The organism is Rhizorhabdus dicambivorans, assembly GCF_002355275.1.
GTDB lineage: Bacteria > Pseudomonadota > Alphaproteobacteria > Sphingomonadales > Sphingomonadaceae > Rhizorhabdus > Rhizorhabdus dicambivorans.
Window position 1 is genome coordinate 4,315,180 of the sequence record NZ_CP023449.1, and the last position, 57,224, is coordinate 4,372,403.

At 67.2% G+C, this 57,224-nt stretch carries 50 protein-coding genes and 2 pseudogenes (2 of these 52 only partly in view); 31 read left to right on the top strand and 21 right to left on the bottom strand.

Going from position 1 to position 57,224, the window contains the following annotated elements:
* The 3 genes from CMV14_RS20285 to CMV14_RS20295 all read left to right on the top strand — a co-directional run.
* Nucleotides 1–302: the end of a GntR family transcriptional regulator gene (locus CMV14_RS20285; RefSeq protein ID WP_238147102.1), read on the top strand. It extends 391 nt beyond the left edge of the window; 302 of the gene's 693 nt are visible here — the last part of the coding sequence; its start codon lies beyond the left edge, outside the window; the stop codon is at nt 300–302.
* Nucleotides 303–378: 76 nt separating this feature from the next.
* Entirely contained in the window at nt 379–1,071 is a 693-nt protein-coding gene (locus CMV14_RS20290) for a TorF family putative porin (protein WP_083216010.1), read from the top strand.
* Nucleotides 1,072–1,136: 65 nt separating this feature from the next.
* Nucleotides 1,137–1,928, top strand: coding sequence for a hypothetical protein (locus CMV14_RS20295; protein ID WP_066966915.1), 792 nt, complete (start codon nt 1,137–1,139; stop codon nt 1,926–1,928).
* Nucleotides 1,929–2,025: 97 nt separating this feature from the next.
* Here CMV14_RS20295 and CMV14_RS20300 read toward each other — a convergent pair whose 3' ends face one another.
* From CMV14_RS20300 to CMV14_RS20320, 5 genes are all read right to left on the bottom strand, one after another.
* Complete coding sequence (locus tag CMV14_RS20300) at nt 2,026–2,658, bottom strand: hypothetical protein (RefSeq protein ID WP_066966918.1); 633 nt, start codon at nt 2,656–2,658, stop codon at nt 2,026–2,028.
* On the bottom strand, nt 2,655–3,053 hold the full coding sequence (locus CMV14_RS20305) for a hypothetical protein (protein WP_066966921.1): 399 nt from the start codon (nt 3,051–3,053) through the stop codon (nt 2,655–2,657). The genes CMV14_RS20300 and CMV14_RS20305 overlap by 4 nt, the downstream gene beginning before the upstream one ends.
* Nucleotides 3,054–3,088: 35 nt before the next feature.
* A complete protein-coding gene (locus CMV14_RS20310; RefSeq protein ID WP_066966924.1) occupies nt 3,089–4,999 on the bottom strand; it encodes a DNA/RNA non-specific endonuclease in 1,911 nt (636 codons plus the stop codon).
* Nucleotides 5,000–5,224: 225 nt separating this feature from the next.
* Nucleotides 5,225–5,752: an outer membrane protein gene (locus CMV14_RS20315; protein ID WP_066966927.1), complete on the bottom strand. Its 528-nt coding sequence runs from the start codon at nt 5,750–5,752 to the stop codon at nt 5,225–5,227.
* A gap of 207 nt (nt 5,753–5,959) precedes the next feature.
* Complete coding sequence (locus CMV14_RS20320) at nt 5,960–7,594, bottom strand: PP2C family protein-serine/threonine phosphatase (protein WP_066966931.1); 1,635 nt, start codon at nt 7,592–7,594, stop codon at nt 5,960–5,962.
* Nucleotides 7,595–7,670: 76 nt separating this feature from the next.
* On the opposite strand from CMV14_RS20320, the gene CMV14_RS20325 reads away from it, so the two are divergent.
* From CMV14_RS20325 to CMV14_RS20340, 4 genes are read left to right on the top strand one after another with little or no spacing between them, the layout of a single operon-like run.
* Entirely contained in the window at nt 7,671–10,091 is a 2,421-nt protein-coding gene (locus CMV14_RS20325; protein ID WP_066966934.1) for an MFS transporter, read from the top strand.
* A complete protein-coding gene (locus tag CMV14_RS20330; RefSeq protein WP_066966937.1) occupies nt 10,081–11,205 on the top strand; it encodes a HAMP domain-containing protein in 1,125 nt (374 codons plus the stop codon). Before CMV14_RS20325 ends, CMV14_RS20330 begins: the two co-directional genes overlap by 11 nt.
* Complete coding sequence (locus CMV14_RS20335) at nt 11,202–11,567, top strand: Crp/Fnr family transcriptional regulator (protein WP_066966940.1); 366 nt, start codon at nt 11,202–11,204, stop codon at nt 11,565–11,567. Before CMV14_RS20330 ends, CMV14_RS20335 begins: the two co-directional genes overlap by 4 nt.
* Nucleotides 11,564–12,742 carry a hypothetical protein gene (locus CMV14_RS20340; RefSeq protein ID WP_066966943.1) on the top strand — a complete coding sequence of 393 codons (1,179 nt, stop codon included), beginning with the start codon at nt 11,564–11,566 and terminating at the stop codon, nt 12,740–12,742. The genes CMV14_RS20335 and CMV14_RS20340 overlap by 4 nt, the downstream gene beginning before the upstream one ends.
* A 189-nt stretch (nt 12,743–12,931) precedes the next feature.
* On the opposite strand, the gene CMV14_RS20345 is transcribed toward CMV14_RS20340, so the two are convergent.
* On the bottom strand, nt 12,932–13,207 hold the full coding sequence (locus CMV14_RS20345; RefSeq protein WP_238147103.1) for an STAS domain-containing protein: 276 nt from the start codon (nt 13,205–13,207) through the stop codon (nt 12,932–12,934).
* A gap of 183 nt (nt 13,208–13,390) precedes the next feature.
* Between CMV14_RS20345 and CMV14_RS20350 the strand changes: the two genes are divergently transcribed.
* From CMV14_RS20350 to CMV14_RS20360, 3 genes are read left to right on the top strand one after another with little or no spacing between them, the layout of a single operon-like run.
* Nucleotides 13,391–13,789, top strand: a complete 399-nt coding sequence (locus CMV14_RS20350) for an ATP-binding protein (RefSeq protein WP_066966953.1) — start codon at nt 13,391–13,393, stop codon at nt 13,787–13,789.
* Between the two features lie 42 nt (nt 13,790–13,831).
* Entirely contained in the window at nt 13,832–14,296 is a 465-nt protein-coding gene (locus CMV14_RS20355) for an SET domain-containing protein-lysine N-methyltransferase (protein WP_066966955.1), read from the top strand.
* Nucleotides 14,283–15,479: a diaminopimelate decarboxylase gene (locus CMV14_RS20360; protein WP_083216011.1), complete on the top strand. Its 1,197-nt coding sequence runs from the start codon at nt 14,283–14,285 to the stop codon at nt 15,477–15,479. Before CMV14_RS20355 ends, CMV14_RS20360 begins: the two co-directional genes overlap by 14 nt.
* 107 nt (nt 15,480–15,586) lie before the next feature.
* Here CMV14_RS20360 and CMV14_RS20365 read toward each other — a convergent pair whose 3' ends face one another.
* From CMV14_RS20365 to CMV14_RS20385, 6 genes are all read right to left on the bottom strand, one after another.
* Nucleotides 15,587–17,815, bottom strand: coding sequence for a putative bifunctional diguanylate cyclase/phosphodiesterase (locus CMV14_RS20365; protein WP_066966961.1), 2,229 nt, complete (start codon nt 17,813–17,815; stop codon nt 15,587–15,589).
* An 85-nt stretch (nt 17,816–17,900) separates the two neighbouring features.
* Entirely contained in the window at nt 17,901–18,074 is a 174-nt protein-coding gene (locus tag CMV14_RS26875) for a hypothetical protein (RefSeq protein ID WP_176489086.1), read from the bottom strand.
* Between the two features lie 5 nt (nt 18,075–18,079).
* On the bottom strand, nt 18,080–18,808 hold the full coding sequence (locus tag CMV14_RS20370; protein WP_066966964.1) for a dienelactone hydrolase family protein: 729 nt from the start codon (nt 18,806–18,808) through the stop codon (nt 18,080–18,082).
* A gap of 186 nt (nt 18,809–18,994) precedes the next feature.
* Entirely contained in the window at nt 18,995–20,032 is a 1,038-nt protein-coding gene (locus CMV14_RS20375; protein ID WP_066967011.1) for a phytase, read from the bottom strand.
* Between the two features lie 5 nt (nt 20,033–20,037).
* Entirely contained in the window at nt 20,038–22,812 is a 2,775-nt protein-coding gene (locus CMV14_RS20380) for a TonB-dependent receptor (protein ID WP_066966967.1), read from the bottom strand.
* 109 nt (nt 22,813–22,921) lie between these two features.
* Nucleotides 22,922–23,932, bottom strand: a complete 1,011-nt coding sequence (locus CMV14_RS20385) for a CorA family divalent cation transporter (RefSeq protein WP_066966970.1) — start codon at nt 23,930–23,932, stop codon at nt 22,922–22,924.
* A 111-nt stretch (nt 23,933–24,043) separates the two neighbouring features.
* On the opposite strand from CMV14_RS20385, the gene CMV14_RS20390 reads away from it, so the two are divergent.
* The 11 genes from CMV14_RS20390 to CMV14_RS20435 all read left to right on the top strand — a co-directional run bounded on the left by CMV14_RS20390 (nt 24,044) and on the right by CMV14_RS20435 (nt 40,565).
* Nucleotides 24,044–25,444 (top strand): glycosyltransferase family protein, encoded by a 1,401-nt coding sequence (locus tag CMV14_RS20390; RefSeq protein WP_066966973.1) that lies wholly within the window; start codon nt 24,044–24,046, stop codon nt 25,442–25,444.
* On the top strand, nt 25,441–27,024 hold the full coding sequence (locus CMV14_RS20395) for a hypothetical protein (RefSeq protein ID WP_066966976.1): 1,584 nt from the start codon (nt 25,441–25,443) through the stop codon (nt 27,022–27,024). The genes CMV14_RS20390 and CMV14_RS20395 overlap by 4 nt, the downstream gene beginning before the upstream one ends.
* Nucleotides 27,021–27,533 carry an RNA polymerase sigma factor gene (locus CMV14_RS20400; protein WP_066966979.1) on the top strand — a complete coding sequence of 171 codons (513 nt, stop codon included), beginning with the start codon at nt 27,021–27,023 and terminating at the stop codon, nt 27,531–27,533. The genes CMV14_RS20395 and CMV14_RS20400 overlap by 4 nt, the downstream gene beginning before the upstream one ends.
* A gap of 38 nt (nt 27,534–27,571) precedes the next feature.
* On the top strand, nt 27,572–28,516 hold the full coding sequence (locus tag CMV14_RS20405) for a FecR family protein (protein ID WP_083216014.1): 945 nt from the start codon (nt 27,572–27,574) through the stop codon (nt 28,514–28,516).
* Nucleotides 28,489–30,936 (top strand): TonB-dependent receptor, encoded by a 2,448-nt coding sequence (locus tag CMV14_RS20410; protein WP_066966982.1) that lies wholly within the window; start codon nt 28,489–28,491, stop codon nt 30,934–30,936. The genes CMV14_RS20405 and CMV14_RS20410 overlap by 28 nt, the downstream gene beginning before the upstream one ends.
* Before the next feature lie 522 nt (nt 30,937–31,458).
* Entirely contained in the window at nt 31,459–34,704 is a 3,246-nt protein-coding gene (locus CMV14_RS20415; protein WP_066966985.1) for an autotransporter outer membrane beta-barrel domain-containing protein, read from the top strand.
* Between the two features lie 788 nt (nt 34,705–35,492).
* Entirely contained in the window at nt 35,493–37,463 is a 1,971-nt protein-coding gene (locus tag CMV14_RS20420) for a ribonucleoside-diphosphate reductase subunit alpha (protein ID WP_066966989.1), read from the top strand.
* Between the two features lie 143 nt (nt 37,464–37,606).
* Nucleotides 37,607–37,828, top strand: a complete 222-nt coding sequence (locus CMV14_RS20425; protein ID WP_066966992.1) for a hypothetical protein — start codon at nt 37,607–37,609, stop codon at nt 37,826–37,828.
* 11 nt (nt 37,829–37,839) lie between these two features.
* Nucleotides 37,840–38,892, top strand: coding sequence for a ribonucleotide-diphosphate reductase subunit beta (locus tag CMV14_RS20430; RefSeq protein WP_066966996.1), 1,053 nt, complete (start codon nt 37,840–37,842; stop codon nt 38,890–38,892).
* Between the two features lie 18 nt (nt 38,893–38,910).
* On the top strand, nt 38,911–39,399 hold the full coding sequence (locus tag CMV14_RS26560) for a hypothetical protein (protein ID WP_139114751.1): 489 nt from the start codon (nt 38,911–38,913) through the stop codon (nt 39,397–39,399).
* Nucleotides 39,400–39,548: 149 nt separating this feature from the next.
* Nucleotides 39,549–40,565: an IS110 family RNA-guided transposase gene (locus CMV14_RS20435; protein WP_096367871.1), complete on the top strand. Its 1,017-nt coding sequence runs from the start codon at nt 39,549–39,551 to the stop codon at nt 40,563–40,565.
* A gap of 317 nt (nt 40,566–40,882) precedes the next feature.
* On the opposite strand, the gene CMV14_RS20440 is transcribed toward CMV14_RS20435, so the two are convergent.
* A complete protein-coding gene (locus CMV14_RS20440) occupies nt 40,883–41,302 on the bottom strand; it encodes a hypothetical protein (RefSeq protein WP_066970230.1) in 420 nt (139 codons plus the stop codon).
* A gap of 124 nt (nt 41,303–41,426) precedes the next feature.
* Here CMV14_RS20440 and CMV14_RS20445 point away from each other — a divergent pair, with 124 nt between their 5' ends.
* Nucleotides 41,427–41,804, top strand: a complete 378-nt coding sequence (locus tag CMV14_RS20445) for a hypothetical protein (protein WP_066970233.1) — start codon at nt 41,427–41,429, stop codon at nt 41,802–41,804.
* A 49-nt stretch (nt 41,805–41,853) separates the two neighbouring features.
* Here the strand turns inward: CMV14_RS20445 and CMV14_RS20450 are convergent, their stop codons facing one another.
* Together CMV14_RS20450 and CMV14_RS20455 are read right to left on the bottom strand one after the other, a co-directional pair.
* Nucleotides 41,854–42,567, bottom strand: a complete 714-nt coding sequence (locus CMV14_RS20450) for a TonB family protein (protein WP_139114839.1) — start codon at nt 42,565–42,567, stop codon at nt 41,854–41,856.
* 38 nt (nt 42,568–42,605) lie between these two features.
* Nucleotides 42,606–43,115, bottom strand: a complete 510-nt coding sequence (locus tag CMV14_RS20455) for a GNAT family N-acetyltransferase (RefSeq protein WP_066970238.1) — start codon at nt 43,113–43,115, stop codon at nt 42,606–42,608.
* A 136-nt stretch (nt 43,116–43,251) separates the two neighbouring features.
* Here CMV14_RS20455 and CMV14_RS27640 point away from each other — a divergent pair.
* A pseudogene (locus CMV14_RS27640) lies at nt 43,252–43,338 on the top strand (putative phage terminase small subunit); the annotation flags it as partial.
* A gap of 570 nt (nt 43,339–43,908) precedes the next feature.
* Here CMV14_RS27640 and CMV14_RS20465 read toward each other — a convergent pair.
* Nucleotides 43,909–44,925, bottom strand: a complete 1,017-nt coding sequence (locus CMV14_RS20465; RefSeq protein ID WP_066970243.1) for a glycine zipper 2TM domain-containing protein — start codon at nt 44,923–44,925, stop codon at nt 43,909–43,911.
* A 185-nt stretch (nt 44,926–45,110) separates the two neighbouring features.
* Here CMV14_RS20465 and CMV14_RS20470 point away from each other — a divergent pair, with 185 nt between their 5' ends.
* From CMV14_RS20470 to CMV14_RS20485, 4 genes and pseudogenes are all read left to right on the top strand, one after another.
* Nucleotides 45,111–45,536: a glycine zipper 2TM domain-containing protein gene (locus CMV14_RS20470; RefSeq protein ID WP_066970246.1), complete on the top strand. Its 426-nt coding sequence runs from the start codon at nt 45,111–45,113 to the stop codon at nt 45,534–45,536.
* Between the two features lie 208 nt (nt 45,537–45,744).
* A pseudogene (locus tag CMV14_RS20475) lies at nt 45,745–46,194 on the top strand (glycine zipper 2TM domain-containing protein); the annotation flags it as partial.
* A gap of 168 nt (nt 46,195–46,362) precedes the next feature.
* Nucleotides 46,363–47,640 carry an MFS transporter gene (locus tag CMV14_RS20480; RefSeq protein WP_066970252.1) on the top strand — a complete coding sequence of 426 codons (1,278 nt, stop codon included), beginning with the start codon at nt 46,363–46,365 and terminating at the stop codon, nt 47,638–47,640.
* Nucleotides 47,640–48,815, top strand: coding sequence for a vWA domain-containing protein (locus tag CMV14_RS20485; RefSeq protein WP_066970255.1), 1,176 nt, complete (start codon nt 47,640–47,642; stop codon nt 48,813–48,815). Before CMV14_RS20480 ends, CMV14_RS20485 begins: the two co-directional genes overlap by 1 nt.
* Before the next feature lie 47 nt (nt 48,816–48,862).
* Here CMV14_RS20485 and CMV14_RS20490 read toward each other — a convergent pair whose 3' ends face one another.
* Nucleotides 48,863–49,951, bottom strand: coding sequence for an anhydro-N-acetylmuramic acid kinase (locus CMV14_RS20490; protein WP_066970258.1), 1,089 nt, complete (start codon nt 49,949–49,951; stop codon nt 48,863–48,865).
* A 217-nt stretch (nt 49,952–50,168) separates the two neighbouring features.
* Between CMV14_RS20490 and CMV14_RS20495 the strand changes: the two genes are divergently transcribed.
* From CMV14_RS20495 to CMV14_RS20505, 3 genes are all read left to right on the top strand, one after another.
* Nucleotides 50,169–50,681 carry a response regulator gene (locus tag CMV14_RS20495; RefSeq protein ID WP_066970261.1) on the top strand — a complete coding sequence of 171 codons (513 nt, stop codon included), beginning with the start codon at nt 50,169–50,171 and terminating at the stop codon, nt 50,679–50,681.
* 87 nt (nt 50,682–50,768) lie between these two features.
* Complete coding sequence (gene tyrS / locus CMV14_RS20500) at nt 50,769–51,989, top strand: tyrosine--tRNA ligase (RefSeq protein WP_066970264.1); 1,221 nt, start codon at nt 50,769–50,771, stop codon at nt 51,987–51,989.
* A gap of 99 nt (nt 51,990–52,088) precedes the next feature.
* Nucleotides 52,089–53,069 (top strand): IS481 family transposase, encoded by a 981-nt coding sequence (locus CMV14_RS20505; RefSeq protein ID WP_066970399.1) that lies wholly within the window; start codon nt 52,089–52,091, stop codon nt 53,067–53,069.
* Here the strand turns inward: CMV14_RS20505 and CMV14_RS20510 are convergent.
* Genes CMV14_RS20510 through CMV14_RS20520 form a run of 3 tightly spaced genes read right to left on the bottom strand, consistent with a single transcriptional unit; the run spans nt 53,066 to nt 55,793 of the window.
* Nucleotides 53,066–53,914 carry a TauD/TfdA dioxygenase family protein gene (locus CMV14_RS20510; RefSeq protein ID WP_066961959.1) on the bottom strand — a complete coding sequence of 283 codons (849 nt, stop codon included), beginning with the start codon at nt 53,912–53,914 and terminating at the stop codon, nt 53,066–53,068. The two genes, CMV14_RS20505 and CMV14_RS20510, sit on opposite strands and share 4 nt — an antisense overlap.
* Nucleotides 53,911–54,822, bottom strand: a complete 912-nt coding sequence (locus CMV14_RS20515; RefSeq protein WP_066961956.1) for an acyl-CoA thioesterase — start codon at nt 54,820–54,822, stop codon at nt 53,911–53,913. Before CMV14_RS20515 ends, CMV14_RS20510 begins: the two co-directional genes overlap by 4 nt.
* Before the next feature lie 5 nt (nt 54,823–54,827).
* The gene (locus CMV14_RS20520; RefSeq protein ID WP_066961953.1) at nt 54,828–55,793 is read right to left on the bottom strand and encodes an SDR family NAD(P)-dependent oxidoreductase; all 966 of its coding nucleotides are present in this window, start codon (nt 55,791–55,793) and stop codon (nt 54,828–54,830) included.
* Nucleotides 55,794–55,952: 159 nt separating this feature from the next.
* Between CMV14_RS20520 and CMV14_RS20525 the strand changes: the two genes are divergently transcribed.
* On the top strand, nt 55,953–57,110 hold the full coding sequence (locus tag CMV14_RS20525) for a Gfo/Idh/MocA family protein (protein WP_066961950.1): 1,158 nt from the start codon (nt 55,953–55,955) through the stop codon (nt 57,108–57,110).
* Between the two features lie 32 nt (nt 57,111–57,142).
* Here CMV14_RS20525 and CMV14_RS20530 read toward each other — a convergent pair whose 3' ends face one another.
* A protein-coding gene (locus tag CMV14_RS20530) for an SDR family NAD(P)-dependent oxidoreductase (protein WP_066961945.1) crosses the window boundary here: on the bottom strand, nt 57,143–57,224 show its end. Its footprint extends 686 nt past the window's final position; 82 of the gene's 768 nt are visible here — the last part of the coding sequence; its start codon lies off the right edge, out of view — the gene reads right to left on this strand; its stop codon occupies nt 57,143–57,145.

The window sequence follows — 57,224 nt, forward strand, 5'->3', positions numbered from 1 at the left end:
TCACCGACCTGGCCGAGGCGGCAGCGGGGGAGCCCGTGCAGTTCAGCGCGGCGCGACGGCGCTTCTACCGCACCCTGCTGCTGATCGGCGGCAATCGCGAGCTGCAGCGGCTGTTCCCCGGCATCGGCACGCACATCATCCATGCCCAATATCCCTCGCCCCGGATGCAGGGGATCAGGCTGGCCGACTATCAGGCGATGGCCCGCGCGATCGCGGCTGGCGACGGGGAAGGCGCGGAGGCCGCGGCCGGCGCGCATGTCGAGCATGTCCGCAGCGTGATCCGCGAACTCGCCCGGATGTAACCGCATCGCTATATGTAACAAAGCATGTTTACGTAGCGGCCATTGCGGGCCATGATCTGGGCATGTGGGGGGCACGATGATCCGGATGATCCGGTCGCTGTTGGGGGCGGCGCTCCTCATCCCGACGGCGGCGCTGGCCCAGGCGGAGGCGGAACCCCCGGCGGTCTCGATCGCCTACAACGCCGCGATCGTCTCCGACTATCGCTTCCGCGGCATCAGCTACACCAACCGCAAGCCCGCCGTGCAGGGCGGCGCCGACATCAGCTTCCATTCGGGCTTGTTCGCCGGCACCTGGCTGTCGAGCATCTCCAACTATGGCGGCGCCCATGCCGAAATCGATCTGTATGGTGGCTATGCCGGATCGGTCGGCGGCTGGAACTACAGCGCGACGGTGCTCGGCTATTTCTATCCGAACGGCGTCGACACCGATTATGTCGAGACGCAGGCGACGCTGGCCCACACCATCGGCCCCGTGACCGCCACCGCCACCGTCGCCTATACCCCCAAGCAGTGGAACACCGGCGACAATCTCTACACCAGCCTCGGCGCGGACGTGGCTGTCCTGGGCACCCCGCTCACCGCCTCGGTCAATGTCGGGCGGGAAAATGGCAGCTATGACGAGAAATGGGATTGGTCGGCGGGCCTGACCTACACGATCGACAGGCTCGAAATCTCGGCCACCTATATCGACAGCAACTATAAGAGCCCGCTCGAGGCCGGACGGAATGCGCGCGCCACCGCGCTGCTGTCGGTGAAGGCGACCTTCTAACCGTCCACGGATTTTGATAGGCCTCGGCGTTGGGGGACGCGGGCGCTTTTGCCAGGAGGCTTTCGATGGTGCGGCTGTTCCTCTCGGTCGACATGGCCGGTTCCACCCAGTTCAAGGGGCGCTTTGCCGATGGCAGCAGCTGGCTCGACACCTTCCGCACCTTCTTCACCAATTTCCCGCTGATGCTGGCCGGCCAGGTCGGCTTCGCCTTCCTGGAGGAAGGCGAGACGCCGGTGGTCGAGGTGTGGAAGGTGATGGGGGACGAGGTGATCTTCGTCGCCACCCCCGAAAGCCCGGAGGCGCTGGTCAACATGCTGCTTGCGCTGATCCGCACGATGAACGCCTATGAGGAGCGCTATCTCGAGGATCTGCCGCTGCGGCTGAAGGGCACCGCCTGGCTCGCCGAATTCGGCACCCGCAACATCGAGCTGGAGATTCCCGAGCTGTCCGGCGGCGAAGGCGTCCGCGCGATCGACTTCATCGGCCCCGATCTCGATCTCGGCTTCCGCGTCACCAAATTCTCGCGGCCCGCCTGCCTCGCCCTCTCCTTCGACGTCGCCGATCTGGTGATAGCGGCGGGCAATGCGGGCGATGTCTCGCTCCACCTGATCGGATCGGAGGAGCTGAAGGGGGTGATGTTCGGCCGGCCCTATCCGATCATCTGGATGCTGGAGGCCGGCACCGATTTCAACTTCATGCCCTGGGAGGTCGAGCAGTGCCCGCACATGGCGCGGGCGGCGACCATGCCCCCTTCCCCGGTTTCGGACGTCGAGCGCGCGATCGGCAATATGCGGCTCTACCTGCGCAAGATGCACGGGGTGGAGCGGCCGAGGATGGTGCTGGGCGGCGCAGGCTGAGCCGGGATCCCTGGAGCAAGATGCCTTAATCTGACGCATCCCGCTCAGCCCCTCCTCAGGGTGAGCGGAGCAGATAAAAGGCACGACGTTCCAGCTCTCAATGGCTGGTCAGGGAGAGAGCAAATGCCGGCTTCGGTGCGGCCGGTTCGGGCGGGTTCGCCGCCCAGGCGAAGATGCCGATGCCGAAGATCACCAGGGCGACTGCGGCCGGGAGAATGGCGACGAGACGGTCGAACTTGAGGCGGACATACAGGAAGCCCGCATCCGGCATGATCAGATCGTTGAACGCCTTGGCCTGCTGGAGAAACCGGTGCGCCTCCGCATCTTCGATGCCCCGCGCCTTAACCTGATCGACTCGGGATACGAAGGCCTCGCACGAAGAGATGCCGGGCGGAAAAGCATGTTCATATTTCCGGTCGACGGCCTCGCTGATGATGGCCAGCTCCGTTCCGGCATCGGCGGCGGCGAGCTGCCGGAAATTGACGCTGTCCACGGTCAGCACGGCGATCGCCCGTTTCAGGATCAGATAGAGACCGACGAAGCCGATGGCGATGCCAGCCACCGCAAGGCTTAGCCGAAGCGTGTCCGCTCGCGGGTCCAGGCTACCCAGGTTGGACAATGAGCTTCCGGCGAAAACGCTCGCCGCCGTCGCCACGACGCCGCCGACCAGCCATTTGGAGGTTTCGCGCAGTGCGGTGCCGGCAGCCGTCAATCCCTGCGGGTCGCTCACGGCTCCCCGATCCCCTGGAACCGGATCACCACGGATCCCAGTTCGCTCATTCCCCTGGAGAGCTTTGCCATCGAATGGAAATCGACGGTGGTTACCTGCGAATATTCCACGCCCTGCGGATTTTCGGTCAGCGGGTCATCGATCAGCGTTCTGAAGCCACTCGCCACCGCCTCATCAAATGTGGTGAGCCCCGCCACGCCGCCTGACAGGCGCAAGAAGGTCCGGGCGGTGCTGAACACGTCCGTCATCAAGAAGGGCGTGGAAGGTGTAAACGAATCGCCCGACCAACCGATCTGTTTGCCCTCGGGCGAGGCGATGATCAGTTCCACGATCTCCCCGCCACAGGATATCCGAAGCTTACCGTCGATGTCGGGAACGACGATGACCTTGTTCATGCCCTGCCCTCCGTACGGCCTGCCGCTCGCGGCGATCAGGCGAAGAAATCCGCGTCCGATTCGATCAGCCGCGCGCCCGCCGGGCCGGCACCCAGCGCCTGCGGCGCCGGCAGCCTCTCCAGCTTGTTCCAAACCGCAGGGAAGCGGATGCCGGTCTTCGCGCCGATGTCCGCGATCGGCACCTGGAACCAGCGGAACTCGTCGAGTTCGAGGGTTTCGGCCCGGACCACCTTCTTCACCAGGTCGCGCTGCGTCAGGATGAAGCCGCGCAATGCCAACGCGCCTCGGTCGACAAACAGGACGATCTTCCAGAATTCGGTGGGGACCTGAACGTCGAGTCCCTCATCGGGCTTCGTGTAATGCGGGTCGTCGCTGGCCAGGATCGGGCCGGCGAACAGCGAGACCTTCAGGTCGTCGGGTTCGGCCTCGTCGAACACCGCATTTTCGAGCTTGCCCCACAGGCCCTTGAGCTTCGACTGGTTGAAGCGCTCGTGCTGCGGGGTCATGTTGGTGAAGTAGAAACTGTCGCGATTGGCGCGGGCCGCCTCCTCGTCGCTGCCCCAGCACAGATCCGCGCGGCGGGCGACATGGCCGCGATCGAACGGATTGCCGGCGTAGAGTTCGTCGCCGATCTGGTAATCCTCGAGATCGCCGCGCTCATCCTTGACGAAATCGAGCCCCTTGCGGCCGAGATATTGGATGGTGGCGCCGTCGATGTTCCACGCCACCATGCGCGGCAGCCGCCGGGCCCGGCTCAGCCAGACCGAGAAATGGCAATAGCGCAGCTCGGCCTTCTCATCGAGGCTGGCGAGATCCTTTCTCGCCGTCGGGGTGAAGGTCGGCAGCGGCAGTTCCTCGCCCAGGAAGGCTGGATCATAGCCGGTCGCCAGCACATTTTCCGCGCGGACCTCCTGCACCGTCGCATTGGCGGGGACCGGCTCGATCTCCAGCTTCTCGAACACCGAATGGGCCTGGCAGGCCAACGCATATTCGCCGTCGGAATCCTCGGCATCGCCGCCGAAGTGCAGCCCGATCATGATGTCGCTCGGCTTGCCGTCGGCACCGATCGCCATCCAGGCGGAGCCGGAGTCGCCACCCTTCGATATCTCGTCGGACGGCGGCCGGAAGTTCGGATCGAGGCTGATCTCGAAGCCGCCGATCTTCTCGACGATCCCGTCGCCATAATTGAGCTGAGTGACCATCGAGACCCGCGTCACGACGCCGCGGGTGACGCCGGTGGTTCGGCCCGACTTGACGACCTTGTCGTCGAGCTCGGCCTTGGCGATCCGGTTCACCGCCCTGCCCAGATCGAGGATGGTGCCGTCGAAATGCCGGGCGTCGAGGCTCGCGATCGCGCAATCACCGGCGAGGCCGAGATGGCTGCGCACCAGCGTGCCGACGACATTCTCGTCGGTCCGGTTGTCGTCATAGCGGCCGGGCTGGACGACGGGATCGCCGATCTCGCCTTCGGGGGTATGAAGGACATGCCAGTTGGACAGCATCACCGGCAGGCCGCTCTGCCGATCCATCACGATCGCGCCGAGCGTGCCGGCGGTTGCGCTGCGATGGCCGATGCTGACTCCAGGGACGATCGGATCGAGCCGCTGCTTGCGGCGATCCTTCTGCGGCGCGGCGACGAGCTGATAATCGGTCTTGAAGCTGCGCTGGACAACGTCGGTCGGGAACTCGACGCCTTCGAAGCTGACGGTCTCGGGAATCGGCTCGGAATCGAGGCTCTCAGGCACCGCGACCTTGGAATCGACCGAGAACTGGACGGCGAGCTGGTCGGTGCGCTTGCCGCCCACCATCTTGTAGCCGATACCGACGGCGTTGATGTTCGGCCGGGACAGGAACGCTTCGCCCCTGGAGCGGATGTAGCGCTCCATCACCTCCATCAGTTCAGTGTTGGATTTGCCCTTCCCGCTCTTCGCAGCCTTGCGCGCCATATGCCCTCCGACGGTGGATCGTTTCGCTTCACGCCAAACATCTTGTCACGCCCTAGCCCGCTATTGGGACAGATCGGCTACCGTAGGGAAAGCGGAACCCGCTCGATTCCGGACCAAGTTACGGAGGCGATACTTCCCCGCCGGGAAGCCGCCGTCATCTCCGTAAAGTTTCGCAGATCCGACCGCGCGAAAAGGGGCCCGGCGCGTGCCGGGCCCCTTCGATGATCAGAAGCGGACGCCGAAGGCGGCAACCGCCTGGTTGCGGCTGACATCGGCCTCATAGTTGGAATAGCGATATTCGACCTTCACGAAGGACTTGGCCGAGATCGCATATTCATAGCCGAGGCCGAGGCGGAAGCCGTCCTCGTTCGAGCCGCCGAAGCCGTTCACCTCGATGCGCGCATTGGTGTAGCCGGCCTTGGCATAGAGCAGGCCCGAACCAAGCACGGTGCCGACGCGGGCGCCGACATAGAGGTCGCGGTCGGTCTCGATGTCGGGGCCGGCCAGCTTGATCTTCGCGGTGGAGTCGGTCACGTCGGCCTCGATGCCGATCACGGCGCCGCCGGCGGCAATGTCATAGCCGACGCCCACGCCATAGAGGAAACCGTCCGGGTTCTTGATCCCCGGCGCGCCGACATTGTCGTAACCGACAAGACCTTCCACGCGGAAACCGGTGAAGGCGGACGCTTCCTGGGCCATGGCGGGCGCGGCGAAACAGGCCGCGAAAGCAGCCGCCAGAACATAGCTCTTCATTATATTCCCCTTACGTTTTCTGCGGGTTAGCCGCAGCGGGGGCTCCCTAGGAGACAGCGAGTCACCAGCGCAACCGCCATCATCGCACGAAAGGAAATGATAAAAAAACTGTGTCCTTCGCGCCACATCAGGCGAGGTGGGCATCCATTTTGGAACAAAATTTGGTTGACACGCTGCGTGGCCGTATTGCCGGACGTTCCCCGCCGGTCAGCCCCGATACTGCACCACCAGGATCGCGATATCGTCGAACTGCGGCGCGCTGCCCACGAAAAGATTGACCCGCTCGGACAGGCCGGCGGTGATCGCCTCGGCGCTTCGTCCACGGGCCTGCGCGGTCAGCGTCTCGGCGATCCGGTCGACCGTGAACAGTTCCTCGTCGGCGGCGGTCGCCTCGGAAACGCCGTCGGTGAACAGCACCAGCGAGTCCCCGGGCTCCAGCCGCACCGTCGCGGTCTCGAACTCCGCATCGTCGAACACGCCCAGCGCCATGCCCTCGGGCTTGGGCAGGCGCGAGACGCTGCCGTCGGCGCGCACCAGGAACGGCGCCTCATGCCCTGCATCGCTATATTCGACATGGCCGTCGCGCAGGTCGATGATCCCGGCGAAGGCGGTGACGAACAGGTTGGCGACATTGTCGCGCACCAGCTCCGCATTGACCCGCGCCATCAGCCCGGCCGCCGAGGTGGAGGTTATCGACGCCGCCTTGAACAGGGTGCTGGTCATCGCCATGAACAGCGCCGCCGGCACGCCCTTGCCCGACACGTCGCCGATCACGAAGAACAACCGGTGTTCGTCGATCATCGCATAATTATAGAGGTCGCCGCCCACCTCTTTGGCGGGATCGAGCAAGGCGTGGACGTCGATGTCGCCGCGTCCCGGAAAGGCGGGGAACTGGCGCGGCAGCATGCCGATCTGGATGTCGCGCGCCGCCGAAAGCTCGCCTTCCACCCGCTCGCGGGCGGCGGTCGCCGCCTCCATCTCGATCAGGTAGCGCTGCAGCCGCACGATCATTCCCGACATCGCCTCGGCCAGGCTGCCCACCTCGTCCGCGCGGGCGCCGCTGATCGCCTGCATCGCCTGCAGCTCCTCCTCGTTCGACTGGAAGCTGCGCTCCTCGATGTTGCGGGTGTAGGATGTCAGGCGCACCAGCGGCCCGACGATCCGGTTGATCAGCAGGCTGCCGACGATCATCGCCAGCACGAACATCGCCAGGCCGACCATCACCGACTTGTTGAGTGCGTCGTTCAGCCGCCGGTCGAGCGAGGCCAGCTCGACATCGGCGCCGACCACATAGCTACGCCCGTCATAGGCCTTGATCGGCATGTAGATCGATCGGAAGCGGCCGAAGCTGTCCTCATATTCGTCGAAGCGGACCAGCCCGTCGGCGAAGCTGCGGTACAGCTTGGCCGGCGCGGTGTCGTAGCGGGTCCAGTAGCGGACCTGGGTGCCCGTCTCCACCTCATGCGGCGTGGCGCTGGTCGACACGGTGTAGATCGACCGGCCGAAGCGCATATAGGTATAGACATAGACCAGGCCCGACCGGTCGGCGAAGCGTGACAGGGTCTGCTGCAGCCGATCGAACTCGGCCGGCGGGATCGATGTGGGCCCGTGGACGCGCGGGTGATAGTCCTCGGGCAATATCTCATGCACGGCATGGGCGGCGGTGCGCAGCTTGTCGTCGATCCCGGCGATGATCTCGCGCCGGTCGATCGTGTAGAGCATCGCCGAATAGGCGACCGCCGCGACCAGGTTGAGCACGAACAGCAGCAGCAGCAGCTGCGGCCTGAGCCCGAAGCGGCGGCGGCGCCTTTCCGCGCTGGTGATGTGACTTGCCGCTTGCATCCGCCCTCTTTCGCCCCGAAGCTCTATCGCATCACCGGACGGGCAGCGGTAGCCCCTACGGAATGCAAGGGGGGAAATGGTCAGCTTCGTCAACCGACTGCTCCGGGTGAACCCCGGCGAGTGGCCGAAGCTGGCGCAGTTCGGCCTGCTCGGTTTCCTGCTTCAGATGGGGCTCGGCATCGGCTTTTCGGCCGGCGACGCGGCCTTCCTCGCCAATGCCGGCGCCGATCGGCTGGCGCTGATCTTCATGATGACCCCGGCGGTGATGCTGCTCTACACCGTCGTCTTCTCCTATCTGCTGGTCCGCTTCTCGATGGACCGGGTGATCGACGCCACCATCGCGCTGCTCGTGCTGGGCGGGCTGGCGATCTGGTTCGTGCTCGGCATGGCGCTTCCCGCCAGCTGGAAGCTGCCCGTCTATTTCGGCCTGAAGCTCTATCTGGCGATGTGGTACATCGCCCTCTACTCGCTGTTCTGGAACTACACCGACGCCTATTTCACCATCCAGGACGGCAAGCGGATGTTCCCGCTGCTCGCCGCCGCGATGGCGTTCGGGATGACCTGCGGCGGCCTGCTGGTCAGCTGGCTCGCGGGCGATGTGTCGCTGCGCGGCTTCTTCCTGATCTGGGCCGTGATCGCGGCGGTGACCCTGCCGGTGGCCCTGCTGGTGCGGCGGCGCTGGGCGCGGATCGCCGATAGCGAGGTCGACGAGGGCGCCGGGAACGAGAGCGTCGCCGGCCAGGTCGCGCAGGTCGCGAAAAGCTTCCGCACCTCGCGCTACACGCTGGTCCTCACCCTCACCCTGTTCGTCACCCTGCTGATGACGAACCTCGCCGAATTCCAATATTCGAGCATCTTCGAACAGGGCCGCAGCGAGGCCGAACTGGCCAGCCTGCTCGGCGCGCTCTACGCGGGCGCGAACATCTTCAACATGGTCGTCTGCCTGTTCGTCTTCACCCGGCTGGTCGGGCGGATCGGGGTACGCAACGTCGCGCTGATCATGCCGGTCGCCTATTTCGCGGCATTCGGTTTCCTGTTCGTCACCGGCTCGTTCGAAGGCGCGCTCGCCACCTTCTTCGCCTATCACGGCATCCTCACCTCGATCGAGTACAACAACCAGAATCTGCTGTTCAACGCGGTCCCGAGCGAGACCAAGCGGCCGGTGCGCACCATCGTCGAGGGGCTGGCCGAGCCGCTCGCCAGCTTCGTCGCGGGCGGCTTCCTGCTCTATGCGGCGGACCGCACCGACATCCGCGACCTGTCGGGTCTCGGCGTCATCCTCGGGGTGCTGCTGCTGCTGGTGGTGATCGCGCTGCGCCAGCTCTATCCGGCGGCGATGGCGCGCAACATGCAGGCGATGTCGCTCGATTTCGGCCACCAGCGCGCGATCGAGCCTGCCTCGCCCACCGATCCGGCGCCGTCCACGGCCGAGCTGATCGCACGGCTGCGCACCGCGCGCCGCGACGAACGCGACGGGCTGATCGCCCAGCTTCACGCCGGGCGCGATCTCGAGGCGCTGCCCGATATATTGTCCTGCGCCGCCGGCCTCAGCCCCAGCGACCGCCACGCGATCGAGCGGATGATCATCGCCTGGGGCGACATCGCCATCCCCCGCCTCGTCGCCGCCATATCCGACGGCGCGCAAAGCTATCGCGGTCGCTCGGTCGCCGCCCGCACCCTCGCCCGCCTCTCCTATCCGCTGTTCACCTCGCGGCTCGACGCGCTGGTGCGGGAGGAGCTGGTCCGCGCCGAACCCCGCTTCGCGCTCGCCGAGGCGTTGGAGGCGGTGGCGGAACCGACCCGCGCCACCCGCACCCTCGCCCGGCTGCAGCGCCAGCAGATCGCCCAGGCGACCGACTTCGCGATCGAGCTGCTCGCGCTCGGCGGGCGGCTGCCCGACTATGATCTGCTGATCGTGTCGCTCCATTCCCGCAATCCGAAGGTCCGCGCCAATGCGATCGAGGCGATCGAGAACGGCACCGACCGGCCGACCTTCCTGATGCTGAAGGCGCTGATCGATCCGCGCCCAGGCGACGCGCACGATCCCGAACGGCTGCTCGACATGCTGGGCGAGAGGCTCGCGTCGCCCAACACGGTGGAGCTGATCGCCGCCGCCCAGGCGCTGCGCGATCTCGCCCCGCCCGACGGACTGGCCGCGCGGCTGCGGCCGGCGCTGCGGCCCGGCCTCCACCGCCATGCCGGTGCCGCGATCGCCACCCAGCTCGATCTGCCCGGCGCGGGCGGCTGGACCTTGATCGATCTGATCGACGGCATCGCCAGCCGGCGCGAATTCGCGGCCGCCTCGATCGAGGTGCAGACCCGCCTCGCGCTCGCGCTGACCCTCGATCGGCCCGCCGCGCCGGTGATCGCCATCGACGTGGCGGGGGCGCCGCCGATGTGGCTGGCCGAGGCGGTGGTCCAGGATCTCGCCGTCCGCCAGGTCGATCTGGCGCTCGCGCTGTACCGTGCCAGGGACGATCGCGCCTATGCGGCCTGAAGGCGTGCCCATCCAGGCCCTGCTGCTCAGGGTCTTCCTGCCTGCGGTCGCGCTGGTCGCGATCGGGCTCGGCGTGCTGACCTACAGCCGACTGTACGATGCAATCCTCGATGGCTTCAACCGCAAGCTGATCGCCGCCAGCGCGCTGACCGGCGCACTGATCGATGCCCGCGACCATGACCGGCTGATCGCCATCGCCCGCACCGAACCCAAGGGCGACGAGGCCGAACGCAGCCCCGAATATCTGCGCGCCGTGCTGCCGATGCGGCGCATCCGCGAGAAGCTCGACATCACCTATCTCTACACCCAGGTTCTCGGCGGCTCGCAGGACATCATCTATGTCCTCGACGCGACGACGGGCGAGGATCATTCGCAGATCGGATCGGAGGACGATCTGCCGCCCGAGACCCTGGCGGGGATACGCCGCGTCCAGGCGATGGACGGCATCCACCTTTCGCCCATCGAGTTCCAGCAGCAATGGGGCCTGCTCAAGACCGCCGCCGCCCCGCTCCGCGACGCGGAAGGGCGGATCGTCGCGACGGCGGGCGCCGACGTGAATGTCTCGCTGATCCGCACCGCCACCCAGAACGCCCTGTTCGCCAGCGTGGTGATCGGCATGGTGTCGCTGCTCGCCTGCACGCTCGCCACCCTCCTCATCGTCCGCCGCATCGCCCAGCCGCTGGACCGGCTGCGTCGCGAGGCGCTGCGCATCGCGGGCGGCGACCATCGCCCGATCGAACCCTTCCCCGCCCCGCGCGATATCGCCGCGCTGCAACGGACCCTGGCGGAGGGCAGCGCGGCGCTGACCGGCCAGCTGGCCGAAGCGCGCGCCGCCGCCCGCGCAGGTGCCGCGGCCGCGGGCATGGCGGCGGTCGATGCCGAGCTGGCCCGGTCGGCGGCCACGCCCCAGCTCCTGTTCGAGGGCGATGCCGGCGACGCCGATGCGCCGCTCCGCCGCGCCGCCGCCGCGCGTCTCGCCGCCCGTGCCGCCGCCGATCCCGCCCTCGCCGCCCGGATCGAGCGCGACGGCCCCCCGCTCCGGCTGGCAGCGGGCGAACGGGCCTCGGCGGTGCTCGACGACGGGCGCCATATCCTGATCGGCACCGGCGCATGATCGAACGGCTCCGCATATTGCCCGGCTTCCGGGTGCTCGATCCCGAGACGATCGCGGTGATCGCCGCCCGTTCGGCAGTGCGCAGCTTCGTGCCCGGCCAGCGCGTCTTCGCGGCCGGGGAGGTCGCCGACATGCTGCTCGCCCGCATCGGCGGCCGGCTGGTCGGCGCGGACGGCGGCATACCCCCGCCGGTGTTCGACGCCCCGGGGCTGCTGTTCGGCCTCGCGGTGACGCAGGACTATCTCGCCGGGCCCGAGGGGCTGGAGGCGGTCGCCATCGCCAAGCCGCACGTCTTCACCATCGCGCGCGAGTTTCCCGAGTTCATCATGTCGCTGATGGACGACGCCGGGGATGCCGCATGAGCGTGCGGATCATCATCGTCCTGCTGGCGCTGCCGCTGTTCCTGCTGCTGGTCGGGGTCAACAGCCTGCTGCTCTACCAGCAGGAGGTCGACGACATCGAACAGGGGCTGCGCGGCCAGGCGCTCGCCGCGGCGGTGACGGTGGCGGAGTTCGCCCGCGAGGCCCGCGATCCGCTGGCCGAGCTGGGCGAACCACGGCGGCTCGCGGCGCTGCGTTCGGCCGGCGCCAAGATACCGGGGCTCGATACGCTCTACCTCGCCGCGCCCGACGGCCGCATCCTCAACCTGCTCGATAGACCCGCCATCGTCCGCTACAGCCTGAAGGCGCCCGACCACCCGGTCATCATCGGCAACTGGCACGACAATGAACGCGATCCGCTGATCGCCGCGCGCGCGCCGGCCGGCCGGGGCTATGTCGCGGTCGCCGATATCGACGCGCGGCCGCTCAACCGCCGCGCCTTCCACCTGAAGCGGCTGTCGATCGTGCTGGTCGCCGGATCGGCGGTCCTCGCGATCCTGCTCGGCCTCGTCGTGGCGGCGCGGGTGACGCGCGAGTTCCGGCGCACCCGGTCGATCATCGAGGCACGCGGCGGCGGCGCGGACCCGACCGCGCTGGGCATCCGCGAGGTGCGCGACCTCGCCGATGCGATCGGGCTGATCGACAAGAGCGTGTCGGACGATCTCGACCGGCTCGGTCGCGGCGGCAGCCCCGATCCGATGCTCGGCATCCGCGCGCTGCGCGAACGGCATTTCCCCGATCTGTCGGCCCGGTCCGGCGCCGCCATCCTGTCGATCCGCTCGCTGCCCAGGGCGAAACCCGGCGCCTTCCACGTCGCCCTTCCCTGCGACGGCGGCTGGCGCGTCGCGCTGGGCGAGGTCGGCGGCGAACCCGCCGCAGCGCTGGCCTCGGCGGTCGCGCTGCGCGATCATCTGCTGGATGGCCCGGCCGAGCATCTCGGGCAGCGGCTGGCCTTCGCCGCCGAGGCTTTCGGCGCCGAGCGGCTGGTCGAACGGTTCGTGGGGCCGGAGCGGGTCGCCCTCGCGCTGCGCGACGATGCCGGCGCCGTCGCCGCCTATGCCGCGCACCACCCCGATCTCGACCCGGAAGCGCTGACCGCCGATCTGGCGATCCTCTATCCCGATGCCGGGATCATCGTCGCAACGGGGCCTGCCTGACGCCGTCGCCCCGGCGGAGGCCGGTGCCGTCATCGATCATCGGGCAACGCGGCCGCAAAAGCCTTCACCGGGCGCGGGCAAATCCTTCAGAGCGATTTCTAGGCAGATGGAAACATCTGCCGACTCGGAAATCGCGGTAAAACAACAGGGTAGAGCCGACGAGCCGATGCAATCGGATCGTGAAAGGCTCTAGCCGAGCTTCGCCAGTGCCGCGTCGACATCGGCCTCGATCGTGAAGATCTTCGAGAAGCCGCTGATGTCGAACACCTCGCGCACCGCCGGGGCGACGCCGGTTATCACCAGGCGGTTGCCCGCCGCCTTCGCCGCCTTGGCACCGATCAGCAGCACGCGCAGGCCCGCCGAGCTGACATAGGGAACGTCGGCGAGGCTCAGCACCACCGCCTTGTTCTCCTTCACCCGCGCCGGCAGCACCGCCTCCAGCGCGCCCGCGGTGGTGCTGTCCATGCGCCCGGCGGCCGAAATCACAAGGGCGCCGTCTCGGCTATTTTCGCTGATGTCCATCTGGTCTAGAATCCGTTCCGGCCCGCCTGTTCGGCGTCGCTGCATATCAGGAGTGGATGTCCATTTTCCACACGATTATCGTCGCGGCGGGGACGGCCGGCACGATGCGGTGCGGGGCGATGATGCATGGCCGCTGAATTCACGCGCGCGCTGCGGGCGGATAGCGCCGCCCTGCCTGGGCTGATCGAGGCGATCGAGGGCTGGCTCGAGGCGCAGGGCGTGCCGATCGGCGAGGTCGCCCGGCTGATGATCGCCTTTGACGAGCTGCTCAGCAACATCGCCCATCATGGCGGGGGGACGATCGAGCTGGCCATCACGGTCGACGCCGGCACGCTGACCGCGCGGATCGCCGATGACGGCCCCCGCTTCGATCCGCTCGCCCTGCCCGCGCCCGACACCAGCCTCGACATCGACGACCGCCCGGTCGGCGGCCTCGGCATCCATCTCGTCCGCGAGATGATGGACGAAGTCCGCTACGTATATGACCAGGGGCGCAACGAACTGACATTTCGCAAGACTTTTTAAGGCTTTCGCGCTAGTCTCGCGCCCTTGCGAAAGGTGGGACAGATGACATCTGCGCCGGAGTGGGCAACGGCACGGACTCAGGATGACGAAGCGCTGGAGGTGCTCCGCCTGGACGAGCGGCGCGGCCTTGGCGTGCGTGCGCTGCGCGGCTTCGCGGCCGGCGAGACGATGCACCGCTTCGCCGGCGTGGTGGGCGAGGCCATCTGCCAGCACAGCCTGCAGATCGATGCGCTGCGCCACATCAGCGGCACCCGCTATATCGGCTATCTCAGCCATGGCTGCGAACCCAATGCCCGGCTCGACATGGCGGGCTTCACCCTGGTCGCGTTGCGCGCCATCGCGGCGGGCGAGGTGGTGACGATCGACTATGCCGAGACCGAGGACCGGCTGCACCGCCAGTTCGCCTGTGGCTGCGGCGCCGCCGCCTGCCGCGGCTGGATCCATGGCCGCAGCGAGGGGCCGAATGCCGAGGGGCAGGCCTGGCTCGAGAACCATGCCGCCGGCTGAATGGTGGTCGCGCGAGGATCTGCATCGCGCATCCGACGGCCGGCTGATCTTCGCCGGGGCCGATGTCGCCGCGCTCGCGGCGGAGCAGGGCCGGCCGCTCTTCCTCTATAACGGCGCCCGCATCGTGGCGAATGCCGCGCGGCTCCGCGCGGCGCTTGCCGGGTCGGGCTGCGATCACCGCCTCTATTATGCGATGAAGTGCAACCGCTTCCCGCCGCTGCTCCAGCTGCTGGCGGCGGAAGGTGTCGGGGTCGACATCTGCTCGCCCGATGAGATGGACCTGGCCCTGGCCTGCGGATTCGCCGCGCGCGACATCAGCTTCACCGGCACCGCCGTTTCGCCGCGCGATCTCGATCGGCTGCTCGCCGAGCCCGATCTCCACATCAACTGCGATTCGCTCGCCCAGATCCGCATGATCGGTGAGCGGACGCCGGGCCGGACGATCGGCATCCGCGTCAATCCCGGCCTCGGCACCGGCTATGGCGACAGCGCCCGGCTGACCTATGCCGGCGAACGCACCACCAAATTCGGCATCTACCGCGAACAATGGCGGGAGGCGCTCGACCTCGCCGCGCGACACGGCCTCACCGTCTCGACGATCCATTTCCATGTCGGCTGCGGCTATCTGTCCCAGCAACTCGACGCCTGGGAGGCGGCGGTCGGCGGCGCGGCGGCGTTTCTCGACGACCTGCCGGCGGCGACCACGGTCAATATCGGCGGCGGCCTGGGCCTTCCCCACCGCGCCGGCGACGCACCGCTCGATCTCGACCGCTGGTCGGCGATCATCGGGCGCCATTTCGGCGGCCGGGGCCTGACCGTCGCGGCAGAGCCCGGCGACTATCTGGTCAAGGATGCCGGGCTGCTGCTGCTCTCGGTCGTCTGGGTGGAGCGCAAGCGCGACACATTGTTCGTCGCGGTCGACGGCGGCTTCAACCTCCACCCCGAGCCCGCCCATTACGACCTGCCCTGCGAGCCGGTCGCCTGCACTCTGCGCGCCGGCGCGGGGCGGAAGGTAACGGTCGCCGGCAACATCAACGAGGCGCTCGACCTCTGGGCCGAGGACCATGCCATGCCGCCGCTCGTCGAGGGTGACCATATCGCGCTGATCAACGCCGGCGGCTACGGCTCGGCGATGAGTTCCAACCATTGCATGCGCGGCGATTTCGCGGAGATGCTGTTGTAAGCCCGTCATGCTGAACTTGATTCAGCATCCATTGCCGCTACGCCGAGGCTCGACCCGGGAGGTTGCGTATCTGGATCCTGACCTCCGTCAGGATGACGAAGCCGGGATCAAGCCCCCGCCTGCGCCTCGATGAACCGCGCCTCGACCTGCGCCGCGCTGACCGGCTCGGCCAGCAGGAAACCCTGCAGCACGTCGCAGCCGATGCTGGTCAGATAGAGGCGCTGCTGCTCGCTCTCGACCCCTTCGGCGGTGGTCTCCAGCCCGCTGACGCGCGCGAGGTCGACGATCGCCTGGATCACCGGGCTGCCGGGGCGGCCGGGCTCGATCGTCGAAACGAAGCTCTGGTCGATCTTGACCCGGTCGACCTCGAAGCCCGCGAGATGCTTGAACGAGGAATAGCCCGTGCCGAAATCGTCGAGCGCGATCCGCACGCCGACGTCGCGCAGCCAGCCGAGATTGCGGCGGCACTTCTCGCTGCTGTCGAGGAAGCTCGTCTCGGTGATCTCCAGTTCCAGGCGGCTGGGCGCCAGCCTTGTGCGCTTGAGGATCGAGAAGACGCGCTCGGCCAGGGTCGCGTTGCGAAGCTGCACCGCCGACAGGTTCACCGAAATGGTCCCCGCCGGCCAGCGCGCCGCCGCGAGGCAGGCCTGTTCCAGCACCCATTCGTTGAGCGTCTCGATCAGCCCGCATTCCTCGGCGATCGGGATGAACTGGTTGGGCAGCATCGCTCCGCGCCGGGCGTTCTGCCAGCGGATCAGCGCCTCGGCGCCGATCAGCGCGCCCGATCGCGCCTCGAAACAGGGCTGGTAGACGATGTCGAGCCCGTCGCCCGTCCTCATCGCCTCGCGCAGCTCGGCTTCGATCTCGTTGCGCTCCCTGATCCGCTCGCCCATCGCCGCGGTGTAGAAGGCGTGGCGACGGCGGCCGCCGCGCTTCGCCTCGTACAGCGCGATATCGGCCTTGCGGACAAGCTCGACCGGATCGCCGGCGTCGCGCGGCGCGACGGCGATGCCGATGCTCGCGCCGACCAGCACTTCGCCGTCGCCAAGATCGATCGGCTTCGCCAGCGCGCGGTGGATGGCCTGGGCGAGCCTTTCCGCCGACTTCGCGGCATCGTCGGCGAAATGGATGATCGCGAACTCGTCGCCGCCCAGCCGCGCCACCACATCGTCGGGCGCCAGCCCCGACAATATGCCGGAAAGCGCACGGATCAGCTGGTCCCCGGTCGGATGACCGAGATGGTCGTTGACGTTCTTGAAATGGTCGAGATCGATGTAGAGCAGCGCCAGCGGCCGTCCGCTCTGGCGCATCTGGTCCAGCGCCGCCGCCAGCCGGCGGTCGAACTGGGCACGGTTGGCAAGGCTGGTCAGCGGATCATGGTCGGCAAGATGCTGGGCATGTGATTTGGCGGCGCTGAGTTGCAGGGTGCTGTTGCTGATACGGCCGAGCAGCCATGCGACGATCCCGAACACCACCAGCAGCGAGGCGACCAGCGCCGGCGCCACCTGGCCGAGCATCGCGCTGCCCGGCCGATAGGGATCCCAGGCGAAATAGCCGAGCAGCGTGCCGCCGCGGGTGCGCAGCGCCACCCGGCTCAGCCGCCCGTCCCTCGGCGGCTCGGCGGTGAAATGGCCATCGCCGAGCTGATAGCGTCGGGCGAGATCGGCGATGAAGCTGCCGTCCAGATAGCGGATGCTGACATGGACATATTCGCTGCCGGGGACCTGCGGCCGCTCTCCTGTGTCGGAGACGATCGGCTTGGCGCTGATGATCGCCGGATGGCCGTTGACGATGCCCAGGTCGATCGCCCCGGGCGTCAGCACCGCGCTGGCGCGCTGGACAGGGGTCCCCTGGCGCATCCGCATCCGCAATTCGGTCAGCAGCGGCTGCGCCACCGTCCGGGCGATCCGCGCGGTTCCCGCGATATCGTCACGCTGGCCCTCGCGCATCGCATAGATCAGACGGTCGCGCGGATCGACGATCAGGATCGCGTCATGGCCGTAATAGGTGTGGAACCAGATGCCGAGATTGTCGTCGAGCCAGCGCGGATTGATCGGCCGGCGCCGCAGTTCGTCGACACTGTCGTCCCAGACGGTGGCGGCCTCCTGGTCGTGCGCGATCGATCGGAAATTCTGCTCCAGCACGGTCGCGATCAGCTTCTGCTGGCGCACGATCGACAGTTCGTCGGCCTTGCGCGCCGCAATCCAGACGAAGGCGGCCAGCAGCCCCGCCATCAGCAGCACGATGAGCAGCGACCGGACGATGATCTGGGAAACGAACGCTTCGCGCGCGAAGGCGATGGGGCCGCTACGGCGCAGGATGCGCTCGATCAGCACGTTGACGACTCGCTACGCAGCACCATACCGAATCTTCGGCCCCCCTCGCTCCCGTGTAGCGCGAAAGCAGGCGCTAGGCCAATCGTCAGGATTGGCCCCGCAGCGCCTCGTCGATCGCCTGCGCCTCGCGCTCGAACATGGCGGCCATCGCCACCAGCCGATCGCGTTCTCCCTCGTCGGGGGCGTTGTGGGCCAGAAGGCGGGCCTTGGCGGCTTCGCGCCGCAGCCGGGCCGCGGAACCATGGGTGGAACCGGCCATCGCGCTCAGCCGGCCTTGCCGAAGATTTCGTCGAAGAAGGCCAGCATCTCCGCCCAGCTGCGCCGATCCGCGACCGCGTCGTAGCGGACGAAATCGGGCATCCCCATCGCATCCGCCTCGGGATTGGTGAAGCTGTGGACGACACCGCCATAGAGTTTCATCTGCCAGTCGACCTTGCCGGCCCGCATCTCCGCCTCGAAGGCGGCGCGCTGCTCGGGCGGGATGCCGGGGTCGTCGGCGCCGATCAGCACGAGCACCCTGCCCTTGATGTTGGCGGCGTCCTGTGGCCGGCTGGTCTTGAGCCCGCTGTGGAAGCCGACCACGCCGGCGATCGGATGGCCGCCGCGCGCCAGTTCCAGCGACATGGTGCCGCCGAAGCAGAAGCCGATCGACGCGATCCGCGCCGGATCGGCCTCGGGCCGGGCGAGCAGCGCGTCGAGCCCGCCCTTGGCGCGTGCTCGGATCCGCTCGGGCGCCTCGAACAGCGCTCCCAGTTCCGCCATCATCTCGTCACGGTCGGTCTTGATCCGCCCTTCGCCATGCAGGTCGCAGGCCAGCGCCACATAGCCAAGCTCGGCCAGCTTGCGCGCCTTGTTCTTGGCATGGTCGCCAAGGCCGAAAGCTTCGGGAAAGACCAGCACGCCGGGGCGCGCGCCGGAACGGCCCTCGTCGACATAGAGATGACTCTCCATGGCGAGGCCATCGGCTTCATAGCTTATAATTTCGCTGCGCATGATTCTCCCCTAGCGCCAGCCCCACCCCTAGCGTCTGTTAAGCATGTCACAGGCATCAGACAATCGCTGCTTTTCCTCCATTCCGGACCATCCGGGAACGGCGAAAAGGATGGCAGCCGCCGGCCAGGCCTGGCCGGCGGCTGCCATGGAGTATCGGAAATCGAAGTTGGGAAAAGCTGGGGAGGTTTACCGAATGCCCAGCGCAGCCTTGATCGACGCCCAGTCGACCAGCTTGAAATTCTGCGCGCGGGGCATGTTGCGCCCATCCTGGACGACGAGCAGCCCGCCCGGATAGGCGGTGCCGAAATCGCCCATGGCGAAATCGATCCCGTCGGTTTCCTCGGTCGATCCGACCGCGCCCGCCGTCACCCGGAAGCGTCCGACATAGCTGTCGTCCGACAGGCGGAAGACGGCATAGGCGTTGTCGCCCTGGCTGGAGACGAGCAGATAGCCGCCGTCCCCATCCCCCTCGGGCGCGATCGCCACGCCCTCGGTATCGGCGACGATCCGGTAACCATCGGCCGCCGCCATCCTGACCGGCGCCGTGTCGCCGCCGGGCCGGGCGTCGAAGCGCCACAGCCCCATATCCTCCTCGGCCACATAGAGACGATGGGTGCGCTCATCGACCGTGCAGCCCTCGGACTGGGTGGCGAGCTTCATCGTCCGCACGATGCTGGCTCGGGGCGCGTCGCCCAGGCTGAGGGCGACCTGCCGGATGGTGCCGTCCTTGATCACGTTGAACGCGAACAGCACATCGCCCTCGCGGTAGAGGCAGATGCCATAGGCCTCGCCCGGCCCCACCGCGAGCTTGCCGAGCGGGACCAGGCTGGCGCTCGCCGGATCGAGCCGGAACAGTGCCAGCTTCGCGTTCCGCGGATCGTTGCGGTCGCTCGCCGCGACGATGATCCCCGCGGCCCCCATGTCGCGCAGGTCAACGTTGTTGACCCGGCCGGCATCGATGAAGAAACGCTGCCGGCCTTCCAGGTCATAGACGTAGAGCCCCGCCTTCTTGTCGGTGCCGACGATCAGGCTGGCGGCCGGATCGGCCGGATTGCGCCAGATCGCGGGATCGTCGGCAGCGTCGGCATTGGCGGTGCCGACCGCCTGGGTCTCGCCCTTCGCCTGCACCGATGCGGTCGGCGCAGGCGAAATGGCGGGGCGTGTCGCGGTGGTCGCGCACCCTGCCAGCGACAGCAGGGCGATCAGCGGCACGGTGCGGGCCATCGTCATCAGAAGTTGACGCGGATGCCGCCCGAGTAGCGGCGGCCGAACCGCTCCCACTCGATCGTCTGGATGCTGCTGCGCGCCGTCGGCGTGCCAGTTGCGGTCAGCAGCTTGCCCGGTTCCGAATAGCGCCGGCCCGGCTTGTTGAGCACATTCTGCGCGTCGAAGTAGATTTCGAAGTTCGGTGTGACCGCATAGCGGGCCGAGATGTCCATCTCGTCGTCGGCCGCCCAATAAGTGTCGCCGCCATCGGTCAGGTCGTCGACGATCTCGTCCAGCCAGGCGCTGCGGCGCTGATACTGGACGCGGACCGACAGGCCGTATTTCTCATAATAGGCGCCGACATTGTAGACCACCTTGGATGTGCCGGGCAGCTGCACCCTGCGCGCCGGAACCGCGCCGATCGCCGGCTTGGTCACCTTGCTGTCATTCAGGGTGAGGTTCGCCGAGACGCCGAAGCCGCCCATCCAGTCGGGCAGGCCGAGATTGCCGGTCCATGGCTCGAGCTGCAGCTGCGCGGCCGCCTCGGCGCCGAAGATGCGCCCGTCGCCGCCATTGGCGATGCCGGTGAAGATATAGGCCGAGCGGTCGATGCCGTTGCTGTCCAGCGCGTTCGAACCGAAGGTGCGCGCCTGGCGATACAGCACGTCCTTCACCTTCTTGTAGAAGGCGCCAACCATCAGATAGCCCTGCGGCTTCACATACCATTCGAAATAGCCGTCGACACCATAGGCGCGCTCGGGCTTGACCGCCGGGTTGCCGCCCGAGATCGTCTGGTTGGTGTCGCTCACCACCACATTGGGGCGAAGATCGTCATAATCGGCGCGCGCCGCGCCCGAGTTGAACGAGATGCGCAGCTTCTTGCTGTCGTCGACATTGTAATTGAGGTGCAGGCTCGGGAAGGCCAGCGTCTGGCTCGACGTCGCTGTGACCAGCCCGGTGGTGGTGCCGACGTTGGCGATCGCCTGGCCGCGATTCTTCAGATGCTCGATGCGGACGCCGCCCAGGATCGAACCCCAGTCATATTTCACGGTGCCCATGATGAAGCCCGCATAGACCTCCTCGCGGACGTCGTAATTATTGGCGGCGTTGGGCGTGAAGGCGAAGCCCGCGCGCGCCGCCTTGGATACGTCGCGCATCTTCGCGGTGTCGAAATAGTGGAAGCTGTAGCCGAGCGGGATCTTGCCCTGAAACGGGGTGTTCAGCGAGAACTGGTTATAGTCGCTCGGCAGCCCGACGGCGGCGAACTGCGCGGCGGTGTTGAGCAGGATCTGGTTCTCGTCCGCCACCTTGGTCCGCCGGTCGAACTGGAAGCCCGCCTTCAGCACGGCCTCGCCGCCGAACAGCCCGGTCTCGCGGGTCAGCACCGCCTTGCCGGTATAGGCCTTGGTGGTGTCGATCGCGTCGAGCACCAGCAGCGACGATGGCGGCTTGGTGAAGCTGTCGACATTGTTCACCTGCCCGCCGGCCGAAAAGCGCGTCGGGCCCGCCAGCGGGTTGGTGGTGAACAGGGTCAGCACCGAATGGTTGCGGTCGCTGAAGTCATAGCTGACGGTGGGGCGCGCGGTGCGCGTGCCGGGGCTGTCCCAGCTGACTTCGCCGACGATCGAGCGGTCGTCCTTCGACCGGGTGAAGTTGCCGAGCCAGCTCAGCTTCCAGCCGTCGGCGAAATCATGGTCGCCCGCCAGCGTGTTGGTGAAGATCGACTGGCGGAACGCGCGCAGGGTCGAGCGCTGGCGGATGTCGACGCCATAGACCGTGCCCTTCTGCGGGGTGTTGCCGGTACAGACATCGGCATAGCCGCTGGTCGTCGGGGTCGGGTTGAAGGCCGTCGGGCAGGCCGCGGCGCTGGCGACGAGGTCGCCCTGGCGATCGTCGAGGTCGAAGCGGTAATTGTCGCGCGCCTCGTCGTCGGTGAAGATGGTGTAGACCGAGCGCAGCGAGATCATGTTGTCCGCATCGGGCCTGTAGTCGAGCCGGCCGGAGACCGACCAGTTCTTGCGGGTCAGCCGGTACAGCTTGTTCTCGGCCTCCGCGGCCCAAAAGCGGGTCGCGGCGCCGGGACGCTGGTCCTGGCTCACGCGCTCATAGTCGGTCTCGAAATTGTCGGTGATCATCGCGCGCTCATAATAGCTGCCCGACACCACCACGCCGATCTCGCCCTCGCCCACCTTGAACCGGTCGGAGATGACGGCCGAGCCTTCATATTGCTTGCGGTCGCCCAGTTCTGCGATGCCATAGCCCGCCTTGCCGGCAACGTGCAGCCCCGGATAGTCGAAGCCCGAGCGGGTGATGATGTTGACGTTGCCCGCCACCGTCTCGCCCGGCATCTCGGGCGTCACCGCCTTCGACACGATGATCTGCGACGCGATCGCCGAAGGGGTCGAATCGAAGCGCGCATCGCGGCCTTCCGGGCTGACCACGTTGATCCCGTCGAACGACAGCGTCGTCCACCTTTTGGGCGCGCCGCGCAGATTGATGTAGCGGGCCTGGCCCTGGTCGCGCTCGACGCTGACGCCGGGCAGGCGGCTGGTCGCTTGGGCGATGTTCTGGTCGGGCAGGCGGCCGACGCCATCGGCGGCGGCGACAGCGACCAGCGAGTCGGTGTTCTGCTGGATGGTCAGCGCCGCCGCTTCCGATTCCGCGATCGGCCGCGATCCGGTGACGACGATGATCCCCTCGTCCCCGCCCGCGTCGGCGCCCGGCGCGGTCTGCGCCAGCGCGGGCGCCACGGCGACCATGCTGATGCCGGCCAGAAGAATATGGAATCTCGATGTCATGACGCCCCCCGAATGGATCTCGTTTCGGGGGCCTGCCTAGGGACGCTCGCTGACAGTCGGATTGCAGCTATATGACTCTTTTGCGGCGCAACATGGCGCTGCCGTCAACCTATCTGCGCATGAATCCCATCCAGCGCAGGAACAGATAGGTCGCGCCCGCCGTGCCCAGCGCCAGCAGCGTCGCCAGCAGCGTGCCGTGCGGCGCCTGCGCCCAGGGCAGGCCGCCGGTGTTCATCCCGAAAAGGCCGGTGACGAAGGTCGCCGGCAGCATCAGCGCGGTCATGATCGAGAGCACGTAGAGATTCTGGTTGGTGCGCTGGTCGACCGAGATGTCGATCTCCTCGCGCAGCTGGTGGATCTGCCGCTGCACGCCCAGCGCGTCGGCACCCAGCGCCTGGATACGCTGGTTGAGCCGCTCGACCGTCGCCAGCATCGCCTCCGGCAGGTCCTCGTCGCCCTCCAGCCGGCGGAACACCGCGCGCAGCCCATCGAGCATGCGGTTGACCATCGCCAGCCGCCGCCGGATGCCGATCAGCCCATGGGTGCTGGGCGAATGGCGCCCGTCGAGGAAGGCGTCCTCGGCGCGCTGCACGTCCAGACCCAACTCGCGCACCACCGCCGCGATCCCTTCGGAGACGGTACCGATCAGCAGGTCGAGCGCGTCGCCCGGTTCCTCGATGCCCGGGCCCCGTGCCAGCTTCTGCCGCACGACATCGGCCGAGCGGATCGGATGGAGCCGCGCCGTGATCATCATCTCCGGGGTCAGCGCGAAGCGCAGCACGCCCACCTGCGAACTGTCGCTGCGTTCGAAATCGCGCTCGAAATCGTGGATGACGCAGCCGACCGCGCCGCCTTCGACGATGGCGCGCTGGTGGCTGTCGGACGCGACCATCATCTCGCGCACATCCTCGGGCAGCGCCTCCAGCCGGCTGATCCAGCTTGCGCTGCCCTGGTGGGCAAGGCTCAGGTGGAGCCAGCGGAACCCGCTCGTCTCGGCATCGCAGGTCTCGATCGCCCGCGCGCCATGATCGCCAAGGTCGAATGCCCAGATCAGCCCGGGCCCGGCGGCGCCGAAGGGCGGCCGGAAGGCTTTGCCAGTGCCCTGATCCTGCTCCGCCAAGCCGGCTTTCCCCCGAATTCGAAGTGATTCTTCCATAGCACAGCGCCCGGCGGTAACGGAACGGGCGAGTGAGGCTGGCGCAGCGTTCCGGACGCGGTAGAAGCGTTCGCGATGTCCGACCGCCCTTTCCCCATCGATCCGCTTCCGCGCCGCAGCCTGTGGGCGGTGCTGGCGGCGGCTGCGGCGATCGGGCTGGCGTTGCGGATCGCGGCCGCCCAGGGGGATTATTGGCTCGACGAGGCCTGGTCGCTGCTGTTCGCGCGCGAGGCGCGATCGCCCGGCGACGTCTTCTTCGCGATCAACCACGACAATAATCACTTCCTCAACACGCTCTGGCTCCAGCTGGTCGGCTGGGGCGGATCGCCGCTGCTCGGCCGGGCGCTGTCGATCGCCTGCGGCACCGCCGGCGTGGTGGTCGCCGGACTGATCGGGGCGCGGCGCGGGCTGCGGGGCGCGGCGCTCGCGGCCTCGCTGTTCGCGGTCTCGCCGATCCTCGTCACCTATGGATCGGAGGCGCGCGGCTATGCGCCGATGCTGCTGGCGCTGCTCTGCGCGATCCGCATCGTCGACCGCGAACTGTTCGGCGTGCCGGTTCGCCACGCGCCCCTGCTACTCGGCATCGCCACGCTGGCCGGCATGCTCGCCCATGCCTCGATGCTGTTCGGCGTCGCCGCGCTCAGCGGCTGGGTCGCGATCGAACAGGGGCGCCGGCTGGGCCACGCGGCGGGCGCGCTCGCCACCCTACGGCTGATGGGCCGCGCGGTCGCCGCCGTGCTCGCGGTGCTGCTGATCGTCGCGGCGGGCGCCGCCGCCAGCCCCGAAGGCTTCCGCATGGGCAGCCTCGCGCCGTTCGACTGGCCGGCCTTCGTCGATGCGCTCGATCATATGCTGGCCTTCACCATCGGCTGGCCGCTGCTGGTCGGGCCCTGGCTGATCTTCTTCCTGTTCCTGCCGCTCGGCCTGCGGCGGGCGCCGCTCCTGTCGGAACGCGCGCCTTTCCACCTGCTCGCCATCCTCGGCCTGCCGCTGCTGGTCGCCATCCTCGAACCCGGCAACAGCGCCTTCCCGCGCTATTATCTGCTCAGCGCGGTCGCGCTGCTCCTGCTGCTGGCGGAACTGGCGGCGGTGCGGGGCCGGGCGGCGCGCCTGCTGTTCGGCGCGGTGATGATCGGCAGCCTGATCCTCGACGGGCACATTATCGCGAATCTGCGCGGCGATCCCGGCCTGGCGATCGAGGTGATGAGCCAGCGGGCGCCCGATGGCGGCGCGGTGATGCTCCAGGCCGAACGCGACGGCCCCGTGCTGGAGGCCGCCGCTTCGCGGCGCGCCTATCCCCTGATCCTCACCAATGACTGCGCCGAGGCCCGCTTCTACTATATCGCCGACAACGGCACTCAGCCCTTCCCGCTCGCCGCGCTGCGCTGCGGCGCCGCCTTCCAGCCGATCGCGGGGCGCGATCTCGATGGACTGTCCAGCCAGGCCTGGCAGCTTTACGAGCGGGTGGATCGATGAACCCGGGCCACAGCATCGGTTGGTGGCGGCGCCCCGGCCCGCTGGCGGCGATCCTGCTCGTCCTGCTGGCGCCGCTGCTGCTGCCGGGCCTGCCGCCGCTCACCGATCTGCCCGGCCATGTCGGCCGCTGGCATATCGCGACGGCGGACCCCGCCTCGCCGCTCCACCGATATTATGCGGTCCACTGGGCGTGGATGGGCAATCTCGGCACCGATCTGATCGCCCTGCCGCTGATCCCGTTGGTCGGCCCGGTCGCGGCGGCGCGGCTGATCGCCGGGCTGATCCTCCTGCTCACCGGCGCGGCGCTGCTGTGGCTGTCGCGCGAAGTGCATGGCCGGGTCGCCCCGTCGTTGCTGTTCGCGCTGCCCTTCGCCTATGGCTGGCCGTTCCAGATGGGCTTCGTCAATTTCGCGCTGGCCCAGGCGCTCGGCTTCGCCGCGTTGGCGCTCTGGCTTCGGCTCGCGCGGGCCGGGCGGCTCCGCCTGCGCGCCCTGCTGTTCGCGCCGGTCGGCCTGGTCCTGTGGACCGCGCACAGCTTCGGCTGGGGCATGTTCGGGCTGATGGCCTTCGCCGCCGAGCTGGCACGGCTGCGCGCGCGGGACCATCCCTGGCCCCGCGCGATCGGCTGCGCGGTCGTCGCCTGCCTCCCGCTCGCTCTCCCGGCGCTGGTGATGGCGCTCGGCCGGCCGGCCGGTGCACGGGCCAGCGAGACTGGCGACTGGTTCAACATGGGCGCCAAATTCCTCTGGCTGCTGTCCTCGCTGCGTGACCGCTGGCAGGCGTTCGACATCGCCTCGCTGCTGGCCCCGCTGATGCTGATCTACATCGCCGCGCGCGACCGGCGGCTGGGCTTCTCCGCCCTGCTCGGCTGGCCCGCGCTCGCCTGTGCCGCCGCTTTCCTGCTGCTGCCCCGGCTGCTCCTCGGCGGCTCCTATGTCGACATGCGCATGGCACCGGCGATCTGGATGCTGGCGCTGCTCGCCATCAGGCCACCCGAGACCGCACGCCTCGCCCGGATGATCGCGCTCGCCGGCCTCGCCTTCGTCGCGGTGCGCACCGCCGGCACCATGATCAGCTTCGCGCAGCGCGGTGCCGAGCAGCGCGCCGAGCTGTCGGCGCTCCCCGCCATCCCGCGCGGCGCGGCGGTGCTGGCGCTGGTCGCGCGGCCCTGCCTCACCCCCTGGTCGGACATCCGGCCCGAGCATCTTGCCGCTTATGCGATCCTGACGCGCGACGCCTTCGTCAACGAACAATGGGCGATTCCCGGCCAGCATTATCTGACGATCCGGCATCGCCGCGCCATGCCCTTCGTCGCCGATCCCAGCCAGCTCGCCTATCCAGACGGCTGCAGGGAACAGGGCCACGGCCTGTCGCATGCCCTGGCCGGCTTTCCGCGCGCCGCCTTCACCCATCTCTGGATCATCGGCCATCGGCTGGCCGACCCAAGGAAATCGGGTCTCGTCACCGTCTGGAGCAATGGCAGATCGGGGCTGTATCAAGTGGTTGGCACGGCAGCCATGCCGCGTGTAGAGCCCCAGCCTGAATATAGGGTTCGGAGAGGCGAGCGAGCGGGGACATGAGCAGCACCGGCCTGGAGGCCGTCTTCCTGTCGAATCGCGACAAGCTGCTCGGCTTCCTGCGCGCGCATGGTGCGGGCGACGAAGCGGAGGATCTCGTGCAGCTGCTGTGGCTCAAGATCGCCGCCGCGCCGGGCGGGCCGATCGCGCAGCCGCTTTCCTATCTCTACCGTGCCGCCAACAATCTGATGCTCGACCGCTACCGCTCGCAGCAGCAGGCGACCCGGCGCGACAAGGACTGGACCGAATCGGCGACCACCGTGCCCGGCACCTCGGACGAACCATCGAGCGAGCGCCGCCTGATCGCGCGCGAGCAGCTTCGCCTCGCCCAGGAAGCGCTCGACGGGCTGGGCCAGCGCACCGCCGCGATTTTTCGCCGGCACCGTATCGATGGGGTCGGCCAGCGCGATATCGCAACGGAATTCGGGGTCAGCATCAGCACCGTCGAGGCCGACCTGCGCCGTGCCTACAAGGCCATGATCGAACTTAGGGAGAAGTTCGATGAGGTATGAGGCGATCGACTCCGTCTGCTTGTCGGGGAGCCAATCACATGGCTGAGGACTGGCACGATATGGATGATGCGGCGATCGACTGGATAGTCCGCCTGCGCGATCCCGGCTTTGACGGCTGGGAGGCGTTCGGGGCGTGGCTTGCCGCCGATCCGGCGCATGCCGAGGCCTATCACCGGCTCGCCCTCGCCGATCAGGACATGGGCGATCTGGTGAAGGCCGTGCCGGCGCCGGTCGTCGCCCCGGTCGTCGGACTGCCGCCCGTGCGGCGGACGATCACCCGCCGCACCTGGCTGGGCGGCGCGATCGCCGCTTCGGTCGCCGGGCTGATCGGCTTCGGCGTGATAGAGCGCCAGCCCGCTTTCTATCCGGTCGAAACCGCGCCCGGCGTGCGCCGCACCGTCACGCTGGAGGATGGCAGCCGGATCGCGCTCAACGGCGGCACCCGCGTGCTGCTCGACCGCAAGGACGCCCGTTTCGCGACCCTGGAGCGGGGCGAGGCGCTGTTCGATGTCGTCCATGACGACGATGCCCCGTTCAAGGTCGCGGTCGGCGATGCGACCTTGGTCGATGTCGGCACCCGCTTCAACGTGCTGCGCGAAGGCAAGGTTACCGCCGTGCAGGTCGCCGAGGGCGCGGTGATCTACAATCCCGACAATGAAGCGGTCCGCCTCGATGCGGGCCAGGCCCTGCGCGCGCTCGACGGAGACGCGCATCTCCAGCTCGCGGCGGTCTCGCCCGCCGCCGTCGCCGGATGGCGCGAAGGCCGGCTGATCTATGATGGCCAGCCGATGACGGAGATAGCCGCCGATCTGGCGCGCTGGTCGGGCCAACCGGTCCGTGCCGATCCGCGGCTTGCCGAGCGGCGCTTCCGCGGCGTATTGAGCTTGGGAGACGGTGACGATATCGTCCGCCTCGCCCCGTTGCTGGATGTCGATGTCCGGCGCGACGGCGGAACATGGATATTAGCGCCCCGCACGCAGTGAACCGACCGCTCGCCTTCGCAGCCATTACCCTGACCAGCCTCGCCGCCCCCTCATGGGCGGCCGATATCAAGGCGCTCGACCTGCCACGCGGCCGGTTGAGCGACGCCGTTTCCGCGCTCGCCGCGCAGACCGGCGCCAGCGTCAGCGTCACCGATGCATCGATCTGGTCGATGCGGGTGGCGGCGCTGAAGGGTCCGATGGACGCGGGCGAGGCGTTGCGCCGGCTGGTGCGCGGCAGCCGCGCCGGGGTGGTGCCGCTCGGCGGCAACAGCTTCCGTATCTATCCGCTGCCCGCCCGGACGGTGCAGCGCGCTTCGCCCCTGCCCGCCGCTCCGGTCGTCGAGCAGGGCGAGGCCATAATCGTCGTCACCGCCTCGAAGCGCGACACGCGGCTGCGCGATTTCGCCGGATCGGTGTCGATGCTCGACGGCACCGATCTCGGCTTTGGCGGGGAGCAGGGAACCGAATCGATCCTCGCCCGCGTCGCCAGCCTGTCGTCGACCCATCTCGGCGCGGGACGCAACAAGCTGTTCATCCGCGGCATTGCCGATTCCAGCTTCACCGGGCCCACCCAGGCGACGGTCGGCCAATATTGGGGCGACATGCGGCTGACCTACAACGCGCCCGACCCCGATCTGCGCCTCTACGACATCCGCTCGGTCGAGATTCTCGAAGGGCCGCAGGGCACGCTGTATGGCGCCGGTTCGCTGGGCGGCATCATCCGCGTCATCCGCAACGCCCCCGATCTGGACAATAGTGGCGCCTCGCTGTCGGCGGGCGTCTCCGCCACGCAGCATGGCGATCCCTCGGGCGATCTCGGCGGGATGATCAACCTGCCGGTGATCGGCGGCCGGGTGGCCCTGCGGGCGGTCGGCTACGGCATCACCGAGGGCGGCTATATCGACGATGTCTGGCGCGGCAAGAAGGACATCAACCGCACCCGCGTCGCCGGCGGCCGCGCCGCGCTGCGGATCGATCCCGGCGCTCGCTGGATGGTCGATGTCGGCGGCATCTTCCAGAACAACCATGGCCGCGACAGCCAATATGCCGATCGCCGGCTGGGCGGGCTGAAGCGCGCCAGCCGCGCACCCGGCGGGTTCGATGCCGATTATGCGCTGGGCGAGCTGGTGGTCGGGAAGAGCTGGGACGGCCTCTCCTTCATGTCGTCGACCGGCTATGCCCGCCAGCGCCTCGACGAGCGCTACGACGCCAGCCTGCCCGGCGGCCCAGACCGGCAGTTCAGCCAGCGCAACCTGACCAACATGTTCACCAGCGAGAACCGGCTGTGGCGGCCGATGCGCCATGGCTTCGGATGGGTGCTGGGCGTCAGCCACACACGCAACAAGACCAATATCGACCGCTCCTACGGCGCGGTCGACGCGACCACGTCGGTGCCCGGCGTCACCAACCGGGTACGCGAATCGACCATCTTCGCCGAAGCCAGCGTCGAGCCGGTGCGCGGCCTGATCGCGACGGCGGGCGCGCGCTACACCAGGTCGCGGCTGACCGGCGGTGCCGAGGACCCGACCCCGGTGGGTCCCGATCTGTCGCCCAGGCTGGCCGCGCTGATCGAACAGGCGCGGGCGGAAATCATCGCCGGGCGGAGCGAGAAGCGCTTCCTGCCCTCGGCTTCGCTCTCCGCGACGCCGATCCGCCGGCTCACCGTCTATGCGCGCTATCAGGAGGGTTTCCGCCCCGGCGGCCTCGCGATCGAGAGCGGCTATGTCCGGCGCTTCCTGAACGACAAGGTGCGGACGATGGAGACCGGCATGCGCTTCGGCGAGCGCGGGCGCGACATCTTCGATCTGTCGCTCAGCCTGTCACACACGCGCTGGACCAACATCCAGGCCGATTTCATCGACGCCTCGGGCCTGCCCAGCACCGACAATATCGGTGACGGACGCATCTATTCGCTCAGCATGGAGTTGGGCCTGCGTCCGGCCAGCGGGCTGAGCCTCGATATCGCCAGCACCCTCAACGACAGCAAGGTCGTCGATCCCTCGGCCAATCTGCTCGCCGCGCTCGATGCGCCCCCGATCAATACCGAAACCGGCGCCCGCACCGGCGGCCAGAGCCGCATCCCCAATGTCGCCCGCTTCACCGTGCGGATCGGCGCCGACTATCGCGCTGCGCTCGACGAGACGCTCGAGTTGCGCGTCAGCGGCTGGGCGCGCTATGTCGGCAAGTCGCGGCTCGGCATCGGCCCGATCCTGGGCGATCTTCAGGGCGACTATTTCGATACCTCGCTTACCGCGCGGATCGGCCGGCCCGACTTCGGCGTCACCCTCGGCGTCACCAATCTCACCGACGCGATCGGCAATCGCTTCGCGCTGGGCACGCCCTTCTCGGTGGCGGGCGGCGGACAGATCACGCCGCTGCGTCCACGCACCATCCGCCTGGGCGTCGACCGCAGCTTCTGATCGGCCGCGCGGCAAAATCGCGGACCCCGAAAAAAAATCAAGGTTCCCGGGACATGGCTCCGTCTTGGCTGTGAGCAGGGAGATATTTTCTCCACGGCCATCCGGAGCGCCGCGTCGCGGCGGCCGGTCGCCGGCTCCAGGTTCATCCCGGATCCCTCTCCCACGGAGGGCTTGGGGATGGGGGGGATATTGGCGGTCCAGGAGCCCGGACGGTCCCCCTCCATCCCCAAAATATTCCTTCTCCCCCTCGACGGCGGAGATTCTGGTGCGGTGCGGATCGGCTTTTGGAGGATTGCCGATCCGCACCGTGCTCCCGCGCGCGCGCCGCACATCTTCCATATTTGACCTATATGGTTCTTAACTACCATCAATGTCAGCAAATAATTCATGATATTTCATTGATTTATGAAATTCATGAACCACAAAGGATCGATATAGCCAAGGCTCCCGAAGATCGTCCCCGTCTCCCAACCAGACAGAAGCCTGCCACGGGCTCCGCTACGGAAAGGGACATGTTCTTCGATGCGCAACCTGCTTGCCTCCACCTGCCTTGCCGCGCTCGCCATCGCTCCGGCCCATGCCGAAACCACCGTCGCCGACAAGCGCACCGCCGCGATCCGCACCTCCACCATCAAGGCCGGTGCCGCCGATGATATCCGCATAACCTCGGCCGGATCGGTCGAGCCGACCGTCGCCGGCGCGGCGGTGACGATCGACAGCAATCACAGGGTCGTGAACGAAGGCACGATCCTGATCGGCAACCAGGACAATTCGATCGGCATCCGCGCCGAGGCCGGCCGCACCGGCGGCATCACCAACGCCTCGGGCGGGAAGATCACCATAGACGAGACCTACACCCCCGCCGATGCCGACAAGGACGGCGATCTCGACGGCCCGCTCGCGGTCGGCAGCGGCCGCTTCGGCATCCGCACGATGGGCGATTTCATCGGCGACGTCACCAACAGCGGCACCATCACCATCGAAGGCCGGGATTCGGCCGGCATCCAGCTCGGCGGCACGCTCGACGGCAAGCTGATCCAGGACGGCACGATCAGCGTCACCGGCGACCGGTCGGTCGGCGTGCGGCTCGGCAACGTCACCGGCGGGGTCCAACCCCCGGTCGTCGGTCAATATTCGACCGCGGTGCGGATCGCCGGCACCGTCACCGCGACCGGCCAGGGCGCGGTCGGCGTCTCGGCCGAGGGCGACATCAACGGCGCGCTCGTCATCCAGGGCACCGTCACCGCGACCGGCTATCGCAGCACCACCGCCCCCGCCGACACCAGCAAGCTCGACGCCGACGATCTGCTCCAGGGCGGCCCCGCCGTCCGTATCGCCGGCAATGTCGCGGGCGGCGTCGTCTTCGCGGTCCCGCCCAAGGACAACAGCACCACCGACAATGACGAGGACAAGGACGGCATCGAGGATTCCAAGGAAGGCTCGGCCTCGGTCACCTCGGTCGGTGCCGCGCCGGCGGTGGAGATCGGCTCGGCCACCCGCGCCGTCACCCTCGGCGCGGTCTCGGGCAACGCCGACGGCCATGGGCTGATCAACGAGGGCAACATCACCGGCGCGGGCGCCTATCCGGGCGTCAACGGCAATGGCATGGTGATCGGCGGACTCGGCCAGGCGGTGACCGTCGCGGGCGGCATGACCAACAAGGGCAATATCACCGCGACCGGCGCCACCGCCACCGCGCTCCGGGTCGGCGCCGGCGCCACCGTGCCCCAGCTCAAGAATTCCGGCACGATCGCGGCGACCGGCGCCAACGCCACCAACACCCGCGCGGTCGCCATCCAGATCGACAGCGGCGCGAAACTCTTCGAGCTCTCCAACAGCGGCAGCATCAAGGCGGTCGGCACCGGCACCGTCGCCGCGGACGCCGCCTCCGCGACCGCCATCCTCGACCGCTCGGGCGAGCTGCGCCTGATCAGCAACAGCGGCACGATATCGGCCAGCGGCGTCGCCGGGGCCAGCACCGCGATCGATCTGGGCGCCAACACCAGCGGCGCGCGGATCGGCCAGACCCAGGTGGCGAGCGGGATCGCGGCGCCGTCGATCGTCGGCGACGTGCGCTTCGGCAGCGGCAACGACGTGTTCGACATCGCCGATGGCAGCATGGCGGGCGACACCAGCTTCGGCGCCGGCGCCAACCAGCTGCTGCTGTCCGGCGACGCCACCTATGCCGGGCGCAGCTTCTTCGGCGCCGGCAACGACATCGTCACCCTCGGCGGCACCTCGGCCTATACCGGCGACATCGATCTGGGCGGCGGCGCCGACCGGCTGACCCTCACCGGCTCGGCCCGCTTCCGGGGCAGCCTGCTCAACGCGCAGGGCACCGCGGTCGCCGTCACCGGCGGCACGCTCGACATCGGACGGACCACCGCCTCGATCGGCTCGCTCAGCGTCGGCGGCGGCGGCACGCTGGTCGTCAGCGTCGACACCGCGACGCGCACCAACACCCTCTACCAGGTCGCCGGCAACGCCAGCATCGACGGCGGTGCCAAGGTGGTGGTCAGGCTCAGCGGCGTCACCGGCGCGGAAGGCAGCTACACCTTCGTCCGCGCCGGATCGGTCACCCTGCCGACCACGATCGCGGCCAACCGCGCGGTGCTGCCCTTCATGTACAAGGGCACCGTCTCGGCGAAGTCCGCGACCGAGATCGCAGTCGACGTCACCCGCAAGACCACCACCGAGCTGGGCCTGAACCGCAGCCAGGCGCGCGCCTATGACGCGATCTACGCCGCGCTCGGCAAGGACGCCAAGGTCGCCGGCGTCTATCTGGAGGCCGCCGACGGCAACGCCTTCCGCCGCTCGGTGCGGCAGATGCTGCCCGATCATGCCGGCGGCGCGTTCGAATCGGTGACGATGGGCTCGCGCGCCACCGCCACCTTCCTGGCCGATCCCAACGCGCCTTTCGCCGACATGGGCAAATGGGGCTATTTCATCCAGCAGGTCGGCTGGGGCACCTCGAAGGGGCTGGGCGACACCGCCTCCTACGACGTCTCCGGCTGGGGCGTGTCGATGGGCGGCGAGATCAAGACCGACCTCGGCAGTTTCGGCCTCAGCCTTGCCTATCTCTACGGCAAGGATGCCGATGGCGGCACCGACAACAAGGTCGATGCCGACAATTACGAGATCGGCGGCTACTGGCGCGGCTATTGGGGCCCGCTGCAGGGCTGGACGCGCGTCTCCTGGGGCCATGTCCGCTTCAAGGGCAGCCGCGTCTTCTCGGGCGCGCTCGGCACCGAGACTGTCGATCGCCGCGCGAAGGGCCGCTGGAACGGCCGGCTGCTCTCGGCGGCGGGCGGCGCCTCCTATGACTGGAAGCTGGGCGGCTTCACCCTGCGCCCCAAGGCGGCGGTCGACTATTACCGCCTGAAGGAGAAGGGCTATGCCGAGGCCGGCGGCGGCGACGCCTTCAACCTGATCGTCGACGGCCGCTCGTCGGACGAGCTGGCGCTGACCGGCAGCGTCGCGGCGGGCTTCGACTTCGGCGGCGCGAACGAGGATTCGGGCTGGTTCCGCATCGAGGCCGAGGCGGGCCGGCGCGAGCTGGTCGGCGGGTCGCTCGGCTCCACCACCGCGCGTTTCGCGGGCGGCACCGCCTTCACCCTCGATCCCGAGCAGCGCACCAGCGGCTGGGTCGGCAAGCTGCGCGCGGTCGGCGGCGGCGCCGGCTTCCAGATCGGCGGCGAGGCGGGCGCCGAACAGCAGCAGGGCCGCGCCGCCCTCTCGCTGCGCGCCAGCCTGGTGGTCGGGCTCTAAGAGCGATTTCGAGGCAGATGGAGACATCTGCCGGCTCGGAAATCGCGGCAAATAATCATCTAGAGAACCGAATCCCTCCTTTGAGGAGGGCCGGGGGCGGGTGAACTCCCCACATCGCGGTTAAAGGCCCCCCAAACCGCCATCCGCCCCCGGGTCATCGGCCCCGTCTTCCCCACAGGGAGGCGGGGCCTTTCATTTTTGAGCTGGCCGGCGCGCACCCGGCGGGTCCCGCGCGCGCCACACCCCCCACATCTGGTATGCCGCCAAGCTCTGCGTCGGAGCCGGCAAGGCTCCGCAAGCGCGAATGCGGGCCGGAGCTTATGCGAGGATAGCCAAGGCAGGCGGAGGCCTGCCGCCCGGCGCCTGAGGGCAAAAAACAAAATTCAAAAATTCCATCCACAGATTCTTTTGTTGCGCCTTCGTTCTTCCCTGCGCGCAACCATTTGAACCGACTCACTATTCCATCGCGTCAAGGGGGGCCCGACTCATTTCGTCGTGCGACGAAACGAGTCCCCGAACCGTCATTTTGACTCTTGCGCTGGGACTCAGATGAGGCACTATAGGTTGTGTAAGACAACAGGGGCAGCGCTAGAGATGGTGGAGACGCACGGAAGCACCGCTTCCGGCGAGGAGCCTTCTTCTGCGCTGTGGAAACCGGGGATAAGGGCGGATCGGCACTGGAACGGGGCCGGAAAACCACTATCTTGGGGGGATCGCCTTGAGTCGAACGTTTGTGGAACATAGCCGGTGCCGCCGGCTTGTGCTATAGGGTAGCGGAGACGGGCGACATGGATCTATCCGGCAGCAGCGAAGTGAGCTCGAACGACGTGGCGACGACCATCGATTCCCCGGCCAAGGAGGCCAAGGCGGCCCAACCCGCGACAGCGGCCGGGAAGCCGCCCGTCGCCGAGCCCGCGGCTGAGGCGCCCCGGTCGAAGCTGGGCACCGGCAGCATGGAGATCCGCCCCCAGCTGTTCGACGTCACCGTCGATCACAGCCGCGACGCGCTGCTCACCGATTTCGGCAAGGAGACGCTGGACGACCGCTATCTCCTCCCCGGCGAAAGCTATCAGGACCTGTTCGTGCGCGTCGCCTCGGCCTATGCCGACGATCAGGGGCATGCCCAGCGCATCTACGACTATATCTCGAAGCTGTGGTTCATGCCCTCCACGCCGGTCCTGTCGAACGGCGGCACCGGCCGGGGCCTGCCGATCAGCTGCTATCTCAATTCGGTCGACGACAGCCTGGAGGGCATCGTCAACACCTGGAACGAGAATGTCTGGCTGGCGGCGCGCGGCGGCGGCATCGGCACCTATTGGGGCTCGGTGCGCGGCATTGGTGAGCCGGTCGGCCTCAACGGCAAGACCTCGGGCATCATCCCCTTCGTCCGCGTCATGGATTCGCTGACCCTGGCGATCAGCCAGGGCTCGCTGCGGCGCGGCTCGGCGGCGGTCTATCTCGATGTCTCGCACCCCGAGATCGAGGAGTTTCTGGAGATCCGCAAGCCGTCGGGCGATTTCAACCGCAAGGCGCTCAACCTCCACCATGGCGTGCTGCTGACCGATGCCTTCATGGAAGCGGTCCGCGACGGCAAGGAGTGGGAGCTGGTCAGCCCCAAGGACCAGTCGAAGCGCGGCTCGGTCGATGCCCGCGCGCTGTTCCAGAAGCTGGTCGAGACCCGGCTTGCCACCGGTGAGCCCTATATCGTGTTCAACGACACGGTGAACCGGATGATGCCGAAGCATCACCGCGACGTCGGCCTCAAGGTCTCCACCTCGAACCTCTGTTCGGAGATCACCCTGCCCACCGGGCGCGACCAGCACGGCATGGATCGCACCGCGGTCTGCTGCCTCTCCTCGCTCAACCTCGAGACGTGGGACGAGTGGAACGGCGACAAGCGCTTCATCGAGGATGTCATGCGCTTCCTCGACAATGTGCTGCAGGACTATATCGACCGCGCGCCGGACGAGATGGCCCGCGCTAAGTACAGCGCCAGCCGCGAACGCTCGGTCGGCCTCGGCGTGATGGGTTTCCACACCTTCCTCCAGGCGCGCGGCCTTCCCTTCGAAGGCGCGATGGCCAAGAGCTGGAACCTCAAGATCTTCAAGCATATCGCCGCCGCCGCGCAGGAGGCGTCGATGCTGCTGGCCAGCGAGCGGGGGCCCTGCCCCGACGCCGCCGACCAGGGCGTGATGGAGCGGTTCAGCTGCAAGATGGCGATCGCGCCCACCGCGTCGATCTCGATCATCTGCGGCGGCACCTCGGCCTGCATCGAGCCGATCCCGGCCAATATCTACACCCACAAGACGCTGTCGGGCAGCTTCTCGATCAAGAATCCCTATCTGGAGAAGCTCCTCCAGGAGAAGTCGAAGAACAGCGACGCGGTGTGGAACTCGATCCTCGAGAAGGGCGGATCGGTCCAGCATCTCGATTTCCTGACCCAGGAGGAGAAGGACGTCTACAAGACCAGCTTCGAGATCGACCAGCGCTGGCTGATCGAGCTTGCCGCCGATCGCACCCCCTATATCGATCAGGCCCAGTCGCTGAACCTGTTCATCCCGGCCGATGTCGACAAGTGGGACCTGCTGATGCTCCACTTCCGCGCGTGGGAACTGGGCATCAAATCGCTCTATTATCTCCGCTCCAAATCCGTCCAGCGCGCCGGCTTCGCGGGCGGCGTGGAGGCGGACAACACGCCCGACCTCAAGCAGATCGAGCTCGAGACCAAGGATTATGACGAATGTCTGGCGTGCCAGTAAGGCGCTCCGGCAACACCCCTCCCCCGTCACCCCAGCGCAGGCTGGGGTCCATGTCTCTCAACAGCCAGATGGCATCCGGGAAGGAAGCAGACATGGATTCCTGCCTCCGCAGGAAGGACGGAATGGGGGTCAGGCCCTGAATCATGGACCTCTCCGTCACCCTGATCATCGCGATCGCCTCGGCGCTGGTCGGCCTGCTCTGCCTGTACCTGTTCGCCGTCGCGCTGGTCCGCCTGCGCAAGGCCCGCAAGGGCAAGGCGCCGCTGGGGGACACCCCCGCCGATCTCAGGGTTTTCGCCCGCAATCAGGCGCTCAGCGCCGTCGTCATGTTCGGCCTCGCCGCCTTCATCCTCTTCTATAGCTGAAAGGCTTCACCATGCCGCTTCTTCAGGCCAGCCGCACCTACAAGCCCTTCGAATATCCCTGGGCCTTCGAATATTGGAAGCGCCAGCAGCAGCTCCACTGGCTGCCCGAAGAGGTGCCGCTGGGCGAGGATTGCCGCGATTGGGCGCAGAAGCTGACCGATCATGAGCGCAACCTGCTGACGCAGATCTTCCGCTTCTTCACCCAGGCCGATGTCGAGGTGCAGGATTGCTACCACGACAAATATGGCCGCGTGTTCAAGCCGACCGAGATCAAGATGATGCTGACCGCCTTCTCCAATATGGAGACGGTCCACATCGCCGCCTACAGCCATCTGCTCGACACGATCGGCATGCCCGAGACCGAGTACAGCGCCTTCATGCAGTATAAGGAGATGAAGGATAAGCACGACTATCTCGCCACCTTCGGCGTGGATAGCGATGAGGATATCGCCCGCACCCTGGCGATGTTCGGCGGCTTTACCGAGGGGCTCCAGCTCTTCGCCTCCTTCGCGATGCTGATGAACTTCCCGCGCTTCAACAAGATGAAGGGCATGGGCCAGATCGTCACCTGGTCGGTGCGCGACGAGACCTTGCACTGCGAGGGCATCATCCGCCTGTTCCACGCCTTCGTGAAGGAGCGGGACTGCCTGACCAACGCGGTCAAGGAGGACATCCTCGACATGTGCCAGAAGACGGTGCGGATCGAGGACGCCTTCATCGATCTGGTGTTTGAGATGGGCCCGGTCAACGGCATGACGCCGAAGGACATCAAGAAGTACGTCCGCTACATCGCCGACTGGCGCCTCGGCCAGCTCGGCCTCAAGCCGATCTTCATGATCGAGGAGCACCCGCTCCCCTGGCTCGCCCCGCTGCTCAACGGCGTCGAACACGCCAACTTCTTCGAGACCCGCGCGACCGAATATTCGAAGGGCGCGACCAAGGGCCAGTGGAGCGACGTCTGGACCGCCTTCGACAACCGCATGAGCGCCAAGAAGGCGGCGGCGGCGAACGAGGATGGCGCGGAAGCGAACCTGTTCGGTGCTGCGGGGGTGGCGGCGGAGTAAACTCCGCCTAAACCCGAGATGATAAATCAAAACGAATTGGTCGGTCCGCAAATCTTTGCTCAGTTCGCGGATCGGTACGATGATCGCATTAAGAAGGCTGTAGGTATATTATTTCTGACCTCCGGTGCGGTTGAAACTTCGCTGTCAGTTTTATTAGCTCGGCTGGCATCTCATCCCGGCGAGATCAATTCACGATTAGCTTTCGCCTTTTCAGGAATGGATGTGCGGGTGAAGCTGAGCAAGTTATGTGATTTATGCGTTGGCACCAATGTAGACCGCAGCCAAATCACCCATGTAACCCAAAGCATTTCTAAGCTCTTTGAGCGCAGGAATGCGATTGCACATAATCTTTGCGACCCATCTGGAGAAAATATCCGAATTCTAAATTTAAAGATTGTTCGAAACGGATTAAAAGCGGACCAGATATTTACTGCAGATCGCATCGAAAAAATAGCAGCCCTAATGCTTGTACGATCACGGCAACTTGATGCTCTAATTCCAAAATAAAAACTTAATTGCGGTGACAGTTTTTAGTTACGGTGATGGTGTGGACGGCGCTCTGAGGGAGGTTTGAGTCGCATAGCGACATTCTCCACGGTGTGACTGTCGAAGGTCCACCAAGGAGCACCATCCACATGAGCAAGCTATCAAGCGATTTGTCGACTGTCACGGTTGTAGGCCTTGATCTGGCCAAGCATGTTTTCCAGGTTCACTGCATCGATACCGAGGGCCGGGTGGTGCTGAACCGCTCGCTCAGGCGGCGCGAGGTGGCGGACTTCTTCCGGCGCCTGCCGCCGTGCCGGGTGGGCATGGAGGCTTGCGGCTCGGCCCATCATTGGGGTCGCACGCTGATTTCGCTGGGGCACGACGTGAAGCTGATGCCCCCCCCTTATGTGAAGCCCTATGTCCGGCGCCAGAAGAACGATGCCGCCGATGCCGAAGCGATCTGCGAGGCGGTGACGCGGCCGTCGATGCGCTTCGTGACCGTCCGCTCGATCGAGAACCAGGCAGTGCTGATGCGCCACAAGGTGCGCGAGTTGATCGTCGCCCAACGGACCCAATTGCTCAATGCCCTGCGCGGCCATCTCGCCGAGGCCGGCGTCATTGCCGCGCAGGGGGCATGCAACGCCCGCGCCCTCGCGGCGCTCGTCGCGGCCGGCGACGACGAGGTGCCGACCTGTGTGGTTCAGGCGCTGCTGCCGCTGGTAGAGCAGCTCCGCCATCTTGATGCCGCCATCGCCGAAGCTGACAAGGCGATCCTCGAAGCCGCGCGTGGCAGCGCGGATGCACGGTTGCTGATGTCCATTCCCGGCATCGGCTCGCTTACCGCGAATGCGTTCGTCGCCACGCTGGGCCCCGATGGCGTGGGCCAGTTCTCGGGTCCCCGCGAGTTCGCCGCCTTCCTGGGCCTCGTCCCGCGCCAGCGATCCTCGGGGGGCAAGGAGCGGCTTGGCCGGATCACCAAGATGGGTAATGTCTATCTCAGGAAGCTGCTCGTCGTCGGCGCTCATGCCGTGCTCCACCATCATGCCCGGCACGAAGATCCGCTGCGGCTGTGGGCGAGGAAACTGCTCGCCACCAAGCCCTTCAAGCTCGTCGCGGTCGCCATCGCCAACAAGCTGGCGCGGATCGCCTTCGCCTTGCTCTCCCGGCAGGCGCGCTACGCCGCCTGACCTCCCCGGCTCGCTCAAGGGTGCCCATGCGGTGATGTGACAGGCGGACAACAAGGCGGCACAGCCCGGTAAACTGGCAGCGCTTCGAGCGCGATACGGTGATAGCGGCACGCCACCTTCAGCGGACAATCATCAGGGCCAGCGGCAACCACCGCACTCAACAGGCCGAAGACATGACCGCACCCGTTCAACGCATCCCTTCAAAACCCTTGACGAGGAGCGCCGTCCAGACATGACAGCTTACTAATTCACCTAACTACAGACACGAACCTCCCAATACTGGAACTAGATGGCGCCACCATAATACGAACACCGAACTATCGCTGTTCCGGTTCGAGATACCAGATGAAGCACATCCGATCGCGAACATTGCCCCCATCGGCTTCGTAAGCCGCGAACGGAGCCGCGAACGCTTTGCGCCCCTCGTCGACGAAGTCGCAACGGCGGCCCAGCTCCGCCATCTTCAGTCTCGCCACAGAGGCAGCGCGTGCGACGCGCTCCGCCCAGGTCAGGCCCTCAGGCTCATCGGCCAGCGCGTCGACCTCTATCCAATGGCATTCGCATGTTCCCTCGGGCAGCAGGAATTGCAGTTGCCCGCCAATGTTGAGAAGCGATGCTGTTTCCGCCTCATCGATCACCAGCGCCATCATATCGGGTCGCCAGCCCCACTCGGTACCGCTGCGGCAGGCAGCAGACCTCAGCGCGGCCGACAGCAGCATCTCCGGGGCATCTTCCATGCAACCGGCTATACAGCTTCCATGATCGACCTTCATCTGATTCAGCAGTGTCCTGCGACGACAGGATTGGACTGATACGGAAGGCCGTTATTGCCTATAGCGAGAGCCGAGATAAGATCCCTGCATGGAAACGCGCCCTCTCCAGAGCGTCGGCCTTGGCGGCGACGGCGATGAGATCGAAGCGATCCACGGCGTCGAGGAAACTTTCGGGGTGAAGCTGGACCGCTCGGAAGCGAGCAGTTGGCGCACGGCGGGAGACGTCTTCGCCGCGCTCCAGAACACCCTTCCGCCTGCCGAGCAGCAAAATCCCGCTCTATGGATGCGCTTCGCCGTTGCGATCTGCGGGATCACCGGGGCCGACCCTCGGCGGATCGAACCTGCGAGCCCGCTCCTTTCGGAGGACAGCGCATGGCAAAAGCTTCGCAGCATCCCGTCCGCTGCATGGATAGCGTCACTTGCGGCGCTGATGATCCTGGTCGCAGCCGCCCTGATCCGGGGCTGACGTTCGCCACGCCATCCCTCGATGCGCCCTCCCCGTCATTCCCGCGCGTTCATTCGGCTGCCTGCACGAAACTCACTCGGGCAGTCTGGACCGACGGAACCGGCCGGCCGCCCTCGTCCAGCGCGGGCGTCGGCCGGTATGATTTCGCCAGTTCCCCGCAGGCCACGGCACCAAACAGCGCCATGGCGCGCGGCGCATCCGCCGTTTGCCCGGCCGTATCCGTCAGATAAGGCGTGCAGTCCGCCATCGCCCCGTTGCCATCAACGGTGAAGGCAACATCCACGTCCGCAGGCTGGGCCCGTCCCTTCGGCATCTTCTCCACCGTGACGAGCAGGTCCGTCCGCGAAGGCTTGGGCGTCCTGGGGGGTGCTTCTCCCGGTATCCAGAAGCTGCGGGAGCTGCGATAGACGGCATAGGCCGGAGCTCCGTTGCCATCCAGAATCGGTTTGAATCGTGCCCTTTTCATCATACCGCGACAGGACTGTTGATCGATATCCTCCCACCCGCTGGATGCGGTGACATCGCATCGGATGGGCCTGCCCGAGGGCGATATGGTGAGGCGGAACGCGGTATGGCCCGACCGATTTTCACGCAGCGCGTCGCTCGGATAATCGTTCGGCCCGATCCACTCGTCGGGGCGTATCGGTTGGGGCGCCGCCAGGGCCAGCGCCAGCAAGGCTGAAATCATGTTCCCCGCCTCCCGATAGTCGAAGAATGGAGTAACTGTCCGGATAGCTATGATCGGAATGGCCAGCGTCTGCAATCGACCGCTACCGGCGGCCGCCCCCCAACCATCGCCCCTCACCTTCCCGAAGCCGTCGCCTCGAACCCCTCATGATAGGACACCTCCCCCGCCGCCGGCGTCCCGGCCAGCATCAGCGACTGGAAATAGTCGGGCGGCACATCCCCATAGCGCAGCGCATGGCGGCTGCTGAAGCCGAAGCGCCGATAATAGGCCGGATCGCCCAGCACCACGCAGCCGCCCGCGCCCCGCTGCCGGAGCCGGTCCAGGCCCCGCCCGATCAGCGCACTGCCGATGCCGCCGCGCTGACATCCCGGCAGCACCGACACCGGCCCGAGCCCGAACCAGCCGCCTTCGGCCCCGTCGATCCGCACCGGGGAAAAGGCGGCATGCCCGACGATCCCCTGATCCGTTTCCGCCACCAGCGACAGCGTCAGCGCGCCCGCGTCGCGCAACGCATCGACGATCGCCGCCTCGGTCTGGCTGCTATGCTCGATGCCCCGGAACGCTACCTCGGTCAGCCGCGCTATGGCCGGGTGATCCAGCGGGGTTTCCGGACGAATGATCATGGTCGTGAGTCTGACGCGCCGTGTCGGAAACGGCAACAGCGCAACGGGTGGATGAAAATGTTCGCCTTTTGTTCTTGATTTTAACGTGGTTTTCCGTTAGACAAGCCGGCCCCCGCAACGAAACCGAGCGCCGCTTATGCAGCCCGATATCCTCGCCAATGCCCCCCGCTGCGGCGCGCGCACCCGCTCGGGCGCGCCGTGCCGCTCGCCCGCCGTCCACGGCCATCGCCGCTGCCGGATGCATGGCGGCCGAGGCAGCGGCGCGCCACGCGGCAATCGCAACGCATGGAAGCACGGCGTCCGATCGGCCTGGTTCCGGGAAACGGCGCACTATGTGCGCGAGAGCGCCCGCCTGGTCCGCATCTGCAACCTGGTCCTGCGGGCTCAGAGGCTGGCGGCGCGGCTCGAACCCGAGGCCGCGCGGCGCCTCATCACGGCCGCGAACGCCCTGCTGCCGGAGATCGGCCCGGCAGAGAAAATAAAAAAACGGGTGGACAACCCCATGCACCCGGAAAACGGCACGGTTCGGGCGCGCACCGAAGCGGAGGAAAGCCGTTCTTCCCCAGCCTTTCGATCCGGCGCAGCCACCCCTTCTTTCGTCATTCCGGACCTGATCCGGAATCCCGCTGCCCGCTCCCCCGCAAGCAGAAGGGACGACGACCCAACTACCTGGAAAAAGGCCGCCCGACAGCCTTTCGCTCCCATGCGATCCAGCGCCCCATCCACATCGAAGGACACGAAAAAGGGGCGGAGCCGCGAAGCTCCGCCCCCTCCTCCAGCCCGTGACGGGCAATCAGCCGGGGTAGCGGTCCCCATCTTCCCGGTCGGCGCGCAGCTGCTGCGTCAGCCGGTCGAGCCGCTGCTGGATCACCGACTCCTCATTGGCGGTAAAGCGGCCGCCCGAGGCGCGCATGCGGCTCTCGTCGCGGCGGATCGAGGCGAGCTCGTTCCGCGCCCGGCGGGCTTCGGAGCTGCTGATCAGGCCGCGTTCGCGCTGGCGGTCGATCCGCTCGGCGATCCGCGCCTGGCGGGTGTCGACGTCGAGATTGCGGCCATAGGCGACATTCTGCGGCCGATCGACCGCGCCGGTGGTCACCCAGCGGCCGCGCGCGTCATAATAGCCGACCACCTCGCCGCGCACCCAGCGGCCATTGGCGTCATAATAGCCGGCGACGCGGCGCGCCTCCCAATAGCCGGTCGGGGTGCCGCCGCTGGCGCTGCCCGGAATCCAGCGGCCATTGGCGTCGTAGCTGCCATAGACCGGGCCCGCGACCCACCGGCCGCGCGTGTCGTAATAGCCCGGCGCGCTGGCCTGCACCCACTGCCCGTCGGCGGCGTAATAGCCGGTCACGCCGATCGGCACCCAGCGGCCGTCGCGGTCGCGATAGCCCGAATATTGGGATTCGCCGTTGAACGAGACCCAGTTGTTGTTGCGGTCATAATAGCCGTTGGGCGGCCCTTCGACCCAGTTGTTGTTGCGGTCGTAATAGCCGCGCGCGCTGCTGGCATCGATCCGGTTGGCGTGCCAGCGGCCGCTTTCGTCATAATAGCCATAGGCGACGTCGCAACGCGGGCGGTCATCCTTGGCCAGCTGGTTGCCGGCGATGCCGCCGGCGATGGCGCCGCCGATCGTGCCGACCTCCTTGTGCCGGCCGCCGTCGATCACGCGGCCCAGGATGGCGCCGATGCCGGCGCCCGCGATGGTGGCGACGGTGCGGCCGGTATTGTCCTGCTTGCAGACGGTGGCGGCCTGGGCGGTGGTGCCCATGGCGAGCGCCGCGACGCCCGCCGCGATCATGTACTTGCGCATCTTACTCTCCTGAACGTTCCTGCCGTTCCCCGCCGCCTCGACGCTCGGCAGAGGCGATGGTTCCCGGCGAAACGATCGATGCGATCGGCCCGGCGCGGGGACGCCCTGTTCCGGCCCGCATTTCGGGCCTTGCAACTTGACGCGGCCTCATCCCGTTACGATGAAGGAACAAAGGAGAGCCGCTCATGCGTCACCCGGTCCTGCTTCCCCTGCTCGCGGGCGCCCTGCTCGCCGCCGCCGCGCCCGCTTTCGCCGTCAACCTGCCGTCCGCCGGCACCGACAAGCCCCGCGCCGCCGCCCTGCCCGACGACTGGCTGGAGGATGTCGAGACCCCGGCCGAAGTCGCCAAGGAGGACATGCGCGAGGGCGATGCCCGCCGCTGGGAGGAGAGCCAGGCCAGCGCCGCCGGTTCGGCCCAGGCGCCCGTCCCCGGCGTCGACTGTCCCAAGCCGAGCGGCACGACCGGCGCGATCCTGGGCGCGGTGGCCGGCGGCATATTGGGCAACATCATCGACGGCGGCCGCCACCGCGCGATCGGCACCCTGGCCGGCGCCGGCGGCGGCGCCCTGCTCGGCCGCTCGATCGAGCAGAAATCGGGGAAGTGCCAATAGCCTTCTTTCCGTCATCCCGGACCTGATCCGGGATCCAGCTTCTTTGTCGCCCTTATCAAGAAAAGCGGGATCCCGGATCAGGTCCGGGATGACGAACAGGGACGCCGCCTGTCCCCCGCATGAACGTGACGTAGTTTACGGTTCACGCAACCTTCGCCACGGCCCACCGTTCTGCCCCCGTCCCATTTTTCCCGGACGGAGACTGACTATGCGTAAGTTCATCCTCGCCATGGCCCTGGCCGCCACCGTCGCCCCGGTCACCGCGACCTATGCCGATCCGCCGCCCTGGGCCCCCGCCCATGGCCGCCGCGATCGCGATGCCGCGCGCGACTGGCGCGAATATCGCCGCTACGATTATAACCGTCCCGACACGCGCTATGGCCGCCAATATGACGCGTCGCGCTATTATCGCGACGGGCGCTATTACCGGGAGCGCCGCCTGAGCCGGAACGACCGCATCTATCGCGGCAATGACGGCCGCTATTATTGCCGCCGGTCGGACGGCACCACCGGCCTGATCATCGGCGCGGTCGCCGGCGGCGTTCTCGGCAACGCGCTCGACAATGGCCGCTCGTCGACCCTCGGCACCATCCTCGGCGCCGTTGCCGGCGGCGCCCTCGGCCGCTCGGTCGAGCGCGGCGAGGTTCGCTGCCGCTGACGCCCCTCCCTTTCAAGGGAGGGGCCGGGTGGGTGAGGTGGCTCGCAAGCCGCCGCCCCTCCCGGGACACCCCATCACCCCCCCTGCCCCCTCTCTTGAAAGGGAGGGGGAAAGGCTTGACCCCGCCCCCTGCCCGCGCCAATCCGCAGGCAAGCGAGAGGGGATTTCATGGCCGACACCATCCAGCCACCGTCGACGCGGCGCATATTGCTCGCCAGCCTCACCGGCACGTCGGTCGAGTTCTACGATTTCTACATCTTCGCGACCGCCGCGAGCCTGGTGTTCGGCCCGCTCTTCTTCGGCGGCTTCGCGCCCTCCGCGCAGCTGATCTGGGCCTATACGCTGCTCGGCCTCGCCTTCCTCTCGCGCCCGCTCGGCGCCTGGGCCTTCGGCCATTTCGGGGACCGGATCGGCCGCAAGTCCACCCTTGTCGCGTCGCTGATGGTGATGGGCCTGTCGACCCTGCTGATCGCCTTCCTCCCCTCCTATGAGACGGCGGGCTGGGTTGGCGCCTTCCTGCTCGCGGTGCTGCGCTTCGGGCAGGGCTTCGGCCTCGGCGGCGAATGGGGCGGCGCGGCGCTGCTCGCGGTCGAGAACGCCCCGCCGAACATGAAGGGCCGCTACGGCATGTTCCCCCAGCTGGGCGCGCCGGTCGGCTTCATCGCGGCGAATGGCCTGTTCCTGATCCTCGGCATGGCCATGACCCAGCAGCAGTTCATGGACTGGGGCTGGCGGCTGCCTTTCCTCGGCTCGGCGGTGCTGGTCGGGGTCGGCCTGTGGGTGCGGCTCAAGCTCACCGAGACGGCGGCCTTCCGCGAGGCGATGGCCCATGCCGAGCCCGCCAAGGTGCCGATCGCCGAGCTGTTCCGCGCGCATCTCGTCCCCACCGTCGCGGGCACCTTCGCCGCGGTCGCCTGCTTCGCGACCTATTATCTCGCGACCGCCTTCGCGCTCGGCTACGGCACCAAGACGCTGGGCGTGCCCAAGGAGACCTTCCTCGGTATCCAGCTCGTCACCATATTGTTCATGGCCGGCGGCATTCTGCTGGCGGGCTGGTGGTCCGACATCCGCAGCCCCCGCTATGTGTTGATCGCGGGCTGCATCGGCACCATCGTCACCGGCGTGCTGATGGGCCCGATGTTCCTCACCGGCCAGCTCAGCCTGATCGCGGTGTGGCTGGCGCTGGCGCTGTTCATGATGGGCTTCGTCTACGGCCCGCTCGGCGCCTTCCTGCCCTCGCTCTTCCCGCCGCGCGTGCGCTACACCGGCGCGTCGATGACCTTCAACATCGCCGGCATCCTCGGCGCGGCGCCGGTGCCGGCCGTTGCGCAATATCTCTCCGATCATGGCGGCCTCGGCTATGTCGGCTATTATCTCAGCGGTTCCGCGATCCTCAGCCTCGCCGCGCTCTGGTGGACCCGCCACCATGACGCTAAGGTGGCCTGATGTTCCTCGGCTTCCTCGACGAGCTGCGCGCGGGCGGCATCAATGCCAGCCTGAAGGAGCATCTGACGCTGCTCGAAGCGCTCGACCGCGACGTGATTGGCTGGTCGACGGAGGAGTTCTACTATCTCGCCCGCGCCACCTATGTGAAGGACGAGGGGCATCTCGACCGCTTCGACCGGGTGTTCTCCAAGGTGTTCAGGGGCGTCCTCGCGCCAGCGCCGGAGGGGCATGAGATTCCCGAGGACTGGCTGAAGGCGATCGCCGAGAAGTACCTCAGCCCTGAGGAGATGGAGGAGATCAAGTCGCTGGGCGACTGGGACGAGATCATAGAGACGCTGAAGAAGCGTCTGGAGGAACAGAAGGGCCGGCACCAGGGCGGCAACAAGTGGATCGGCACCGGCGGCACCAGCCCCTATGGCAATTCGGGCTACAACCCCGAAGGCGTGCGGATCGGCGGCGAGAGCCGGAACAAGCGCGCGATCAAGGTGTGGGAGAAGCGCGAGTTCCGCAACCTCGACAATGACGTCGAGCTGGGCACCCGCAACATCAAGGTGGCGCTGCGCCGCCTCCGCCGCTTCGCCCGCGAGGGTGCCGCCGACGAACTGGACCTCGACGGCACGATCGACGGCACCGCCCGGCGCGGCTTCCTCGACATCCATATGCGGCCCGAGCGGCGCAATGCGGTCAAGCTGCTGCTGTTCCTCGACATCGGCGGATCGATGGACCCGCACATCAAGCTATGCGAGGAGCTGTTCTCGGCCGCGACCGCCGAGTTCAAGCATCTGGAGTTCTTCTACTTCCACAACTGCGTCTATGAAGGCGTATGGAAGGACAATAAGCGCCGCTTCCAGGAACGCACCCCGACCTGGGACGTGCTCCACAAATATGGCCATGACTATAAGCTCGTGCTGGTCGGCGACGCGGCAATGAGCCCCTATGAAATCGTCCAGCCCGGCGGCTCGGTCGAGCATTTCAACGAGGAGGCCGGCGACGTCTGGCTCAAGCGGCTGACCAATGTCTATTCCTCGGCGGTGTGGCTAAACCCGACCGCCGAACCCTATTGGATGCACAGCCAGTCGACCCGCATGATCCGCGAGATCATGGACAACCGCATGTTCCCCCTGACGCTGTCCGGCCTTGAGGACGCGATGCGAAGCCTGGCCAGGAAGAAGTAGGCACCGACAACCAGAAGGATGTCACCCAATCTTCGCTGGGGTGACGGCTAAGGATTGTTGAGCACCCCGCCCGTCATCGGCGCCGGTACCCCGGTCGTCCCGGGAAAGCTGATCGGCTCGCCGCGCACCGCGCGCACCGCCATATAGGCGAAGCCCTCGGCCTCGGTCGCGTCGCCATTCCAGCCGAGCGCCTCGATCGGCTCGGCGGCGAGGCCGGTCGCCTCGGCGATCATGCGCATCAGCGTCGGATTGTGCCGCCCCCCGCCCGCGACGATCAGCCGGGTCGGCCGCTCCGGCAGGTGGCGCAGCGCCAGCGCCACCGTCTCGGCGGTGAAGGCGGTGAGGGTCGCCGCACCGTCCGCCGCCGACAGCCCACGCGCGGGCAGGCAAGTGAAGTCGGCGCGGTCGAGCGACTTGGGCGGCGGCGCGTCGAACCACGGATTGTCGAGCATCGTATCGAGCACCGTCCGATCCACGTTCCCCCGCGCGGCGAAGGCGCCGTTCGCGTCATAGGGCGATCCGGTCTCGGCCAGCATCCAGTCGTCGATCAGGCCGTTGGCCGGGCCGGTGTCGAAGGCGATCAGGTCGCCCTCGCCCGCGCCGAGCCAGGTGACGTTCGCTACCCCGCCGAGGTTCAGCACCGCGACCGGCCGCGCCATCCCCGCCGTCAGCGCGCGATGGTAGACCGGGAGCAGCGGCGCGCCCTGTCCGCCCGCCGCGACATCGGCCGATCGCAGGTCGTTGACCACCCTTATGCCAAGCGCCTGCGCCATCGCTGCGCCATCACCGATCTGCCAGGTCCACCCGCGATCGGGCCGGTGGGCGATGGTCTGGCCGTGGAAGCCGATCACGTCGACCTCCGCCGGATCGACATTGGCCACCGACAGCAGCTGCCGCACCGCGAGGATATGGCGGTTGGTGAGCATCCGCTCCGCCTCGACCACCTTGGGGCTCGCGCGCGGCCGATCGAAGCTCAGCGCCAGCGCCGCCGCCTCGCGCAGCTGGTCGCGCGCCTGCGCACTATAGGGATCGGAGCGGAAGGCGATCGGCCGGATATGGCCGGCGCCGTCGGTCTCGATCAGGGCGGCGTCGATGCCGTCGAGCGAGGTGCCCGACATCAGGCCGACGGCAAGCATGGTAGTCATCCGCGTCCTTTCCACCGGATCGGAGGACGAAGCAAGCCGCTACAAGACAACCGCCGAAGCTTAGACCAAAGGATGGCTCAAACCGCACGAAGCAGACGCCGATCTTTAGGAGGCGTTAATCTTACCAGCCCATCATAACGGTCATATAACGAATTGCTTTATAATGATATTTTCAACCCAACCCGCGCGGAGAAGGCGAGTATGGCAAATGGAACAGTTTCGGATCCTGATCATCGATGACTCCCTCGTCATCCGCGGGATGATGACCAATATATTGAGCGCCGACCGCGAGATTTTGGTCATTGGCGCCGCGTCCAGCGCCGAGCAGGCCCTGCTGATGCTGAAGGACAACCCCGCCGATGCGGTGACGCTGGACATGGAAATGCCGGGGGTCACCGGCTTGCAACTGCTTCCGATCCTGCACCGGCTGGATATTCCCGCCGTCCTCATCTCCGGCCATGCCTCCGAAGGGTCGGATCTGTGCGGATCGGCGTTGGTGATGGGCGCCTATGGCTGCTTCAACAAGGCGGACGCGGTGCGCGAACCGGCAACGCTGATCGCGCTGGTGAAGGCCGCCGCGCGCCACAAGGCGACGATCGGCAAGGCCAACGCCGCCGCCATGCATCGCGTGCAGGACAATGCCGATCGCGCGGCCGACCGGATGGGCCTGCGCAGGGAATGGCATGCCGCCCATAACGAGCCGCCGCACGGCGCCCGTTGAGGCGACACCGGATGGCAGGGGCAGGATCGCCTGAACCGCCCGCACAGCTACCCTTCCGTCGCGGCACGTGCTAACGCCGCCGCCGCCATGACCGAATACAGATCCGACCTGCTACGCCTGCTCGACGAGCGGGGCTATATCCACCAGATTACCGATGCGGAGGGGCTGGACAAGCTCGCCGCCGCCGGGGTGATGCCGGGCTATATCGGCTTCGATCCGACCGCGCCCTCGCTCCATGTCGGCAGCCTGGTGCAGATCATGCTGCTGCGCCGGATGCAGCAGGCCGGGCACAAGCCGATTGTGCTGATGGGCGGCGGCACCGGCAAGATCGGCGATCCGAGCTTCAAGGACGAAGCCCGCAAGCTGATGACGACCGAAGTGATCGCGGGCAATGTCGCCTCGATCAAACGCATCTTTGAACGCTTCCTGACCTTCGGGGACGGCCCGACCGACGCGGTGATGGTCGACAATGCCGACTGGCTCGACAAGCTCGAATATATCCCCTTCCTCCGCGAGGTGGGCCAGCATTTCTCGATCAACCGGATGCTGAGCTTCGACTCGGTGAAGCTGCGCCTTGAGCGTGAGCAATCGCTGAGCTTCCTCGAGTTCAACTACATGATCCTCCAGGCCTACGACTTCATGGAGCTGGCGCGCCGCCGCGGCTGCCGGCTGCAGATGGGCGGATCGGACCAGTGGGGCAATATCGTCAACGGCATCGAGCTGTCGCGCCGCATGCTGGGCCAGGAAGTCTATGGCGTCACCACGCCACTGATCACCACCGCCGACGGCGGCAAGATGGGCAAGACCATGTCCGGCGCGGTGTGGCTCAACGAGGAGAGCCTGCCCGCCTACGACTATTGGCAATTCTGGCGAAACACCCACGACAAGGATGTCGGCCGCTTCCTGCGCCTGTTCACCGACCTGCCGCTCGACGAGATCGCCCGGCTGGAGGCGCTGGAGGGCCAGGAGATCAACCAGGCCAAGATCGTGCTCGCCAATGAGGCGACGACGATGTGCCGTGGCGCGGAGGCGGCGGCAGCCGCCGCCGAGACCGCGCGGCGGACCTTCGAGGAGGGTGCGGCCGGCGGCGACCTGCCGACGCTGGCGACCGGCGGCAGCATCTCCCTGATCGATGCGCTGGTCGGCCTGGGCTTTGCGGGGTCGAAGGGCGAGGCCAAGCGCAAGCTGGCGGAAGGCGCGGTACGGATCGACGGCGAGGCCGAGAAGGACGACCGCATGGTCATGGTCGGCGCCGCGAACGTGAAGATCAGCCTGGGCAAGAAGAAGCACGGGCTGCTGACCCGGTAGAGCGATCAGGCTCTAGGTGTGAGCTTTCAGGAGGTTGTTCATCCGGCGTGACCGGATCAGACTGATGTTGCGACACGTCAGGTCTGGAGGAACGACCGGATGAACATCCACAAGAATGCCCGAACCACGCCCTTCAGTCGAGCCGAGATCGTCCGGCGCGTGATGGTTCTGCGCGAGACGCCCAGGGCGGTCGCGACCGCCCTGGGCGTCTCGGAGCGAACCGTAGCCAAGTGGCTGGCACGTTATCGGATCGAAGGCGAAGCCGGTCTCGTCGACCGCAGCTCGCGCCCACACGCCATGCCCCGCGCCACGCCCGCCGACCGCATCGAGCAGGTCATCGCCCTGCGCCGTCAGCGCCTCTGCGGCAAGCAGATCGCCGCCACGCTGAAGCTCTCGCCAGCCACTGTCAGCCGGATACTGCGCAACGCACGCTTGAGCCGAATGCGCGATCTCGATCCTCCCGAGCCCATCCGTCGCTATGAGCGCGCGCACCCCGGCGAGCTGATCCACATCGACATCAAGAAGCTCGGCCGCTTCGAACGCGTCGGCCATCGCATCACCGGCAATCGGACAAAGCAGAGCAGCACTCGCGGCAGCCGTGCTGGCGAGCGCTACGGCGCAGGCTGGGAGTTCGTCCACGTCTGCATCGACGATGCCTCGCGCATCGCCTTCAGCCAGATCCTCCCCGACGAAAAGAAGGAAAGCGCAACCGCCTTCCTCTTCGCCGCCATCGCCTATTATCAAAGCCTCGGCATCACTGTCTCGCGCGTCATGACCGACAACGGCGCCTGCTACAAAAGCTTCGCCTTCCGCGACGCCTGCAAAGCACTCGGCCTCAAGCACATCCGCACCAAACCCTACACGCCCAAGACTAACGGCAAGGCCGAACGCTTCATCCAGACCAGCTTACGCGAATGGGCATATGCTCGCGCCTATCCAACCTCCGAGCACCGCAAACGCGCCCTCAGTCCATGGCTCCATAATTATAACTGGCACCGCCCCCACGGCAGCTTACAATCACAACCGCCCATCAGCCGACTACGTCAGCCAATGAATAACCTGTTGAGGCTCCACATCTAGGCGCACAGCGCCGGCATGCCCTTGGTGCTGATCCGGTGGAGAAGCCGGCGCTTGCCCGGCTCGTTCGAATAGTCGATCGGGCTCGCACAGTGGACGGTGCCGAAATTGTCCCACAGTACGATATCGCCGGGCTGGACCTTGTAGCTGGTCCTATAGGCCGGTTTGACCACATGTTCGCGCAGTTCGCGGATCAGCGCCGTGGCCTCGGCGTCGTCCATCCCGTCGATCGCATAGGCGGTGCCCGAGGTGAAGATGCCCTTTCGCCCCGTCACCGGGTGGACCATCACCAGCGGGTGGCTCGGCGCATCGGTGTGACGCTGCGGCCGGTTGGGATCGGGGCGGGTCTCGCCCTCGATCCAGGGCGCCCGGCCCAGCTCGTGGCGGGCGACCAGCCCGTCGATCCGGGCCTTGGTCGCGTCGGGCAGGTCGTCATAAGCGGCGCTGGTGCTCGCGAAATGGGTCTCGCCACCCTCCACCGGCGCTTCCTTGCCGTAGAGCATGGTGACGCAGCCCGGCACGCTTTCATAGCTGCTGTCCGAATGCCAGTGGACAGCGCCGTCGCGCATCGAGGCCGGGGTGGCCGGATCGTTGTTGATGTGGATGATGGCCGGGAAATCGGCGTTGCGATGCTCGGCGATGAAGAAGTCGAGGGGGGTGCCGAAGAAGGAGGCGAAGCGCACATAGGCCGCGTCATCGAGCGCCTGCCCGGGGATGACGACAACGCCGCGATCGAACAACAGCGCGAGCAGCCGGCGCATGGTCGGCTCGCTCATGTCCTTCGACAGGTCGAGCCCGGTGACGACCGAGCCGATCGCCGGAGCCAGCGGGGTATCGGTGAAGCTCATTTCGTCTCTCCTGATGCCTGTGATCCGGGCCGCAGCCGGCGCAGCAGGCATTCCTGCGCGGTCGACGCCATAAGCCGCCCGTCCCGATCGAATATCTGCCCCCGCGTGAAGCCCAGGCCGTCTGTGGCCGATGGGCTTTCGGTGTGGTGCAGGAACCACTGGTCGCAGCGCACCGGGCGGTGGAACCACAGCGCGTGATCGAGGCTGGAGATCAGCAGTTCGGCGCTGTTGGTGGGGAAACCATGCGGCGTCGCCGAGACCCCGGCCAGCCAATAGTCGCTGCCATAGGCGAGCAGGCAGGCCTGGGCGCGCGGATCGTCGACCGCGGCCGCGCCGGGCAGGCGAAACCAGAAATCGCGAACCGGCCGCTCCAACCGATCGAGGAAATAGGCTTCCGGGGCGATCACGCGCATCTCCATCGGCAGCGCGCCGGAGAAGTTGCGGATGGCGGCAAAGTTCAATCTGTCCTCATGCTCCCGCACGAACTGCTGGAGGGTCGGCACATCCTCCGGCGGGGGCACATCCGGCATGGTCGCCGCCTGATGGATAAATCCGTCCTCGGGCGCATGGAACTGGCAGGCCAGGGTGAATACCGGCTGGCCATCCTGCACCGCGAGCACCTGGCGGTTGGCGAAGCGGCGGCTGTCGCGCAGACGCGTCACCCGATATTCGATCGGCACCGACGCCAGCGCCGGCGCCAGGAAATAGCTGTGCAGCGAGGTCGGCGGCATGGCCTCGACCGTCCGAACCGCACTCATCAGCGCCTGCGCCACCAGCCGCCCGCCGAACACATGGCCGATATGGTTGACGTCGCGGGCGCCGCCGATGAAGCAATCCGCGCCCGCTGGCTCGACGCCCAATATCTCCTCGACCGAGGCGCGCATCATCGAACCGTCGGCGTCGGCCATCACGCTCAGTCCTGCGGCGCCGCGCGCTGGGCGGCGAGCACCGTGTCCATCTCGTCGAGCCCGCTGAGCGGCACCGCATAATGGCTGCGATCGTCGATCTCGCCGAGGTGGGCGAGGATGTCGTCGCAGCTCGGCGCATCGGGCCCGGGCGCGTACCAGCCCTCGGTCAGCCCCACGAACAGCCGCGAATATTTGCCGCCGAGCACCGAATACATGTTCTGCGAGCTGTCGCACTGGCGGCTGGCCATGTAGCAGGCGAGCGCGGCGACGAATTCCGGCTTCATCGCCTCGGCGAAATGGCGGGTGCGTTCGCCGGCCGCCTTGAGGAAGGCGATGTCGGGCCGCTCGGCCAGCGGCGTGCCGCCGAGCCGCCCGCCCTGCGCGTTGGGGAACAGCGTGTTGACGACGACGCCCGCCGGCGCCTCCTGCGCGATGACATTCATCAGCCCGATCATCGCGGTCTTGGCCGCGCCGTAACTGGCGCGCATCGGATTGCCGAACACGCCCGATTGCGATCCGACCAGCACCAGCCGGCCATAGCTCTGCTTCACCATTTCGCGATAGGCGGGCTGGCAGACGTTGAACGCGCCCTTCACATGGACGGCGAACACCGCCTCGATATCTTCCTCTGTCAAGGTGCCGAACGGCGCGTTGCGCTGGTTGCCAGCATTGGAGATGACGATGTCCACCCGGCCGAAATGGGAGAGCGCGGCGTCGATGATCGCCTGCCCGCCGGCCGCGCTGGCGACGCTGTCATAATTGGCGACCGCGCGGGCGCCACCATCGCGCAGCTCGCGCACGATCGCGTCGGCATAGTCGGACGATCCGCCTTCGCCGGTGGTGCTGCCGCCCAGATCATTGGCGACGATCGCCGCCCCGCGCCGGGCCAGTTCGCGGCAGAAGGCGCTGCCGAGCGCGCCGCCCGCGCCCGTCACCACCGCGACCTGCCCGCTGAAATCGATCCGGTCCATGCGTCATCCTCTCAGGCCCGGCATAGTCGGCTGGACACTTCGCCGCCAATCCGCCCGCCCCCTGGCGCGCGCATGATCACATAGGCGATAGGCCCCGGCAGCCTGTTTTCCGCAGCGGCGGACTGCGCCACTGTCCGGCCCGCGAGAGGAGACGGGCATATGGCGGGCAAGCCACTCAAGGTCGGCATCATCAGCGCGAACTGGAGCCTCAAGGTCCATGGTGCCGCATGGCGCCGGATCGAAGGAGTCGAGGTCGCCGCAATCTGCACGTCGCGCCAGGAGACCGCCGAGAAGGCCGCCCGCGATTTCGGCATCCCCAGGGCCTATTGGAACCATGAGGAGATGTCAGCCGATCCCGATCTCGACATCATCGACGTCGGCACCCGCCCGTCCTTCCGCTTCCCGATGGTCATGGCGGCGCTGAACAACGGCAAACATGTCTATGACGCGCTGCCTTTCGCCACTTCGCTGGCCGATGCCGAGGCGATGCGCGACGCGCAGAAGGCGGCCGGGACGGTGGGCGTGGTCGACGCCCAGTTCCGCTGGTCGCCGCCCGCTCAGCAGATGAAGGCGATGATCGAGGCGGGCTTCATCGGCAAGCCGCTGGGCTTCAACGTCCAGCTGATGCTCCCGCTGATCGTCGCCAACGACAAGCCCTATGCGTACAGCGCCTATTCGGAGCACACCGACCCCTATTATTGGCTGGCCGAGAAGAGCAGCGGCGGCAGCGCCTGGCGCAACTTCGCGACCCATGCGCTGCTGTTCCTGACCCACCTGATCGGCCCGGTCGAGGAAGCGACCGGCATGCTGACCACCGGCGTCCCCGAATGGTTCCTGCCCAATGGCGAGGTGCTGCGCCCGGAAACCCATGACCTCGGCAGCGCGACTCTGCGCATGGCGAACGGCGCGATCGGCAGCCTGCAGGCGGGCTGGTGCGTGCCCGACACCGAAGGCTGGCGGGTGGAGATATGGGGCGATCGCGGCCGGCTGCTGCTGGTCGACAACAGCTTCGGCAACCTGCTGTCGGCGAAGCTCTATGCCGGCGACGGCCGCCTGCTCACCTATGGCGAGAGGACCTGCGCCGAGGTGGATATCGACCCCGCCTTCTACGCGGTGCCGGGCACCACGACCGCCGAGACCGGCCCCCGCCCCTTCGTGGCAATGGACTGGATGTTCGCCAACATGGTGCAGGCGATCCGATCGGGCGGCGAGGGGTCTCCGAGCTTCACCGAAGCCGCGGCGGTCCACCGCGTGGTCGAGGCGGTCGAGCAGGCCAGCGCGGAGCGGCGCTGGCTGCGGATGGACGAACTGGTGTGAGAAGGTTCGAACCGGAATAGCCGCAACGCCGCTCAGCCGGGATGCGCGCCGCCGCCGGCCACTTCCAGCCCCCGGCCGGTGATCATCGCCGCCTCGTCGCTGGACAGGAACAGC

Coding starts and splice junctions, on each gene's coding strand:
- CMV14_RS20290 (WP_083216010.1), top strand. CDS start 379: ATGATCCGGATGATCCGGTCGCTGTTGGGGGCGGCGCTCCTCATCCCG.
- CMV14_RS20295 (WP_066966915.1), top strand. CDS start 1,137: ATGGTGCGGCTGTTCCTCTCGGTCGACATGGCCGGTTCCACCCAGTTC.
- CMV14_RS20305 (WP_066966921.1), bottom strand. CDS start 3,053: ATGAACAAGGTCATCGTCGTTCCCGACATCGACGGTAAGCTTCGGATA.
- CMV14_RS20310 (WP_066966924.1), bottom strand. CDS start 4,999: ATGGCGCGCAAGGCTGCGAAGAGCGGGAAGGGCAAATCCAACACTGAA.
- CMV14_RS20315 (WP_066966927.1), bottom strand. CDS start 5,752: ATGAAGAGCTATGTTCTGGCGGCTGCTTTCGCGGCCTGTTTCGCCGCG.
- CMV14_RS20320 (WP_066966931.1), bottom strand. CDS start 7,594: ATGCAAGCGGCAAGTCACATCACCAGCGCGGAAAGGCGCCGCCGCCGC.
- CMV14_RS20325 (WP_066966934.1), top strand. CDS start 7,671: ATGGTCAGCTTCGTCAACCGACTGCTCCGGGTGAACCCCGGCGAGTGG.
- CMV14_RS20330 (WP_066966937.1), top strand. CDS start 10,081: ATGCGGCCTGAAGGCGTGCCCATCCAGGCCCTGCTGCTCAGGGTCTTC.
- CMV14_RS20335 (WP_066966940.1), top strand. CDS start 11,202: ATGATCGAACGGCTCCGCATATTGCCCGGCTTCCGGGTGCTCGATCCC.
- CMV14_RS20340 (WP_066966943.1), top strand. CDS start 11,564: ATGAGCGTGCGGATCATCATCGTCCTGCTGGCGCTGCCGCTGTTCCTG.
- CMV14_RS20345 (WP_238147103.1), bottom strand. CDS start 13,207: ATGGACAGCACCACCGCGGGCGCGCTGGAGGCGGTGCTGCCGGCGCGG.
- CMV14_RS20350 (WP_066966953.1), top strand. CDS start 13,391: ATGGCCGCTGAATTCACGCGCGCGCTGCGGGCGGATAGCGCCGCCCTG.
- CMV14_RS20355 (WP_066966955.1), top strand. CDS start 13,832: ATGACATCTGCGCCGGAGTGGGCAACGGCACGGACTCAGGATGACGAA.
- CMV14_RS20360 (WP_083216011.1), top strand. CDS start 14,283: ATGCCGCCGGCTGAATGGTGGTCGCGCGAGGATCTGCATCGCGCATCC.
- CMV14_RS26875 (WP_176489086.1), bottom strand. CDS start 18,074: ATGGCCGGTTCCACCCATGGTTCCGCGGCCCGGCTGCGGCGCGAAGCC.
- CMV14_RS20370 (WP_066966964.1), bottom strand. CDS start 18,808: ATGCGCAGCGAAATTATAAGCTATGAAGCCGATGGCCTCGCCATGGAG.
- CMV14_RS20375 (WP_066967011.1), bottom strand. CDS start 20,032: ATGGCCCGCACCGTGCCGCTGATCGCCCTGCTGTCGCTGGCAGGGTGC.
- CMV14_RS20380 (WP_066966967.1), bottom strand. CDS start 22,812: ATGACATCGAGATTCCATATTCTTCTGGCCGGCATCAGCATGGTCGCC.
- CMV14_RS20390 (WP_066966973.1), top strand. CDS start 24,044: ATGTCCGACCGCCCTTTCCCCATCGATCCGCTTCCGCGCCGCAGCCTG.
- CMV14_RS20395 (WP_066966976.1), top strand. CDS start 25,441: ATGAACCCGGGCCACAGCATCGGTTGGTGGCGGCGCCCCGGCCCGCTG.
- CMV14_RS20400 (WP_066966979.1), top strand. CDS start 27,021: ATGAGCAGCACCGGCCTGGAGGCCGTCTTCCTGTCGAATCGCGACAAG.
- CMV14_RS20405 (WP_083216014.1), top strand. CDS start 27,572: ATGGCTGAGGACTGGCACGATATGGATGATGCGGCGATCGACTGGATA.
- CMV14_RS20410 (WP_066966982.1), top strand. CDS start 28,489: ATGGATATTAGCGCCCCGCACGCAGTGAACCGACCGCTCGCCTTCGCA.
- CMV14_RS20415 (WP_066966985.1), top strand. CDS start 31,459: ATGCGCAACCTGCTTGCCTCCACCTGCCTTGCCGCGCTCGCCATCGCT.
- CMV14_RS20420 (WP_066966989.1), top strand. CDS start 35,493: ATGGATCTATCCGGCAGCAGCGAAGTGAGCTCGAACGACGTGGCGACG.
- CMV14_RS20425 (WP_066966992.1), top strand. CDS start 37,607: ATGGACCTCTCCGTCACCCTGATCATCGCGATCGCCTCGGCGCTGGTC.
- CMV14_RS20430 (WP_066966996.1), top strand. CDS start 37,840: ATGCCGCTTCTTCAGGCCAGCCGCACCTACAAGCCCTTCGAATATCCC.
- CMV14_RS26560 (WP_139114751.1), top strand. CDS start 38,911: ATGATAAATCAAAACGAATTGGTCGGTCCGCAAATCTTTGCTCAGTTC.
- CMV14_RS20440 (WP_066970230.1), bottom strand. CDS start 41,302: ATGGAAGATGCCCCGGAGATGCTGCTGTCGGCCGCGCTGAGGTCTGCT.
- CMV14_RS20445 (WP_066970233.1), top strand. CDS start 41,427: ATGGAAACGCGCCCTCTCCAGAGCGTCGGCCTTGGCGGCGACGGCGAT.
- CMV14_RS20455 (WP_066970238.1), bottom strand. CDS start 43,115: ATGATCATTCGTCCGGAAACCCCGCTGGATCACCCGGCCATAGCGCGG.
- CMV14_RS20465 (WP_066970243.1), bottom strand. CDS start 44,925: ATGCGCAAGTACATGATCGCGGCGGGCGTCGCGGCGCTCGCCATGGGC.
- CMV14_RS20470 (WP_066970246.1), top strand. CDS start 45,111: ATGCGTCACCCGGTCCTGCTTCCCCTGCTCGCGGGCGCCCTGCTCGCC.
- CMV14_RS20480 (WP_066970252.1), top strand. CDS start 46,363: ATGGCCGACACCATCCAGCCACCGTCGACGCGGCGCATATTGCTCGCC.
- CMV14_RS20485 (WP_066970255.1), top strand. CDS start 47,640: ATGTTCCTCGGCTTCCTCGACGAGCTGCGCGCGGGCGGCATCAATGCC.
- CMV14_RS20490 (WP_066970258.1), bottom strand. CDS start 49,951: ATGCTTGCCGTCGGCCTGATGTCGGGCACCTCGCTCGACGGCATCGAC.
- CMV14_RS20495 (WP_066970261.1), top strand. CDS start 50,169: ATGGAACAGTTTCGGATCCTGATCATCGATGACTCCCTCGTCATCCGC.
- tyrS (WP_066970264.1), top strand. CDS start 50,769: ATGACCGAATACAGATCCGACCTGCTACGCCTGCTCGACGAGCGGGGC.
- CMV14_RS20505 (WP_066970399.1), top strand. CDS start 52,089: ATGAACATCCACAAGAATGCCCGAACCACGCCCTTCAGTCGAGCCGAG.
- CMV14_RS20510 (WP_066961959.1), bottom strand. CDS start 53,914: ATGAGCTTCACCGATACCCCGCTGGCTCCGGCGATCGGCTCGGTCGTC.
- CMV14_RS20515 (WP_066961956.1), bottom strand. CDS start 54,822: ATGGCCGACGCCGACGGTTCGATGATGCGCGCCTCGGTCGAGGAGATA.
- CMV14_RS20520 (WP_066961953.1), bottom strand. CDS start 55,793: ATGGACCGGATCGATTTCAGCGGGCAGGTCGCGGTGGTGACGGGCGCG.
- CMV14_RS20525 (WP_066961950.1), top strand. CDS start 55,953: ATGGCGGGCAAGCCACTCAAGGTCGGCATCATCAGCGCGAACTGGAGC.